Raw genomic sequence first — 57,671 nt, forward strand, 5'->3', positions numbered from 1 at the left:
GCACCGACACGCCGGATAGAGCTTTGGCGCTGAGGCCGTACCAGCCAAGCCCGACCGACGACTTCGCGTGACGCCGCGAGACGGTGGGTTGCGCAGGGTCTGCCTTGCCAATCGGGCAAAGCCGGGTATGTCTGCGCGCATCCAAGAAAGGACCAGACATGTCAGACGCGTCCAGTCGGAGCGCAACGCACGGACTTCCCTATTGGGAACTCGTCACCATGGTGGCATTTCTCATGGCGCTCAACGCCGCCGCCATCGACGTATTCATCCCGGCCCTGCAGGAAATCGGCGCGACCCTCGGGATCGCCGACGAGAACACCCGCCAGCTCGTCATCACGGCCTATGTCATCGGCTTCGGTGCCGCGCAGATCGTCTACGGCACTCTCTCGGACCGTTTTGGCCGCCGCCCGGTGCTGTTTGTCGGCCTCGCAATCTACGTCGTCGCCTCCTTCGCCGCGATCTTCTCGCCGACCTTTGGCGTCGTTCTCGCCTTCCGGGCGCTGCAGGGTGTCGGCGCGGCGGCGACGCGCGTCATCGCCGTGTCGATCGTGCGCGACTGCTTTGGCGGGGCGCGGATGGCGAGCGTCATGTCGCTGGTGATGATGGTTTTCATGACCGTTCCCGTCCTGGCGCCCAATCTCGGCCAGATCATCATGTCCTTCGGCAGCTGGCAGGAAATCTTCATCGTCACCGGCGTCTGCGGCGCGGCGGCCCTGACGTGGAGCGCCTTGCGCCTGCCCGAAACCCTGGATCCGAAAGACCGCCGCCCCCTCACCGTCAAGCGGACCGCGGAGGCTTTTGGCATCGTCCTCACCAATCGCCGCGCCTTCGGCTATACCCTGGCGACGGCGCTGATCTTCGGGGTCCTGTTTTCCTTCATCAACCAGGCCGAGCAGATCTACACCAAGATCTACGACATCGGTCCGGCCTTCACCCTGTATTTCTCGATGGTCGCGGTCTTCATGGCGGCGGCGTCCTTCACCAATTCGAGGTTGGTCGAGCGTCTCGGCATGCGGCGCCTGTCGCATGGGGCCCTCGTCGCCTTCACGGTCCTCAGCGTTCTGCAGCTCGTGATCTCGACGGCGCTCGGCGGGGTCATGCCGTTCTGGCTGTTCCTCGGGATGATGACGCTGACTTTCTGCATGTTCGGCTTCATCGGCACGAACTTCAACGCACTGGCGCTGGATCCGCTGGGACACGTCGCCGGCACGGCGTCGTCGGTCCTCGGCTTCATGCAGACGCTGGGCGGTGGCCTTCTCGGCGCGCTCGTCGGCGCGTTCTACGACGGCACGCTGCTGCCGCTCTACGCCGGCTTCACGGTCCTGTCGCTCGGCTCGCTCGCCTGCGTGTTCTATGCCGAAGGCGGCCGGCTCTTCGATCGCCCGCGCGAGAAGCACGAGCATACGGCCGAGGCCTGCGTGCAGACCCGCTGAGGGCCTGCAGCGCTCATACACGTCGGTAGGGGCGCAGGGGGCCGCGGGTCAGCCGAGCGCGGGATAGACCGCGCCATGCAAGGACCGCCAGCTCGCTTCGTCGCTGGCGCAGAGAAGTCCGCCATCGACATGTGACGGCAGGTAGGGTGAACCGTCGAGGCGGCGGACAAATCCGCCCGCCTCGGTCAGGATCAGCGCGCCGGCGAGATGATCCCAGGGCATCAGGTTCTGGTAGAGATTGAAGTGCAGGTTGCCGGTTGCCGCGAGGCGGTATTCCTGGCCGGCACAGCGGTAGTTGCCGAGCACCTTCACCGCCGACAGCCGCGCCATGAACTCCCGCTTCTGCGCTTCGGGGATCGACGAGTGCGAGCCGACGCCGACCATCTCGCCGAGTGGCACAGGCGGCGCGACATGCAGGTCAGTATTCGTGCCGTCCGCCTGCTTGAGCTGGGCGCCGCCGCCCTTCACCGCCTGGACGAAATCGTCGCCCATGGGGTCGTAGATCAGCCCGGCAATCGTCTCACCCCCTGCGACCACTGCCGCCATCACCGCGAAGACCGGTGCCCCCGCGGCAAAATTCGCCGTGCCGTCGATCGGATCGACGACGATGACGAGGTCGTCCGTTCCGACCTTGGCGATGAGGCGCGGATCGGCCGCGACCGATTCCTCGCCGACAAAGGTCGCCCCCGGAAATGCCGTGGCGCATTCGGCCATGATGAAGCGCTCGGCCGCTTCGTCGGCCTCCGTGACGAGATCAATGGCCGAGCTTTTCTGCCGGATGTCGCCGGCGCCGAGCCTCCGGAACCGCGGCATGATCTCGGCAAGAGCAGCGGCGCGCAAGATGGCGCCGAGGCGGTCGATGTCGAAGGTCTGGGTCATGGGGATTCCGAAGGAGTGACGAGGGACGCGAAGTCGAAGAGTTTCGGGTCGAGGAGATGGCTCGGGCTGACATGCGACAGCGCCCGCAGCATCGTCTCCTTGCGGCCGGGAAAGCGTTGTTCCATCTCGGCCAGCATCGCCTTGGTGGCATTGCGCTGCAGCCCGTCCTGGCTGCCGCAGAGGTCGCAGGGGATGATGGGAAAGCCGAGCGCCTCGGTGAATTTGCCGAGATCTTCCTCCGCCGAGGTAATCAACGGCCGGAGCACCATGACGTCGCCCTCGTCGTTGAGGAATTTCGCCGGCATCGCCGACAGGCGTCCGCCATGGAAGAGATTCATGAAGAAGGTTTCGAGGCAGTCCTCGCGATGGTGGCCAAGGACCAGCGCCGAACAGCCCTCCTCGCGCGCGATGCGGTAGAGGTGCCCGCGGCGCAGGCGCGAACAGAGCGAGCAGTAGGTGGCGCCCGCGGGCAGCTTTTCCGTCACCACCGAATAGGTGTCGCGGTATTCGATGCGGTGGGGGACGCCATGCCGGCTGAGAAAGTCCGGAAGGATGTGCTTGGGGAAGTTCGGCTGACCCTGATCGAGATTGCAGGCGAGGAGTTCGACCGGCAGCATGCCGCGCCATTTGAGGTCCGATAGAAGCGCCAGCAGGGCGTAGGAATCCTTGCCGCCGGACAGGCCGACGAGCCATCGCGCGCCCGGCTGCACCATCTGGTGCGCGGTGATCGTCTCGCGCACCTGCCGCAGCAGCCGCTTGCGCAGTTTCTTGAAGCCGACGCTGTCGGGCGCATTGGCGAGCAGCGGGTGCGCGCCGTCGGCGGCGTCGTCATCCGCCATGATCCCAAGCTTTTCCACGATGTCGTCGAGCATATCCGGCTTCCCCGTTTCGGCGAGGCTTACAGGAGGGGCGATGGAAAGACAAAGTGCGACCGCCAACGAAAAAGGCCGCCCCGAGGGACGGCCTTCCAATGATCACAGGTCGAAGCCCGATTAGCGCGAGTAGAACTCGACGACCAGGTTCGGCTCCATGACGACGGCGTACGGCACGTCGGACAGGGTCGGGACACGCTGGAAGGTCGCGACCATCTTGTTGTGATCGACCTGGATGTAGTCGGGAACGTCGCGCTCGGCGAGCTGCGTCGCTTCGATCAGGATCGTCAGCTGCTTGGACTTCTCGCGAACCTCGATCACGTCGCCAGCCTTGCAGCGGTACGAGCCGATGTTGGTACGCACGCCGTTCACGCTGACATGGCCGTGGTTGACGAACTGACGCGCCGCGAAAATGGTGGCGACGAACTTTGCACGATACACGACGGCGTCGAGGCGGCTCTCGAGGAGGCCGATGAGGTTCTCGGAAGTATCACCCTTGCGGCGGGCGGCTTCCTCGTAGATCTTGCGGAACTGCTTCTCGGCGACGTCGCCGTAGTAGCCCTTCAGCTTCTGCTTGGCCCGCAGCTGCGTGCCGAAATCGGAGACCTTGCCCTTGCGGCGCTGGCCATGCTGGCCCGGTCCGTACTGACGGCGGTTCACCGGGGACTTCGGACGTCCCCAGATGTTTTCGCCCATGCGGCGGTCAATCTTGTACTTGGATTCTGCGCGCTTGGTCATCGCATTTCCTTCAAACGAAAAACCCCGGTCGGACAATTCCGGCCGGGTGAGGAAACGCGCCCTCCTCTGCCCATCGCGGGGATGGACCGACAGAGCGGCCGGCGCGGAGCCGGCGCTCACGGGACACGTTAAAAACCGGTCGCGCCCTCAAAAGGCGCGACCGGTTGGCGTCTGGGTAGTGATATGAACCAATTATGTCAAGCCGATCAGGTCGATCAGTACTTCCCGATCACGTAGAAGGCGTGGATGACGCCCGGCAGCCAGCCGCAAAGCGTCAAGACGATGTTGATCCAGAAGTGCTTGCCGAGACCGACCTGGGTAAAGACCGCCAGCGGCGGAATGAAGATGGCGATGATGATGCGAATGATATCCACGGGGCGTGTGTCCTGCTCACGATTGCGTTGCACACCGAACGTTTCGACGGGGTCGACGTTCCGAACATCATGCAGGCAGCGCTGGTCTCCAGCCCTGTCGTCTTGTCGCCGGTTGCAGGCGACTCCTTGAAAACGGGAATGAACCATGGCTTTCAAGTTGACCTCGGGACTTCTAGGCGTCTCGCTTGCCCTCATCGCCAGCGCAGGTGCCGTTGCACCGGCAAAAGCGGATGCGCGTTTCCTCGATCGCTTCTCCGGCGGCTGGGGCGGCTCCGGGACCGTCCAGCGCGACGTCGATCCCAAGCCGCGCCAGGTCACCTGCTCGCTCGAAGGAGAGCGCGGCAACGCCAACAGCATCACCCTTTCCGGCACCTGCCGGGCCCTCGTCGTCTTCAGCCGCAGCATCGGTGCCGAACTCACCTACGATCCGTCGAGCCAGCGCTATCGCGGCGTCTACACCGGATCGTCGAAAGGCCCGGCGCAGCTCTCCGGCCGGCAGCGCGGCGACCGACTGGTGCTCGACATCACCTATCCCCAGGAGATCTTCGGGGACCGCAAGGCGGTGATGACCATCGCCAGCCGCGGCAAGGAGGGTTTCTCCATGATCGTCACCGACAAGGTGGACGGCAAGGACCAGCAGACGTCGAATTTTTCCTTCCAGAGCCGCTGACGCTTCCTGCCCCGCGACCGGTGCGACGGTGGCGGCAGGACAGGCGCGATCAGGGTCAGCCCGAAAGACCAAACCCATGAATCAACCGCGCCGTTGCGCGGTCGACCGGGCCCGCGGTGAAGATCGCGCGGTCAAAACCGTCCGGCAGCCGGGCTGCGGCCTGCGGCAGAAGCGTCAGCGCCTGGCGGGCGATCGCCTCGGCGGGATCGAGCCAGTCGACCGGCCAAGGCGCGAGCTTGCGGAAGACATTGGCGAGAAACGGATAGTGGGTGCAGGCCAGAACGACGATGTCGGTCTTTCGGCCCCCTTCCTCGACGAAACAGGCCTCGATCTCCGCCGTCACCGCGGCTGGATCGACCCTGCCGCCGCGCAGATGGGTCTCGGCCATCGCTGCCAGATGCCGTGAGCCAACGAGCGTGACCGTGCATTTCTGCGCGAAATCGGAAATCAGGCCGCGCGTGTAGTCGCGTTTTACCGTGCCCGGCGTCGCCAGCACGCTGACGAGGCCCGAGCGCGTCCGCTCGGCCGCTGGCTTGATCGCGGGGACCGTGCCGACGAACGGGATGGCGAAGCGCTGACGCAGTTCTCCCATGACGAGCGTCGAGGCGGTATTGCAGGCGATCACCGCCATCGACGGGTCGATATCCTCGATCAGCCGCGCAAAAAGGTCCGAGATGTGGCAGATCAGCGCCGCTTCCTCCCAGTCTCCATAGGGAAAGCCGGCGTCGTCCGCGACGTAGACGAAGGACCGGTCCGGCATGATCGTGCGAAGCTCGCGCAGCACGGTGAGGCCACCGATTCCGCTGTCGAAGACGAGGATCGGTCGCAGCGCCGAACCGGCCGTCTCCTGCCGGGCGGCTTCACCCGCCACCACCGCCGGGATCTCCCCAATCATCCGCGCGGGCCTCGACCCATCCGGCGTTCGATATGGCGCAGCATGCCGCGCAGGGTGCGCACCTCCTGCTCGCTGAAAGCCGCGCGGGTAAGGATGGTCCGCACCTTCTGCGACATCGCCCCCCGCTTTTCCGGCGGGTGAAAGTAGTCTGCCTTGTCGAGCGTCGCCTCGAGATGGCCGAGGAAGCGAAAAAGGTCCTCCTTCTCCGCCGGCGGAACCTCGGGAGCCACGAAACGCGGCCCTTCGGCCTCGGCCTGGCCCGAGCGCATCCATTCGTAGCTCATCAGGAGCACGGCCTGGGCGATGTTCAGCGAGGCGAAGGCCGGATCGACCGGGAAAGTGACGATCTCGTCCGCCATCCCGACCTCCTCGTTGTTCAGCCCGAAACGCTCTCGCCCGAAGAGAAGGCCTGCCCGCTGCCCCGCCGAGATCCGCGCGCGCAGCTCCGCGCCCGCTGTATCCGGACCGCGCACCGGCTTCAGGCTGTCGCGCGGCCGTGCCGTCGTGGCCAAGAGGAAGGTGAGGTCGGCGACCGCTTCCTCGACCGTGCCAAAGACACGCGCCGCCTCGACGACATGCACGGCGCCGGAGGCCGCCGCGCTCGCGCGCTCGTTCGGCCAGCCATCCCGCGGCGCGACGAGGCGGAGATCACCGAGGCCGAAATTCGCCATCGCCCTGGCGACCATGCCGATGTTCTCGCCGAGCTGCGGCTCGACAAGGACGATCGCCGGCGAGGCCGGCTTGGTCAGACCGTCGGCGATGAGCCGCTCCCTGCGATTTGTTCCTGCCACGCCGTTCTCCCTGTTCACCCGCCGCTGATACAGCGGCTGCGCCCTTCGGCCAAGAGCGGCATCGCGTGGGCGGATCAACGGCTTGCCAGCGCCGGCGGAATCGGGATCGCCGGGAGGTGAACCCTTTTCCGACGTCGGCAATCAAACCGGTCTGACCGGAAATCCCACGCAGACGGACTGGCCTTGGACTGTGAAAACAGTGTCTTGCTCGACATGTCGGAATCACTTTCCGAAGCTCCTGATTCATTATGCGAGCCTTGGGATGGCCATCGTCGTCGACACGCTCCGGATGTCTCTCCGAGGTCACGCGCTGTCGGGGGAACGAAGCCACCGACGGGCCCCGTGCTATCAGCCCGCTCCGCTCGCACAGGGCGCTCCCCTGCTCCTGCGGCCACGGCAAATCTTCGCGGCGCCTTGCTTTGCGTCTGCGGGCAGCGGTGATATAGCGCACCCAGAATGCCAGGGCTTGCCGCCCCGCTCACCCATGGCGTCCCATACGGACGCCACAGACAACCCCGAGGAAGATAATCGATGGCGAAGATCAAGGTCGCAAACCCGGTCGTGGAACTCGACGGCGACGAGATGACCCGGATCATCTGGCAGTTCATCAAGGACAAGCTGATCCACCCCTATCTCGACATCAACCTCGAATATTACGATCTCAGCGTCGAGCATCGCGACGAAACCGGCGATCAGGTCACGATCGACGCCGCCCACGCCATCCAGAAGCACGGCGTCGGCGTGAAATGCGCCACCATCACCCCCGACGAGGACCGGGTGAAGGAATTCTCGCTGAAGAAGATGTGGAAGTCGCCGAACGGCACGATCCGCAACATCCTCGGCGGCGTCATCTTCCGCGAGCCGATCATCGCCAAGAACGTGCCGCGCCTCGTCCCCGGCTGGACCAAGCCGATCATCGTCGGCCGCCATGCCTTCGGCGACCAGTACAAGGCGACCGACTTCCGTTTCCCCGGCAAGGGCAAGCTGTCGATCAAGTTCGTCGGCGAGGACGGCGAGACGATCGAGCACGAGGTCTACGACGCGCCCGCCGCGGGCGTTGCCATGGCGATGTACAACCAGGACGACTCGATTCGCGATTTCGCCCGGGCCTCGCTGAACTACGGTCTCCTGCGCGGCTATCCCGTCTACCTCTCGACCAAGAACACGATCCTCAAGGTCTATGACGGCCGCTTCAAGGACATCTTCGAGGAGGTCTACCAGGCCGAATTCGCGGCGAGGTTCAAGGAGGCCAAGATCACCTACGAGCATCGCCTGATCGACGACATGGTGGCGTCGGCGATGAAGTGGTCGGGCGGCTACGTCTGGGCCTGCAAGAACTACGATGGCGACGTCCAGTCCGATACCGTGGCGCAGGGTTTCGGCTCGCTCGGCCTGATGACCTCGGTGCTGATGACGCCCGACGGCAAGACGGTCGAGGCGGAGGCCGCGCACGGCACCGTCACCCGCCACTATCGCCAGCACCAGCGCGGCGAGGAAACCTCGACCAACTCGATCGCCTCGGTTTTCGCCTGGACGCGGGGCCTTGCCCACCGCGCCAAGCTCGACGACAACGCCGAACTCGCGCGCTTCGCCGACACGCTGGAGAAGGTCTGCATCGACACCGTCGAGGCCGGCCACATGACGAAGGATCTCGCCCTCCTCATCGGTCCCGACCAGCCCTGGCTCTCCACCACCGGCTTCCTCGACAAGATTGACGAGAATCTCAAAAAGGCGATGGCCGTCTGACCAAAGACGCCTCGGCGCCGCTGCGCCTGGCTCACCGCTTGCAGGGCGCCCGGTCTCAGGATCGGGCGCCCTTTTTCGTTGCGGAAACAGCGATCGCCGTCACGCCGATGTCAAAAACGGGTGCCCCTCGGATGAAACCTACCGGTCGCTGGGACATTGGTCAGTCATCTGACAACGGAGCAGTTTCCCACATGACCTTTGCCACACCAGCCGCCATCGTCCTCGCCGGGCTTCTGTCCACCACCGCCGCCTTCGCCCAGAACGCTCTGGTCGAGATCGACGACGCGGTCATGCTTCCATCGATGAACGTCAGCGTCGATGCGCTCGACGACATGGACGTCTACGACACCGCCGGCAAGAAGATCGGCGAGATCGAGGAGGTCGTCGGGACGAACGCTGAGACCCCGACGGCGGTCAGCGTCGAATTCGAGAACGATCTCGTAACGGGGGACGACGACCGGCTGGTCCCGCTGGAAAGCCTCAGCATGGACGGCAAACGCGTCGTTCTCGCGCTGGACACCGCCGCGATCAACCAGCTGCCGGCCTACGACGACTGACGGCGAACGTCCACGAAGCGGCAGCCCGCCGTCGCGCTCAGCGACAGGCACAAAAAAGCCCGGCAGCGATGTCGGGCTTTTCGTTGGATGGGGCCCTGAGGCGACGGGATGGACGATGGATGCCGGCCCTGCGGGGGCAGCAGCCATCTGTCAGGTCCGAAGCCTGGACCGCTGGAGAACGAGGACCGCCGCAGGCTGCATCGCGCTGCCGGCGCGCGGGCTCCGGCAGGTTCAGGGCACGGGGTCCGAGGAAGCTCGCCTCCTCCGGATCCGCCTCTCAGCCAGCCAGCGCCGCCTCGACCGCGGCGACTGCGGCATCGGCTTTATCGGCCTCGGGGCCACCGGCCTGCGCCATGTCGGGCCGCCCACCGCCGCCCTTGCCGCCGATCGCCTCGCTCGCTGCCCGCACCAGCGATACCGCGTCGTAGCGGCCGACCAGATCCGGCGTGACGCCGACGACGACGCTCGCCTTGCCCTCGTCCACCCCGACGAAGACGACGACACCTGACCCAAGGCCCGTCTTGGCCTCGTCGACGAGGCCCTTCAGATCCTTGGCGCCGACGCCCTGCAGCACACGGCCGAGGAAGCCGACACCCGCCACCGTCCTGGCCGCACTGCCGGTGGCAGAACCACCGTCGCCGGCAAGGGCCAGACGCTTGCGCATGTCCGCAACCTCGCGTTCCAGGCGCTTGCGCTCGTCGACCAGGGCCTCCAGCCGCTCCACCACTTCCGCAGGCGAAGCCTTCAGCGCCGCGGCAATGCGTCGGACGCGCTCGTCCTGTTCGATGAAATAGGCATGGGCGGCGTCCCCGGTCAGCGCCTCGATGCGGCGGACACCGGCGCCGACGGCGCTTTCCGAGATTACGTGGACAAGGCCGATATCGCCGGTCGCGCCGACATGCGTGCCGCCGCAAAGCTCGGCCGAATAGGTCCGTCCGGCCTTGTCGCCTTCCTCGGCGACACCCATCGAGACGACGCGAACCTCGTCGCCGTACTTTTCGCCGAACAGCGCCATGGCGCCTTCGGCGATGGCGTCGTCGACGGTCATCAGCCGCGTCGTCACCGGCGTGTTCTGCAGGATGATGCGGTTGGCGAGGCGCTCGACCTCGGCAAGCTCGGCGGCCTCGATGGGCTTTGGATGCGAGAAGTCGAAACGCAGCCGCTCCGGCGCGACGAGCGAACCCTTCTGCGCCACATGCGTGCCGAGGATCTCGCGCAGGCCCTCGTGCAGAAGATGGGTCGCCGAGTGGTTGGCCCGGATCTTCGTGCGCCGGCCGTGATCGACGACGAGTTCGAGCGCCGCGCCCTGCCTCAGTGTACCCTCCATCACCTTGCCGCGGTGGACGAACAGGCTGCCGCCGAGAAGCTTTTGCGTTGTCGCGATCTCGACCCGGACGCCCTCGCCGCGCATGACGCCGGCATCACCCTGCTGGCCACCGGATTCGCCATAGAACGGCGTCTGGTTGACGACGATGGAGACTTCGTCGCCGGCGGCGGCTGTCGCCACTTCCTTGCCGTCGACGACGAGCGCGGTGACGACGCCTTCGGCGGTCTCCGTGTCGTAGCCGAGGAACTCGGTCGCCCCGACGCGGTCGCGGATCGAAAACCAGACGGTTTCCGACGCCGTCTCGCCCGAACCGGTCCAGCTCTTGCGCGCCTCCGCCTTCTGGCGCTCCATCGCGACCTTGAAGGCGTCGACATCGACCTCGATGCCGCGCGGACGCAGCGCGTCCTGCGTCAGGTCGAGCGGGAAGCCATACGTGTCGTAGAGCTTGAAGGCCGTCTCGCCGGAGAGTTTTGCGCCGGTCACCATGCCGTCCGTCGCGTCGGTGAGAAGTGACAGGCCACGGTCGAGCGTGACGAGAAAGCGCTTCTCCTCGAGCTTGAAGGTCTCCGCGATCAGCGCCTCGGCGCGCATGAGTTCTGGATAGGCGCGGCCCATCTCGGCGACGAGCACCGGCAGCAGCCGGTAGAGGATCGGTTCGCGGGCCCCCAGCATCTTCGCATGCCGCATCGCGCGGCGCATGATCCGGCGCAGGACATAGCCGCGCCCCTCGTTCGAGGGCAGGACGCCATCGGCGATGAGGAAGGCCGAGGACCGCAGGTGATCCGCGATGACGCGGTGGCTGGCGCGATTGTCGCCTTCCGCCGGAACGCCAGTCAGTTCGACCGAGGCGCCGATCAGGGCCTTGAAAAGGTCGATGTCGTAGTTGTCGTGGACGCCCTGCAACACGGCGGCAAGACGTTCCAGCCCCATTCCGGTGTCGATCGAGGGCCGCGGCAGGCTCACCCGCTCCTCGGCCGAGATCTGCTCGAACTGCATGAAGACGAGGTTCCAGATCTCGATGAAGCGGTCGCCGTCCTCTTCGGCGCTGCCGGGCGGACCGCCCCAGATCTCCGGACCATGGTCATAGAAGATTTCCGAGCACGGCCCGCAGGGGCCGGTCTCGCCCATCGACCAGAAGTTGTCGGATGTTGCGATGCGGATGATGCGGTCGTCCGACAGGCCCGCGATGCGCTTCCACAGCGACGCCGCCTCCTCGTCGTCATGGTAGACGGTGACGAGCAGCTTGTCCTTGGCGAGCGCGAATTCCTTCGTCAGCAGCGTCCAGGCGAACTCGATGGCGTTCTCCTTGAAATAGTCGCCGAAGGAGAAATTGCCGAGCATCTCGAAGAAGGTGTGGTGGCGCGCGGTGTAGCCGACATTGTCGAGATCATTGTGCTTGCCGCCGGCGCGCACGCATTTCTGCGATGTCGCGGCACGGTTGTAGGGCCGGCTCTCGACGCCGGTGAAAACGTTCTTGAACTGCACCATGCCCGCATTGGTGAACATCAGCGTCGGATCGTTGCGCGGCACCAGCGGCGACGAGGCGACCTTGGCGTGGCCGTTGCTCTCAAAATAGTCGAGAAAGGTCGACCGGATCTCGTTCACGCCGCTCATGCTGGACCTTCAAATGCCTGGCGCACCGCCTCCTGTCGCGGGACGAGCCCGAAACTCTCGGCGATGCGATGAACAAAGTGGAGCAACCGGCCTTCGCGGCTGCGGGAGACCCGCGCCGCAAAGCGTCGCTCCGGGATAAGACGCCGACCGCAAGGCCGTGCCCGCGCTTTGTAGCGTCGGCTCCAATCGCTGTCCATCGGCGTCGCACCGCGGCCGGAAACGACAAAGGGCGGGACGCTTGCGCCCCACCCTTCCGGTTCCTCAGCCCGCTGGGCCGTCCTGAGTCAGCCTCGCCGGGGTCCCAGCTCCCCGGCCGAGGGCGCCAAACCTCCACACCCGGAAGGCGACGCACCTCCCCTCATGCGTCGGCGTCGTCGTCGCTCGCCTTGCCGTCGTCGAGCAGCTGCTCCGCAATCAGGCCGGCATTCTGGCGGATCGCCGTCTCGATGTCGGCCGCCATGTCCGGATTGTCCTTGAGGAACTGCTTGGCGTTCTCGCGACCCTGGCCGAGGCGCTGGCTGTTGCAGGAGAACCAGGCGCCGGACTTCTCGACGATGCCGGCCTTGACGCCGAGATCAATGAGTTCGCCGAGCTTCGAGACGCCCTCGCCGTACATAATGTCGAACTCGACCTGCTTGAAGGGCGGGGCCAGCTTGTTCTTGACGACCTTCACCCGCGTCTGGTTGCCGGTGATTTCCTCGCGGTCCTTGATGGCGCCGATGCGGCGGATGTCGAGACGGACCGAGGCGTAGAACTTCAGCGCGTTGCCGCCGGTCGTCGTTTCGGGCGATCCGTACATCACGCCGATCTTCATGCGGATCTGGTTGATGAAGATCACCATGCACTTCGACCGCGAGATCGAGCCGGTGAGCTTGCGCAGCGCCTGGCTCATCAGCCGCGCCTGCATGCCGGGCAGGGAATCGCCCATCTCGCCCTCGATTTCGGCCCGCGGCGTCAGCGCCGCGACCGAATCGACGACCAGCACGTCGATTGCGCCGGAGCGCACCAGCGTATCGACGATCTCCAATGCCTGCTCGCCCGTATCGGGCTGCGAGATCAGGAGATTTTCGAGATCGACGCCGAGCTTTCGGGCATAGACCGGATCGAGCGCATGCTCGGCATCGACGAAGGCGCAGATACCGCCCTTCTTCTGGGCTTCGGCAATGGTGTGCAGTGCCAGAGTCGTCTTGCCGGAGCTTTCCGGCCCATAGACCTCGACGATACGGCCCTTGGGCAGGCCGCCAATGCCGAGCGCCATGTCGAGGCCGAGCGAGCCCGTGGAGATCGTCTCGATCTCGACCAGCTTCTCATTGGCGCCGAGCCGCATGATCGAGCCCTTGCCGAAGGCACGTTCGATCTGCGAGAGCGCTGCGTCGAGTGCTTTATTCTTGTCCAACGATGGATCCTCGACAAGCCGTAGGTTTTTCTGTGCCATGGGAGAGCCACCTTATTTCACGCGGGAGACAGTGACGCAATCGCGCCTTAACTATCCCTCTCGTACATGTTTTGTTCTCGATTGGCAAGCGTGATCTCGCTTTGTTCTCGGTTTTCCCGGATGAGTCGCCTTCCCGGAATTCGTGCCGTTTCCTAAGATTTGATGAAAGTTTCGAGATGGACGTCGGCCGACACCACATCTTCCTCGCCGGAGCTGCCCATGTCGACCGGCGAGGACGGTCCAGCGCGCGCATCCGGCTCGGCGCGTCCAATCCGGGGACAGTCGTCGAATCGCTCGGCGGCGCAATCTTCAACGCCGGGCTCGCGCTTCGGATGTTCGGGGCCGACGTGACGATGATGTCGGCGCGCGGCGGCGATCTCGAAGCGGGTCTTGTCGAGGCGTCTGTCGCCAGCGCGGGCATCGTCGACCACAGCATGGTCTGGCTGGACCGCCGCACGGCGACCTATACGGCCATCCTCGACGAGCGCGGCGACCTCGTTGCCGGCATTGCCGACATGCAGCTTTACGATCTCCTGTCGGGCAGGGCCTATTCGCGCCGACACGTCCGCGCCGCCATGAGTGCCAGCGAAGGACTGATTCTCGACGCCAACCTGCCGGCGGGCGCGATCGATGCCCTCATCCAGTCCTTTGCCGGACGACCGGTCGCGGCCATCGGCGTCTCGCCCTCGAAGGCGGTCCGTCTCGGGGAACGCCTTGGGGCGCTGACGCTTCTCTTCCTGTCGCGGGCGGAGGCGGCAAGTCTCGTCGAAGCCTCGGCCGCGACCGGCGTCGCCCTGCTTGCCGAACTCCTTGCCGAAAGCGGCGCGAGCCGGGTCGTCATCACCGACGGCCCCTCCGACGTCGCCATCCTCGACCACGGGACGATCACCCTTCAGGCGCCGCCCGCGGTCGCGCGCCTCCGGGACGTCACGGGGGCCGGCGACACGCTCGCCGCCACCGCAACCCTCGCCTTCATCGACGGCTGGCCGCTCATCGAAGCCGTTCGGCTGGGAATGGCGGCGGCGAGCCGGCGCATCGCCGACGGGAGCGCCGATCCGCAGGATTGCCTATCCGCCATATACGCCATCGCCGCAGCCATGACGCCGCCGCGCACCGCCGACAACGCATGAAGGACGTCAACCGTGCAGAATCACGCCCTCTTTCACACTTCCCAGTCCGTCGGCGCGGCGCTTTCCGCCGGACGACCGGTCGTCGCGCTGGAATCCACGATCATCACCCACGGCATGCCCTTCCCCGAAAACCTCGAGACGGCGCGGGACGTCGAGGCGATCGTGCGGGCTGAAGGGGCGGAGCCCGCGACCATCGCGGTTCTGGACGGCCAGCTCCACATTGGTCTCGAGGCGGGCGAGCTCGATCAGCTGGCGCGCCGCGACGATGCCATGAAGCTGTCGCGCGCCGACCTCGCCTTTGCGCTGGCAACCGGCCGCACCGGGTCTACCACCGTCGCGGCGACCATGATCGCGGCAGCTCTGGCCGGCATCGGGGTCTTCGCCACCGGCGGGATCGGCGGTGTCCACCAGGGTGCGGCGGACAGTTTCGACATATCGGCCGATCTCGAAGAGCTGTCCCGCACTGCCGTGATCGTCGTTTCGGCCGGCGCCAAGGCGATTCTCGACCTGCCAAAAACCCTGGAAGTGCTGGAAACGAAGGGCGTACCGGTCGTCGGCTATGGCTGCGACGTCTTCCCCGCCTTCTGGTCGCGGTCATCCGGCCTGCGCGCGCCGCTCCGGCTCGACACGCCGGAGGCCATCGCCTCCTTCCAGACGATGCGTGCCCGACTCGGCATCGGGGGCGGAATACTGATCGGCAATCCTGTCCCCGAAGCCGACGAGATCCAGACCGAGGTGATCGAAGCCTATGTCGCGACCGCGCTCGGCGAAGCCCGGGCGACCGGAATATCGGGCAAGGCGGTAACGCCCTTTCTCCTCGGCCGAATGTTCGAGCTCAGCCAGGGTCAGTCGCTGAAGACGAACATCGCGCTGGTCCAGTCGAACGCCCGCCTTGCCGCCCGCATCGCCACGGCGATGGCAGCCGCCAGTTGAGGCGGTCGCCCTACTGGTCGAGCATCTCCTTCACGGCGATGGCGAGATCTCTGAGAGAGAAGGGCTTGGCGAGGAAGCCGAACTTCTCGCCCTCCGGCAGGTTCTTGGCGAAGGCATCCTCGGCATAGCCGGAAACGAAGATGAACTTGAGGTCCGGCCGCGCCTTCCGCATTTCTCGAAGGAGGGTCGGGCCGTCCATTTCCGGCATGACGACGTCGGAGACGACCAGGTCGATCCGGCCTTCCAGCTGTTCCATCACATCCAGCGCCTCGACCCCCGACGCCGCCTCGTGCACCTCGTAGCCGCGCATCTTCAGCGCCCGAACATTGCCGGCCCGCACATGATCCTCGTCCTCGACGAGGAGGATCGAGGCGGTGCCGGAGAGGTCGGCCTTGGCGGACACGATGACCGGTCCCGCCTCGACCTTCGCGAGCGCCGCTTCGGAGGGGAAATGCCGGGGAAGGAAGATGCGGAAGGTCGTCCCCTTGCCGACGACCGAGTCGACGAAGATGAAGCCGCCGGACTGCTTGACGATGCCGTAGACCATGGAGAGGCCGAGGCCCGTTCCCTTGCCGATCTCCTTGGTGGTGAAAAACGGCTCGAAGATCCGCTCGGCAACACTGTCCGGCATGCCGCCGCCGATATCGGTAACTTCGACGAGAGCGAAGTCACCTTCGGACATCTCGGCATAGCCGAACCGCTTGATCTCTTCCTCGGCGACATTGCGCGTCGAGATGGTGATGGTCCCCCCATCGACCATGGCATCGCGGGCGTTCTGGACGAGATTGGTGATCACCTGCTCGAATTGGCCGATGTCGGCCATGACGGGCCAGAGATCGCGGGCATGGTGACGTTCGAGCTTCACCAGATCACCGGATATCCGCTTCAGCAGCAGATGCATGTCGGCGATGACATCGGTGAGGTTCAGCATCTTCGGCCGCATGGTTTGCCGCCGCGAATAGGCCAGGAGCTGACGTACAAGCGAGGCCGCCCGGTTTGCGCTCTGCTTGATCAACAGGAGATCCTGGAAGGACGGATCGCCGGCCCGGTGATTGAGAAGAAGAAAATCCACCGAGGCCGTGATGATCGTCAGAACGTTGTTGAAATCGTGCGCGATGCCGCCGGCGAGATTGCCGATCGCCTGCATCTTCTGGCTCTTGGCGAACTGGTCCTCCAGCGCCCGCTGGTCGGTAATGTCGACGCCGTAGAGAATGACGGCCTCGCCCGAGCCATCGTGGACGTCAGACACGGCGCTGACATAGAGCCGGACGGACCGCGGGTTGTCGCCGGTAAGCTCGGCGTCCACCGACGGAATGCCTGCCTGATGGCGCGCGGCCAGCGTCAGCGCCTGACGCAGGGCTTCCCAGCTCTCCGAACGCAAGCCGTCGGCGATCCGTCCCGATCCACTCGACACGGTCTGGCCGAACATCTTGGCGAAGGCCGGATTGGCCCGCACGACCTCACCGGCCTCGCTGAGGGCCGCGATCGCCATCGGCGATGAATTGAAGAAGCGGGTGAAACGGACCTCGGCGGCTTCCAGCGCGCTCGCGCCGTCGCCCTCGAGGCTGCGGTTGAGGACGATGGTGCGCGTCAGCCCGAGCGCGCCGTCGGGACCGCGGCCGCCGCAACGCAGGAGACGGGCGGGCAGTCGCCTGCCGCTGGCCCCGAGAAGGTCGAGGTCGATGGCGCTGACGGCGTTGGGATCTTCCTCTTCGGCACCGACATCGAGCAGCGCCAGAGCCTCGGGCGCGACGAATTCCGCAATCGAGCGGGAATTGGGGCGGAAGGAGACGAGGTCGATGCCGAGCCAGTCGGCAAGCGTCGCATTGATATAGGCGATTCGGCCGGCGCGATCGGATGCGAAAAAGCCGGCCGGCGCATGGTCGAGATAGTCGATGGCATGCTGCAGGTCCTGGAAGAAGGTCTCCTGCTCGTCGCGCTCGGCGGTGATGTCGGCGATCTGCCAGGCCTGCGCCGCCCCTCCCGTCCCCTTCATCGGCCGAACCGAGGTGCGGTACCAGCGCGGCCCGGTTTCGTCGCCGGAGAGACTGCGCGCCAGCCTGAACTCCTCCTGGCCGCCGATATTTTCCCGGGCAAGATTGCCGAGCCGATAGATCGCCTCCGAGGCGTCACGCTCGCGCGACAGCAGTCGCTCCAGCGTCTTCACCTCCGGTGCGGCGGCAGCACCCGTGGTCTGGCCATAGGCGTGGTTGGCGTAGATGATCCGTCCCTTGCCGTCGACAACGAGGGTGCCGACGTCCAGCGTGTCGAGGAAATCCTTGGCGATGCTGCCATCCCCGCTCTTGCCGGCGAAAGCGACCAGTCCGAGGGCGACGGCGAAAATCGTCGCGATACCGATCATGGCCAGCACGGCGAAGATCGCCAGCAATGCGTACGCGCCGTAGCTGTGACCTACCAGCGTCAGGCCCGCTGCGAAGAACAGGAGTGCACCGCCAAGAAGAAGCAGCCGACGGACGACACCTGCACTGGTGCTGCGATCGACGAGCGGCTTTTCCCTCACACCTGCCAAGGCCCCATTCATCGCCCTATCCGCCTCGATGGCATGTCGACACCTTCCGTCAGTCTGGCGATTCGAGCGGAAAGCCCTGGCCGGATGCCGGTGCCATTCCTCCCCAACGCTCTCTCGGGTTACTCTCTCTATCCGAGCCGGAGGTCCGCCGGAAGATGCTGCTAACGCCCCGCTGGCGGATGATGGGCCGTCACAGCATGCGAAGCACGGATAGAGGGGATCCACGACGCGGCGTCAGCGGAAGACCTGCTTCGTTGGTGCAGTGCGGATGAACCGTGCTAAAGGCAAGTTTTCCAAGCCGTCGGACGGCAAAATACGCTTGTCGTGACGATTGAATTCCGGTCTACCATGACCGCGTCTACCTCGGGAGTTCAGTATGCGTGAGTGGCTTGTCGATCTTGTTGGCGAAGGCATGGCCCCGGCCGCCACCCTGGTCCTTTCGGCTGCGATCGTCCTGCTCCTCGTGTTCTCCGTCATCTGGGTCGCCAAGCGGGCCCTCGGGGGGCAGTTCGGTCAGCGGGCCAAGGGGCGCGGCCCCCGCCTTGCCGTGATGGACATTACCGCCATCGATCCAAAGCGCAAACTCGTCCTGGTTCGGCGAGATGAGGTCGAACATCTCATCCTGATCGGCGGACAGAACGACATCGTCATCGAGGCCAATATCCTGCGTGTCGCCAGTGGCGCGAGGCCGGCTCGGACCGAGCCCTCGTTCCGCCCGGACGACGCCGCGCCCGTCGATCGCCGGCCGGCGGTAGCGGCAGCCCCATCGCAGCAGCGACCCGCGCCGACCCCACCTGCAGCGCAGGGGCCGCGACCCGCGGCGAACGGCGCGCCACGGGCCAAGGATGTCGTCCAAACCAGCCCCCTCGCCCGGCCCCTTCCGCGCGCTCCCTCGACACCGGAAATCTCGGCCCCCGCCCCCGTCGTCGTCGATCCCGACTCGCGGGTCGAGCCCGTCGCCGCTACGTTGCCGCCCCAGCCTGCCCCAGAAGCGCCGACCGCTCCTCCGCAACGCCGGGAGCCGGCCTTCAGCGATTCGCCGTCCTCCCGTCAGAAGGCCGAGCCAGCGTCGCCTGTGAAAGACGAGGAGCCCCAGCAGGGCGCCGACAGAGCGACCGTCGCCGACCGTGCGCCGGATACCGCAGCGCCGTTTCCCGTCGTGACGGAGGCGCCGGCGGGCGGTCCGTCGTCGCCGGTCCCTGATCGCAAGCCGGCAGCAGAAGCGCCCCGCAGCCCCGCCGACATCGTGAAAAATACTGCCGAGGCGCCTGCGGTCGTCACGACGGGAAGAATCGTCACCGCCGAGACCCCGCGGCCGGCACCGCCGCGCTATGTCCCTGTGGATCGCACGGGTCCGCCGAGCCAGCAGATCGTGACCCGCACTCCCGTGACCACGGCTTCCGGGCTCGTCGGCAACGGCGAGCCGCCGGTGCAGCGCGTCTCCGTCACCGGCCGAGATCCTTCCGGCGGGGGCATGACGGGCGGCAGCGTAAACACCCCGGTGGCTGAACCTGTCGCACCAGCAGTGCAATCGATGGCGGCACCGGCCGATTCCGGCGCGTTCGCGGCCCCGCCGTCGCCGACCCGCCAGGACGTGCCGGCCTCCCGGCCAGTTACGGCGCCAAGGCCCGCGGCTTCGACTTCTGCCCCCGATCCTTCCGGCGAGCGCGATCGGCCGCAGCCTGCGGCAAGCGCAGAGACGCAACCGGAGAATCCCCGCAGCAATCCACCGAAGATGAGGGAGATGGCCCCGCGCACGGGCGAGCCGGCATCGGGCCTTATCGGCGCGGCAGAGCGCCAGCGGGAGTTGATCCGCGCCCGGCCGACGCCGACCATGAGGCCGCCGGCTGAAACCACGCCAGCCGGACCGGACCTGACCCGGACTGCGGGAGTCCAAGTTCCACTGCCGCCGGGCTCAGTGCCGGACACCGCTTCTGGCGCTCGCGCGGCGCCCGAAGTCGCGCCGCCCGAAAAGAAGCCGCTGGAAGTGCGTAGCTTTGCGGCGTCCATCCAGGCGGGCGGGCGGGTGACGCAGGGCGCCCCGACCCCGGTCGACAGGACCCCGTCCAGCGTGCAACCGCCGGACAGGTCGCCGGCTGACGAGCCGACCCCCGCCGCGGCGCCCCGGCGTCCGCTGGTTGAGCCGGCCGCGCCGGTCGCGTCCTCCCCGGTCGCCCCGGTCGCGTCCGCCCCGGCCGCACGCGTCGCAGCGGAACCGGCGAAGGGCAACGACGGCGCCGATGACGATTTTGCCGGCCTCGAAGATTTCCTGTCCGCCGAGCTCGATTTCGGACTGGACGACGTCCATTGGAACGACGAACCGGAGGGCGCTGCTCCCGAGGTGCGGGTGGACGAGCCGAAGTCGACCACCGACAGCAAGCCGGCCGACAGCAAGCCGGCGGACAGCAAGTCGGCGGACAGCGAGGCAGAAAGCGAGGCGAAAAAGCCGCGTGCCCTGACGCTGGAGGAAGAGATGGAACGGCTCCTCGGCGACTTCAACTTCGAGACGTCGGACCGCGGCAGACGCTGATCCCAAGGGCGACCACGGCGCGACGAAATCGTGGTCGCTTCCGTTCGTTTCGGTCTGGAGACGTCGCCGTCGAGCACGCCTGGGATGGACGCCTGGGCGCAAGGCATGGCAGGCCCGAGATCGCTGTCGATCCCGTCAGTGCACCGCGGAGCAGGGCGTGACGCCGCCGAGATCCGACCAGCGTGATGTGGCTTCCAGGGACATTGAGAGGTGAGTAGGGATTGATCAGCCGACGGTGGCGATCGACCTTGGCGCGGAACGTCATCGCTCGCAGAACCGCCTTTGGCGGCCGCTATCGCAGCGTGAGGAGCACCGGCAGTGACGCTCGTTGCGATCGCCTGCAGGCCGCATCGGCAGCCTGGCGGATGGACGTCGCCGATCCCGGATCGCCGAAAACTCTATTCGTCGCAGCAGACTATTCGTCGCGGTAGACTTTCTCGCGGCGCTCGTGACGTTCCTGGGCTTCCAGGGACATGGTGGCGATAGGGCGGGCATCAAGGCGCTTGAGGCTGATGGGCTCGCCGGTTTCCTCGCAGTAGCCGTAGGTGCCTTCGTCGAGACGCTCGAGCGCGGAATCGATCTTGGAGATCAGCTTGCGCTGCCGGTCGCGCGCGCGAAGCTCGATCGCGCGGTCGGTTTCGGACGAAGCGCGGTCGGCGACATCGGCCAGGTTGGCGTTTTCGTTGGCGAGCGTTTCCAGAGTTTCGCGCGACTCGCGAAGGATGTCCGCCTTCCAGGCGAGCAGCTTCTTGCGGAAATAGTCCCGCTGCCGCTCGTTCATGAACGGGCCCTCTTCGGAGAGACCTGCATCGAAAGATAGAGTTTCGCTCATACCGTCTCCTTCAAGGCCGCTACGGCGGTGCTTATACCGAGGCTTCCGCCAAGGGACAAGCGCTTTTGCCCCACCGTCCGCCCATGATATCGATGCTTTAAGACATGGGTTTCATTTGACTTTTCAAACGCGGATGCGGGTTGCCTCGGCGCGGTCGGGCCATCTTGATCGCCGCCCTTATGATTAGGCACTCCGACTGGTGCCGACCTTGCACTGGCCGGCCTGTTGCCATCCTATCGGTTACGATTGCCTGTTTCATCGATTTCGGAATAGCTGGACGAATGGTCACTGCACCGATCAGCACCCTCTACCTCCTGCGGCACGCTCACGCCGCCGTTCCCCTGCCGGGGCAAGGCGACCGTGACCGTCCGCTGGACGCGCGCGGCGCCCGCGACGCACCGCGAATTGGCGACATGGTCGCGGAGGAGATTTCCGGACTGTCGTCCATTCTCTGTTCCCCGGCGGTTCGTACGCGGCAGACGCTCGACGCCCTGCGTCCCCACCTGGCCGAGAATGTCTCGATCGCCTTCCGCGACTCTCTCTATGAACACGGGCTGGATGCCTACCTCGCCGAGGTCAGGAAGTGCGAAGCGGCCCGCGGGGTCCTCGTCATCGGACACAATCCGACGATCGAGGAGTTCGCGCTGCAGCTTGTGGGCGATGGAGACGCGAAAGCCATGGCGCTCCTGCGCGAAGGACTGCCGACGATGGCGCTGGCGATCATCTCGTTCGACACTGGGATTTCGCAGATCGCGCCCGGTTCGGGCTTCCTTCGTCGGCTCCTTCGCCCGCGCGATCTTGCTGCCTGAGTCCCTACCGGACTCCCCTCGCCCTGCCTATATCGCCGGGACCCGCCCCCCGAGCCCGAGTGCCCCGTCTCCATGACATCCCTCACCGACGAAGCCCGCATCGTTCTCGACAATCTGAGCGACCGCACCTCGTCCCTCTTCCACCCGACACTCCGCCTCGGGGTCGCGGGGCTGTCGCGCGCCGGCAAGACGGTGTTCATCACCTCTCTCGTGCACAACCTCCTGCACGGAGGACGCCTGCCCCTGTTCGAGGCGCAGTCCGGCGGCCGGATCGCGAAGAGTTTCCTCGAGGAGCAGCCGGACGCCGCGATCCCGCGTTTCCAGTACGAGGATCACATCCGCACCATTCTGGAGCAGCGACAGTGGCCGCAATCGACGCGGGCCATCTCCGAACTGCGGCTGACGATCGAGTACGAGTCGGCCTCCGGCTGGTCGCGCATGTTCTCTGCCGGCAGGCTGTCGCTCGACATCGTCGACTATCCCGGCGAATGGCTGCTCGACCTGCCCCTTCTGGACAAGGATTTCGCGACTTTCTCGGCCGAGGCGATCGAGCGGGCACGGTTGCCGGCGCGGGCGGCCATGGCGGGCGAATACCTGGCGCTCCTGGCGGACGCGGATCTTTCCGCGCCCGCGGACGAGATGACGGCATCGCGGCTCGCCGCCGCCTTCACCCGCTATCTCCGCGACTGCCGCGCCGACACCACCGCCCTGTCGACATTGCCGCCCGGCCGTTTCCTGATGCCCGGCGATCTCGAGGGCTCGCCCGCTCTCACCTTCGCGCCGCTGCCGGCGGAAAGGGGCAAGACCTACCCCAAGGGCTCGCTGGCCGCACTGTTCGCGCGGCGCTACGCCGCCTACAAGTCCGTCGTGGTCAAGCCCTTCTTCCGCGAGCATTTTGCCAGGCTCGACCGGCAGATCCTTCTCGTCGACGTGATGCAGGCGATCAATGCCGGCCCCGAGGCGATCCGGGACCTGGAGACGGCACTGACCGACGTTCTCGAGTGCTTCAGGCCGGGCAAGACGAGCTGGCTCGGCTCCTTCATGACGCGCCGGATCGATCGCATCCTGATCGCGGCGACCAAGGCCGACCATCTGCATCGCGAGAGCCACCCGAGGCTGGAGGCGATCGTCCGCCGCCTCGTCGACCAGGCCATCGCTCGGGCCAAGTTCTCCGGCGCCAAGACCGAGGTCCTGGCACTCGCCTCGATCCGCGCGACGCACGAGGCGAACGCGACCCAGAACGGCGACCGCCTTCCCTTGATCGTCGGCACGCCCATGGCCGGCGAGACGATCGACGGCCAGACTTTCGACGGTGCGAGCGAGACCGCCATCTTCCCCGGCGACCTTCCCGCCGATCCCGCCCGGCTCTTCGAGGCGGGCGGGCCGTGGAACAACAGTTCCCTCGACCCGCTGACCTTCGTGCGCTTCAAGCCGCCGCGGCTGGAGCGGACGGCCGAGGGCTTCACGCTGTCGCTGCCGCACATCCGGCTCGACCGTGCCGTCCAGTTTCTCATCGGGGATAAACTGGCATGAGCGACCGGAGCGACCCGCCCATCCGCCGCCCCGCCGCCTTTCGGCTGGATGCGAAAAGCCCGCCGTCGGAGCCGGCACCGACCGCCGAGGCGGAGGCCGTCAGGACGCCGCGCGCGGTCTCCGATCTCAGCCTTCTGACGATCGAGCCGGACGAGGCGATCGAGCGCGAGGCCGCCTTGGTCGAGATCGATCTGGGCGAGAGGCCGACGCGTCGCTTTTCCTTTTTCAAGCTCTTTCTCGCCGCATTGGGCGCCCTGGTGTCGCTCGCCATCGGTCTCGCCGTCGATGCGCTGATCCGCGATCTCTTTGCCCGCGGCGACTGGCTCGGCTGGGTCGGCCTCGCGCTCGCGGTCCTCCTGGTCATCGGCGCCCTTGGCATCACGGCACGCGAAACCATCGGCATGCTGCGCCTTGCCGCCGTCGACCGCGAGCGGAAGGCAGCGCTTGCAGCCTATGAGCGGGACTCGGCGTCGGAGGCGAAGATCGTCGTCGCCGGGCTCGTCTCGCTTTTGTCCGGCAAGGCGGAGACCGCCGAGGGACGCCGGCGGCTCGCCGCGCTCTCCGAGGATGTGATCGACGGGCGCGACATGATCGCCGTCGCCGAACGCGAACTGCTCGGGCCGCTCGACGTCAAGGCGCGCGCGCTGGTCCTCGCCGCGTCCAAGCGTGTCTCGGTGGTCACGGCCGTCAGCCCGAAGGCGATCGTCGACGTCGCCTTCGTCCTTTTCCAGACCGTCCGGCTGATCCGCCAGATGTCGGAACTCTACGGGGCCCGTCCCGGCACGCTCGGCCTGATCAAGCTGACGCGCAACGTCCTCGGCCATCTTGCCGTCACAGGGTCGATCTCGATCGGCGACAGCGTCGTCGGGCAGGTTGTCGGCCATGGCCTCGCGGCCCGGCTGTCGGCGCGCCTCGGCGAAGGCGTCGTCAACGGGCTGCTGACGGCGCGGATCGGGCTTGCCGCCATGGACCTCTGCCGCCCCCTGCCCTTCCTGAAGGCGCAAAGGCCGCGCATCGCCGATTTCGTCGGCGATCTGGCCTCTCTCGACGGCGTGGCCAAACGTGCCCGCCCGGTCCCTCCGGCGACCACGTAACCGTGAGCAGACCCTCGTGGAAACAAGTCGTTAACCGTTCCGAGCGATAACAGGAGGGTGCCAGCGACATCCTGTCCCGACCGGAAAGATCCAATATGTTCAACGCGTCCTTCGCCGGTGTCGCCCTTGCCGCCGCCACCACGCTGATGCTCGCGGCCTCTCCCGCCCGTGCCGGCAGCGACACCGCCTTTTTCGATCAGGTCGTCGGGCAGTGGTCTGGCCGCGGCGAGATCGTCGCCGGCAAGTACAAGGGCACCAAATTCAACTGCAGCTTCAGCGGCGAAACCCCTGGCGGCGCCGTCGGCATGTCGCTCGACGGCACATGCCGGGTCGGCCTCTTCTCGCAGAAGATGCGTGCCGAAGTGACGAAGCAGGGCGTGACCTACAAGGGCGCCTTCCTCGACGGCGCCAAGGGCAAGGGACTCGACATCATCTCCGGCAACGTCGCCGGCAACCAGATGGTCGTCGGCCTCGACCGCAAGCAATTGAAGGGGGCGATGATCGCCAAGCTCGACGGCCGCGACAAGCTGAGCATCTCGATCTCGGTCCGCGTCGCCGACGACCTCGTCCCCGTCCTCGGCATGAGCCTTGCCCGCGGCGAGGCGATGATCAAGCAGACGGCGCTGGAACAGTAGCGGTCACTTCCGCGGGCGCGCGCCACCAGGCACCGTCCTCGCTTGCCGGCTCGATACCGGCACGGTCGAGCCCGATCAGCCGAGCGGCGACGGTCTGGCCATCCACCATCGTGTCCGGTGCGATATCGGCGAGCGGCACCAGGACGAAGGCACGCGCTCCGATCCGGGGATGCGGCAGCGTCAGCGCCTCGTCCTCGAACGCCCTTCCGGCATAGTCGAGAACGTCGAGGTCGATCGTTCTCGGACCCCAGCGTTCGAGCCGCTCGCGCTTCAACGCGCGTTCGGTCGACAGGCAGAGCTCCAGGAGCTCGCGCGGCGACAGCGACGTGTCGACGGCCGCGCAGGCATTGAAGAACCAGGGCTGGTCGGTCACGCCCCAAGGCGGCGTGCGATAGAGCCGGGAGACGGCGGCGACCGTGGTGTCGTCGCGCCCGTCGATTGCCGCGAGAGCCGCGCGCATGTTGGCCTCGACGTCGCCGATATTGCCGCCGATCCCGAGAAGCGCCCGCGCCCTCACCACGTCGCTCCTTGCGCCGCGGCGCGCATGGCATCGGCAATGGCCAGCGCATCGCGGTTGACCGGCACGTTGTGCACCCGGAAAATGTCGGCGCCGCGCTCGCGCATCAGGACGCTCGTCGCAGCGGTCGCGACGTCCGGCTCCGGGTCGTTGCGGCCGATGATGCCGCGCACGAAGCGCTTGCGCGAGGTGCCGACGAGCAGCGGAAAACCGAGATCCATGATTTCGTGGAAGCGCGCGATGAGGATCATGTTCTCCGGCCCGTCCTTCTCGAAGCCGAAGCCCGGATCGAGAACGATGGCGCCGGGCGCGATCCCTGCCTCCGCCGCAATGCGCAGAGATTCCCTCAGAAACAGCCGTTGATCGTTGATGACGTCCGCCAGCTTGGCGCGTTCGCGGCCGGTGTGCATGAGGCAGATGCCGGCCCCCGTGGAAGCCGCGACGCGCGCGATGTCCGGCTCCTTCTGGGCGCCCCAGACGTCGTTGACGATATGCGCGCCGGCGGCGACGGCAAGACGCGCCGTCTCGGCGCGATAGGTGTCGATCGAGATCAGACAGTCGGATCGCGCCGCCAGCGCCTCGACGACAGGCAGGACACGCCGCTGCTCTTCGAGCGGATCGACGGGAGTGGCGCCCGGCCGGGTCGATTCGCCACCGATATCGATGATCTCGGCGCCCTCTGCCACCATGCCAAGGGCCGCGGAGACCGCCGCCTCGACGCCGGCATAGCGGCCGCCATCGGAAAAGCTGTCCGGCGTGACGTTCAGAACGCCCATGATCGCGGCGCGCGCCCCCATTTCCAGAACGCGGCCGTGGCCGACGTGCCAGGTGCCGCCACGCGGTGCTATCGGCTGCATTGTGACCTCTTTGCCATCTGCCGCGAAAACGTCGCGCTCTTTGATAGGTGATCGGGCGATGCGCTTGTATCAGAAGCGCTTTCGGTTAGCGTGAGCTTTCGCCCGATTTGCCTGCCCCGGAGGCTTCGATGCTGCGCCGTCTGCCGATCCTCGCGCTTGCCCTTGCCGCCGTGCTTCCGGCGGGCGCCGCCGATATCCGGCAAAAGACCACCTACTTTACCGTACGCGGCGAGACGCTCGAGGAACTCGACCGCGATCTCGGCCGCAAGGGCCCGCTGATGTCCGCAACCGGCTCCCGCCATCCTGGCGCGACCGAGGTCAAGTTCGGGGGCAAGGTGACCTACAAGCCGAAGGATGGGTCGTGCCGTGTCGCCTCGACGGCGCTGACGTTGAACCTCGTCGAAACCCTGCCGAAATGGAGCCGACCGAAGGCGGCCTCGACCCGCACCGCGATCATCTGGAAGACGCTGTCGGACGACATCGCGCGCCACGAAGCCCAGCATTCCAACATCGCGCGCACCTATGTGAAGAAGATGGAGTCGGCGCTGCGCAACCTTGCGCCCGAACGCGACTGCGACGCGATGGAAGCCCGTGTCAACGCCGTCAGCGCACGCTACCTCGCCTGGCATCAGGATGCGCAAACGCAGTTCGACGTCATCGAGGGACGCGAGATGAACATGCGGCTGCGCCGGCTTCTGAAGCTCAACGTCGCGGAAGCGACGCAGAATCCTTGAAGCGGCGCGGAATGTCATAGCCGGCTGGTGTCAGCCGCGTCAGGACTGACGCGCGGGCACAAACAGGATCAGACCGTCGAGTTCGTCGCGCACGCGGATCTGGCAGGACAGGCGGGAGTTCGGACGCATGTCGATCGCGAAATCGAGCATGTCCTCCTCCATCGCCTCGGGCTGGCCGACGACAGTCTGCCAGGCCTCGTCGACATAGACATGGCAGGTCGCGCAGGCGCAGGCGCCGCCACACTCCGCGTCGATCCCGGGTACCGAATTGCGGATCGCGTTCTCCATCGCCGAGGTCCCGTTCGCCGCTTCGACGACATGGCGGGCACCATCATGGGTGACGAAGGTGATCTGGGTCATCTGGCGCTCGGCTGTTGGTGTTGCGCAGGTCCCGCGCGAGGTGCCTTGGTTAGCGGGTCGCCTTCGGCGAAGTCAACCGCGGGTTAGGAGGTCGCCTTCGCATGTCCGACCCCGCAGCGGAGCGAAGCGCCGTCAGTTGCCGAGGGCCGCTATGAAAAGGGAGATCCGCTGCATTTCCGCTTCCATCGCGGCCTGCGCCGACGCGCTGCCGGGCTCTCTCTCGAGCGTTTCGGCGGCAGCCGCCAATGCAAAGGCGCCGATGTTGCGCGCCGCGCCTTTCAGCGCATGCGCGATCTGGCCCCGCTCCGCGTCGGTCGCGAGATGCAGCCGGTCGGCAAAGGCGATGATCTGCCGTTGCATCAGCCCGAGGATCTCGCGTTCGAGCGCCCGGTCACCGAGGGTCTGCCGCGTCAGGTGAACGAGGTCGATCGGACGGCTGCGCGAAGGGCAGTCGCCGGAGACGTCCCTTCCGACGGAAAGGGCCGCGGAAGCAAGCCGTGCGAATCCGGCCATGAGTGTTTTCCCTGGAAGACAACGATACGGGGATTTGTCGTTCGTGCCGTCCACGCTGCCCGCATTCGGTGTAGGATGGGTTAAGCTCGGCCAGTCCGGGGAACGGAGCGGACGAGGCCGGCGACGGCGGGGCAGCATCCAACCGATCGAGCAAGCGGGCGTCGAAAGCCAGTAAAGCGAACGGACCGTGTCTTTGGTGCCCGAAAATTTGCAAATCGCCTCCTATCGTTAACCCTATCTTTAAAGTTGTAGGGATCACCCGGATTTACGGTTTCTTTCGAAAAGCGCCATAACTACGATACAGCTAGAGAGACTGACGCCCGACGGCCGACCGGCCGAAGGGATCATCGTTCCCGAGGCGTCGTTCGGCCATGCTGGACGGCGGGGGAAGCGACCCGCACTGTTCACGGGTCCTGCGTAACGAGTAGTGAGGCGCGACGGCACATGGCAAACATCAAGACCTACGATTCGCTGCCCGACGAAGCCCTCGACGAATTGGAGGCTGCGCTCAACGCCGACATGCTCGAAGAATCGGACAAGGGGCCGACGGCCACGGTCCAGGGGCATATCGAACCGGAATCGATGACGCCCGATACCGTCGACATCGACTTCGCCTTCAGCGAGTTCGACCGCCAGATCCAGGAAGCGACCGGCGCCCTGGGCGACGAGACGCGCCCTGCCGCGGTTGCCGCCCTCCCTGCCGATGCCGCTTCCGTCACCGCCGCGGACCGTTCATCGGAAAGGCCGGCGGACCGGCTCGTCGCATCCGCCGCTGCCGCACCGGCTGGCCCCGTCTCGGGCTGGCCGCGCACGCTTTCGCCGTCGGCCGGCGTCTCGGGAAAGTCCGACCCGGCGTCGCCGTCTTCGCGCCCCGAGGTCCCGTCCTCGCCGCGCACCGTCGCCAATTCCGCGTCGCCGCTCGCTGCCGAGGCACCGCGGACCCAGCGCAAGGTGCCGGCCAATGACGAGGAACGTCGAACGTCCGTGATCGCCAAGGCGCTGCTCAGCCGCCGGGCCTCACCGGCGCCGCTCTGGATCGCTGCCATCGTGTCCGCCCTCTGGGTCGGCGCGACACTGTTCTTCGGCAACGGAGTCTACGGCGGCGAGCTTCTGGCGATGCCGTCGTCGGCGGCAGAATTTGCCCGCGCAACGGGTCTCCTGACCATCGCGGCCGTTGCGCTCGTGCCGGTCCTCCTCATCTTCGCCTTTGCCGTCATGGTCCGTCGCTCGCAGGAACTGCGTCTGATGAGCCGCTCCATGGCCGAAGTCGCCCTGCAACTGTCGGAGCCCGAAAGCGTCGCCACCGAGCGGGTGATGAGCGTCGGTCAGGCGATCCGGCGCGAGGTCACGGCCCTTGGCGAAGGCGTCGAACGGGCGCTGGCGCGCACCTCGGAACTCGAATCCCTCGTCCATTCGGAAGTCACGGCGCTCGAACGCTCCTATGCGGACAACGAGGTGCGAATCCGCTCGCTCGTCCAGGATCTGGCCGCCGAGCGCGAGGCCATGCTCTCGCATGCCGAGAAGCTGCGTTCTTCAGTCGTGGGTTCTCACCAGCGGCTGGTCGAGGACGTCGACACGGCGTCGCACGAAATCCTGCGCCGCATCGAGCAGGCCTCCACGCGCTTCGAAACCCTTCTCAGCGAGCGCGGCGATGAACTGTCGAAGAGCTACACCGATCGCAGCCAGGATCTCGTCGCTCTCTTCGACGAGAAGAGCCGCGTCGTCAGCGAGAGGCTGACCGCCAGCAGCGACGGATTCGTCGCCCGCATCAATGAGAGCGCGGAAGCCGCCACATCGCGGCTGCAGATCACCGGCGAGAACGTCACCCAGCTGATCGAGGCCCGCTCCACCGAGTTGCAGTCGCGTTCGGAGGACCTCGTCGGACGGATCAGCCAGATGGGCGAAGATCTCGGCCTGCGGCTGCAGACCTCCGGCGACGCCGTCGCCGGACTTCTGACGTCGCGCACCGAGCGTCTCGACAGCGACGGCCGTACCTTCATGGACGCGCTCAGCGAGACCCTCGACCGCCGCTCGCGCGGCCTCAACGACGACAGCGCCCGCTTCCTCGACCTTCTGACGCGCGGCCTGGAAGAGCGGGCCGAGCGCGCGGCTCAGCTGATCTCCGAGAAGAACGGCGAAACCATCGGCGGCATCGACGCGCGGCTCGACCGGCTGGAGACGGCCCTGTCCGAGCGCGGCGGCGCGCTGCTCGGCGCCATCGAGACCCGGACGACGACGATCCTCGACACCAGCAATCGGATCACCGAGGCGCTGCAGCTGCGCTCCACGGAGTTTGCACGGACCCTTGCCGACCGCAGCCGCGAGATCAGCGCCGCCTTCGCCGCCGGACAGAGCGAGCTGGCCTCGACGACCGGCGACGCGCTGGCGCGCGCCGGTTTGACCCTGGATGGCCGAACGGCTGAGATCCGGGCGCTTCTCGACGATCGGCTGCAGGCGCTGCACGCGGTGATGGCGACAGGCGCGCAGGGGCTCGACCAATCCATCGGCGCGAAGATCGCCGAGATCGAAACGGCGCTGCAGGGCCGTGCCGACGAGATCGAGACCGGCCTCGCCTTCGCGCACCAGAACCTCGTCGGCAATCTCGAAGAGCGGACCGGCGACATAACCGCGGCCTTGAGCGCCAATGTCGACCGCCTGCAGACCGTGCTGCGCGATGGCGAAGTCGCGCTGGCCGCCGGCGGCGAAGATCGCACCCGTTCGCTTCAGGAAGCTCTCGAGACGCGTCGTCAGGCGATCGAGACGCTGCTGCGCGAGAAGGGCGACATCCTCGTCGGTGCCATCGAAGAACGCTCGCAGCGCTTCATCGGCGACTTCGACGACCGCAGCCAGTCCCTTTCGGGACAGCTGGCCGAACGGCTGCAGTCGGCCGATACGGCCCTCCGCCGCCTGCAGGAAGAGCTTCTTTCGTCCCTCGACGAGCGTCATGGCAGCCTGCGCAGCGCCCTCGGCGAGCGCGGCGAAGTCCTGCGCAACATCGGCAACGAGATGCACGAGACCCTCGTCACCGCTCTCGAAGGGCGTATTCAGACGGTCCGCGACTCCTTCGAGGCTGTCGTCGGACAGGTCGGCGAAGACCTGGCGCAGCGCGTCGAAGCGCTCCGGTCGACGGTCGAGGGTTCGGGCAACGAGATCAACATCGGGCTCGACGACCGCTCGATGCGCCTGTCCAGCGATCTCGAGGAACGCACCCGCCTCCTGAACGAGGGCCTCGACGCCCGTGCCGCGGGCCTCCGCGACATCGTCGAGTCCGCACGCGGCGCCCTTCTGGAGGGCCTCGACGAACGTCTGCAGGTCATCCAGCAGATCGTCGACGGTTCCGAGGGAACCCTGCTGGCCGGTCTCGACCAGCGGGCCGAGCGCCTTTCGGACGAACTGGATCGCGGAAGCCTTGGGCTGACCACGAAGATCGACGACCACACGCGCGGGCTGACGAACGCTCTCGCCGAGGCGGGCGGGCGACTGACCGGGGCGCTCGAAGACAAGCGCGAGGGCTTGAAGACCATCATGGACGATGTCGTCCAGTCGGCGGCGATCACTCTCGGGGAACGTGCCGAAGACGTCCGTCGTGCCATCGAACTCAGCGTCGGCGATATCGCCCGCTCGCTCGATCTGCGCCGCGACGACCTGATCGCTGCGCTCGACACCGGTACCGCGACGATGACAGGCGCCCTCGATCAGCGCACCGACGCCATTTCCACGGCTCTCGATCGCGGCCTCGGCAATGTCGAACGGACGCTGAACAACCGCACGACGCTGATCGCCGAATCCCTGCGTAGCGCCATCGCCGGCGCGACCGCCGCGATGACCGAGGAAGCCGAGCGTGCCCGTGCAGGGCTGGAGGACGGCACCAAGGCACTGGCCGCCAGCATCAGCGGCGCCGGGACGCTCTTCCAGACGTCCGGCGAGGAAGCGCGCCGCGATATGGCCCTCGAAGCCGACCGCATGGCCGAACGGCTGGTGGCGATTGCCGAGGACCTGCGCCTCAAGGCGGAGACGGCGCGCAACGAGATCGCGACGGAAGGCGGGCGGATCGCCGAGACCGTCGGCGGTGCCGCGGCGATCATTCGCGAATTGTCCGACCAGGCACGCGATCGTTTCGCCGGCGAAGCCGAGTTGCTCGCCAACGCCGTCGCCTCGACCTCGCAGCGCATGCGCACCGATGCCATGGAAGCGCGCGCGACGCTCTCCGATCAGGGGGCGATCTTCGCTTCGCAGATCGGCGGCGCCTCGCTCGCCATGCGGGCCGAAGCACAGGCAGCGCGCGAGCGTCTGACCGCAGTGTCAGAAGAGTTCGTCGGCGGGTTGTCGGAGATGGCGGAACGGCTGCATGCCGATGCGGATGCGGCGCGTCGCGACGTGGCGCGCCAGTCGGAACTCCTCGCCGGAGAATTCGTCGGAGCCTCGCACCGCCTCCGCAATGCCGGCGACCAGTCGCGAATCCTGTTCAAGGAAGAAGCCGCCCAGATCGCCGGCGAGATCGCCACGGCTGCCGCGATCATTCGCGAACACAGCGAGTCCGCCAAGCGCGAGATCGGCGAACACGCAGCCAGCATTGCCGGTCAGTTCGACGGCGTCACCGACCAGCTTCGTATGGTCGGCGCGGAGACGCGTGACCTCGTGCGCACCGATGCTGCTTCGATCGCAGCCGAGGTGGCGGCCGCGGCCGTCGTCATTCGCGAACACAGCGAGTCCGCCAGGCGCGAGATCGGCGAACACGCAGCCAGCATTGCCGGTCAGTTCGACGGCGTCACCGACCAGCTTCGTATGGTCGGCGCGGAAACGCGTGACCTCGTGCGCACCGATGCAGCTTCGATCGCAGCCGAGGTGGCGGCCGCGGCCGTCGTCATTCGCGACCAGAGCGAGACCGCCAAGCGCGAGATCGGTGAACAGGCCGCGACTTTTGCGGAGCAGTTCGACGGCATCGCCGAGAAGTTGCGCGCCGTTGGCGCGGAAACCCGGAACCTGGTGCGCACCGATGCGGCCGCCATCGCCGCGGAAGTGTCGGCTGCCGCCGACACCATCCGCGAACGCAGCGAGCAGGCGCGCTGGGCCATCGGCGAACAGGCCGGCGCCCTTGCCGCCGACATTGCCGATGCCTCGGGCAATCTTCGCGCCGCCGGCACGGAAACCCGCGAACTCTTCACGCGGGACGCTGCGGCCATTGCCGACGCTGTTCAGAGCGCTGCCGCAATGATCGACGACCGGGCCGAGCAGGCGCGACGTGACATCGCCGCCCACTCCGGCGCCCTCTCCGGCGATCTGGTCGAGGCCTCCGAGCGTCTGCGCCAGGTCGGCACCCAGTCCCGCGATCTGCTGCGCCAGGATGCGGCGGGTGTCGCCGACAACATCGCGGTCGTTGCCGCGGCGATTTCCGAAAGCGCCGCAACGGCGCGGCGCGACCTGGCCGAGCAGGCCGGGAAACTGGCCGAAGAAATCGCCGTCGCCGCACGGCAGCTCAGCAGCGTCGGCGACGAAAGCCGCGGTCTTTTCAACCAGGATGCCGCTGTCATCGCGGATGCGGTCAAGGCCGCGAGCGACCTCATCTACCGCCAGGCCGAGCAGGCCCGTCAGGAGATCGGCAATCAGGCCGATGCTCTCGCCGGCGATCTCGCAGGCTCGTCCGAACGGCTGCGCGAGATCGGCAGCGAGTCGCGTGCCCTTCTTCGTCAGGAGGCCTCGATCGTCGCCCGCGACGTCGTTGCCGTCGCCGATGCGATCCGCAGCGGAAGTGATGTGGCACGCCGTGAGATCGGCGAGCAGGTGCAGTCCCTCGCCGGCGAAATGCACACGGCGTCGGAACGGCTGCGCGAGGCGGGAGAGACGACCCGCGACCGCCTCAATGACGATGCAAGAGGCATCGCCGAACAGATCACCGCTTCGGCGGAAGCCATCCGCCAGCGCAGCGACGAGGCCCGCCTCGTCCTGTCCGACAATGCCGACCTCTTCGCCAGCCGGATCGGCGGCATTTCGCGGAGCATCCGGTCGGAAGCCGATCAGATGGCAGGGCAGCTCGACGAGCGCCGCCAGGCCTTCGTCAGCGATCTCGAGAACTTCTCGCGCCAGCTGGCCGAAAGCCTTGGCGGCTCGTCCGCATCGATGCGCGGGGATCTCGACACCGCGACCGACATGATCCGCAGCGAGATCGAGGGCGCCTCGGGCACCCTCGTCTCCGAGATGCGGACCATCGCCAACCGACTGCGCGAGAACGTCTCCGGCGTCTCGACCGTGCTCCTGCGCGATGCCGACGCGGCGCGCGAGACGATGATCACGCAGAGCGCCGAGATCGCCTCGCAGCTGGCCGGCGCGTCCATCGTCATCCGGACCGAGGCGGACGAGGCCCGCCAGCAGTTGATCGACAGCGCCGGTGCGTTCAGCGAAGAGCTGAGCAACCGCCTGGCGGCCTCCGAGCGCTCGCTGAGCACGCGGGCCCGCATGATCACCGGCGATCTCGAGGAAAAGACGCGGATGCTCAGCGACATGCTCGCCGGCCGCGGCAGCGAGATCGCGCGACTGATCGACGAGGAGGCTCGACCGATGATCGAGCGTTTCGCCGAGAGTGGTGCGCAGACGGTGCAGCTGATCGAAGAATCGTCGCAGCAGGCGTCGACCCGCCTTCAGCAGGAGAATTCCGCGCTGATCGGCGCCCTGAGCCGTCGTGCCCAGGAAACCGTCGAGTCGCTCAGCCAGTCTTCGGCGGACATTCTGTCCAGTTTCGATACCCGGACCGGACAGGCTGTGGCCGCCGTCGCCGACATGCGCGACAAGCTGTCCAACGATATCGGCGCCCTGATCGGACGCCTGTCGAAGACCAACGGCTCCCTGCGCACCCTTGTCGACGACGCCGCGAACAATCTCGGGGCGATCGATGCGACCCTCCAGGAGGCCGGAAGCCGGTTCAGTGAAGGTGCCGACAAGGCAGCGGACCAGATCGCGTCCTCCTCGCAGCGTCTCGACGGCAATATCGCGCGGCTCGACCAGCTGTCCTCGACGACCTATTCCCAGGTCACGTCGATGGCTGGCCGGTTCGAGGATCACGGCCGGATCCTGCAGGAAGCGGCGAGCCTCCTCGATACGGCGCAGGGCAATCTGCGCACGACCCTCGAGGATCGCCGCGACGGGCTGGAAGAGCTTTCCAACGGCCTTGTCGCGCGCTCCGAGGAGATCGGGCAGCTGATGCGCTCGTTCGAGGAGGTCGTCGACGGCCTGTTCGAACGGACGGAGCAGCGCTCGCGGCTCCTGTCGACACGCCTGACCAGCGAGGTCGGCGCTTCGCTCGATCAGGCCGGCAAGCAGATCGACGCCACCGAGAGCCGCTCGCGGGCGGCAGCGGCAGAGATCCGCACCGCGGTGCAGACCGTCGTCGAGGACGCCACCACGCGCTTCGCCGGCGCGACCGAGGAAATGCGGCGTACCGCCTCGCAGATCCGGGACGATCTCGCCGCGGCCCGCGAGGAGATCAAGCGCGGCGTGTTCGATCTTCCCGAGGAGACGCGCGAGAGCACGGAGGCCATGCGCCGCGCCGTCGGCGACCAGATCCGTGCTTTGCGCGATCTCGGCGAGATCGTCTCGCAATCGGGCCGCGCCTTCGATGTCGGGGCGCGCCGCCAGCCGGCTGCAGCGGCGACCCGCACGGAACTGAGGCAGTCCTCTCAGATCGCCGAACCGGCGCCCGAGGAGGAACGCCGCGTGGCACGCACCGCGCCCGTGGAGCGGATCGCTGAGGAGCGCCGGGCCCCGGAGCGCGCGTCCGAGACGCGGCAGAATGTCCCTGCCCCGTCCGAGGGCAATGTCGCGCGCTCGCTGCGTGGCTCGCTCGACGTGGAGCGTTCGGCCCCTGCCGCATCGGTCCCGCCGATGCTCACGCCGAGCGCATCCCCGGCGCGGACCGAACCGGTCAAGGCGGGCGGCTGGGTCTCCGACCTCCTGCGCCGCGCCTCTCGCGAGGAGGACGACGAGGCGGCCGAGGCCGGGCCGGCGGAGCCGGCGGCGGCACGCTCGGCGGAGCACGTCGTCGAATCGCTCAACTCGCTCTCGGTCGACATCGCGCGGGCCATCGACCACAATGCCTCGGTCGATCTCTGGGAGCGGTATCGCAAGGGCGAGCGCAACGTGTTCACGCGGCGTCTCTATACGATGAAGGGACAGCAGACCTTCGACGAGATCCGGCGCAAGTATCAGCGCGACGCCGAATTCCGTTCCGCCGTCGACCGCTACATCGCCGACTTCGAGACGCTGCTCGGCGACGTCACCCAGCCGGACACCGACAACGCCCTCACGCGGACCTATCTGATGTCCGACACCGGAAAGGTCTACACCATGCTGGCTCACGCCTCCGGCCGCTTCGACAGCTGACGGGTCAGACAAAATAAGGAAAAGGGCGGCCGCTGGTCGCCCCTTTTTTTGTCTCGGCGGTGCGCCCCGTTGCCTGCCGGGGCGGCGCCTGCCAATCTTGGTCGCCCGATGGCGAACGGTGCTGGCCGGCGGGTCTGGTCAACGGCGGACGCGAGGGCGATCCAATCGGCGGCGCCCGTTTGCAGGGCGTAGAACTATGGAGCCCGGGACGCATGAACCGACTGTGGACGATACTGCCGATTGTGACGGTCCTCGGCTTTCCAGCTGTGGCCGCGGACACGACCGCCGCGGACGTTGCGACCATCAGGGCGTGCCTTGCCGACGCCGGCTCGGAACCGCACGGCTGCATCGGAAAGATCTCGGACGCCTGCCAGGAGCTGCCGGCAGGATCGACCACCATGGGCGTGGACGAATGCCTCGGTCAGGAGCAGGCGGCGTGGGATGTTCTGCTGAATGAAAACTATCTCAGCGCCACGGCTGCCGCGAAAGAACAGGACGCGTCCCTCGTCGAGCAATCGATCGAGCCCGGCGCTGCAAAAAGCCTCGTCAAGGCGCAGCGCGCCTGGATCACCTTTCGCGATGCCGAATGCGATCGGCGCTTCGAGCTCTACAAGGACGGCACGATCCGCACGAACATCGCGTCCAGTTGCCTGCTGATGCTGACGGCGACCCGCGCGCTGGACCTGCAGTAGACGGAATTATGCGACCTTCGCAGGGCCTCAAGTCGGGCTCTGGACGGCTTCGCACGCGGCTCCGTGACGCCGTGGCGCCGCGGGACGCAGGCTCCTCGCAGATCGGCTGTGGTCCTGCCTGCGTGCGGACGCTCCGCTGTCACTGCCCGTGGCCGCAATTGTTCAACCGACGGCCGCGACGGTTCACAGTCAGGCAAGAAGAAGGGCGCCGCCGGCAGGGACAATTCCGGTTCCAGGCAGTCGGCCCCGGACTTCCCGGGGTCTCCCGCTCAGACCAGGCCGAGCGTCCACTTGACGATGTCGGACGTCACGCGATCGAAGGCGACGTTCAACGCGGCGATATAGCCGGGATTGCCGGCAACCGTCACCGGCGCGGACGCCGAGAACACGCGGGTGGCGCGCACCGTGCCGTTGCGGTCGTTCAGCGCCTTCACGGCGATCTCGACCACCGCGGAATTTCCGTCTCCCGCATCGATCTCGAACTTCCGGATCTCCATCACGACCTGATAGTCGATCGCGAGGCCCTGCCCCGGCACGCCCACGGCGCCGACGCGGCCGGTATTCTCGAAGGCCTGGACAAACCGCAGCTGGACCATGCGCGGCAGGCGGTCGCTCCACTGGCTGTTGCCGAGGTATTCCACCGTATAGCTCGTCGGCTTCACGACGATCTGGTTGCTGTCGAGGGTCTTGATCGCGGTCGGCTCGGGGATGAGCAGTTGCGCCCGCGTCGAGCCCGGCATCTTCACGACTTTCGGGGGCGCAATCTCGTAGGTGTCGGGCGGCGTCGCGCCGCCGAGCGATGCGCAAGCACCGAGTCCGAGCGCCAGGAGCGCAATCAGGGCCGTGCGGGAAAGGGCGTGCATGGTCAGAAATCCTCTACGCATTACGATGTCTCGCCGCACGCGGCCCGATACTGTCGCGCATCATCGACGCTGACGGCCGTTGAACTGCTTGACCTCGTCGCCGCCATAAATGATCCGGCTCGGATTGGCCTGGAAGTCGGTGACGGCGCCCTCGATCCGGTTGACGGATCGGGTGACATCGCGCACCAGCGTGCGGATTTCCGACAGGCCGTTGCCGGAGAAGGCCTGGATGTTGTCGGCGATCGGCCCGATCCGGGCGTTGATGCTGGCCGCGGTCTGGCGGATGGCGCCCAGCGTCGCACTCGCCTCCGCCGCCAGCCCTTCGGTCGAGTCCGCGTTCAGCAGCCGGTCGAGGGAGGCCAGCACCGTGTCGAGACGGGTCGAGGCGGTATTGACCTTGGCGCTGGTCTGCTGCGCGTTGGTGATGATCTCGTTGATGTCGGCGCTGCGGCCGCCGATGTCGTTGGCGATCTTGGCGATCGAGTCGGCGGCAGCAGCCACGTTGTCGGTCGCCGAGGAGACGTTCGTCATCGCCCGGTTGACGGTGGCCGGGTCAACGCCTTCGAGGATCGCGTCGACGCGCTGGCGGGTGCCGTCGAAGCCGGTCAGCGTCGTGTCGGCGGTGCGGATGGTCCTGTCGACCCCGTCGATCACCGACTGGATCACCGTGGTCTTGGCCCTGATGCCGGCGACGATGTCGGCGACATTGTCGACCGTCTCGGTGATGCGACGCTGGTCGATGCCGGTAATCAGCTGGCTCGCTCTGTCAACTGTCTCGCTCAGCTTCGTGCTGGCGGCGGCGGCATTGTCGCCGATCGGGCCGAGATTGGCGATGAACCGGTCGATCGCCTCCCTGTTGGTGCCGAGGCTGTCGGTCACGCCCTTGATGTTGCGGCTGATGCCGGTGACGTTGGCGACCGTCTCACGGATCGCCTCTCCCTGCTCGCCGACGAGGCTCGCCACGTCAGAGATGTTCTTGGCGGCACCCGAAATGTCGGTGAGCGTTCCCGATACCTGTGCCGGGTCGACCGCCGCGAGGATCTTGTCGGCCGAGCCGAGCGTCGAATCGAGCTTGGTCGCGACGCTCTGAGCAGTGTCGGAGATTGGCCCGAGACTGGTCAGAAGCTTGTCGATGCTCGGCGTATTGCGCTGCAGGGTCTCGCCGAAGGCGCCGACGCTGGCGGTCGCCGACTTCACGGACTCGACGATTCCCCCGATGTTCTCGGACTGCGTCCGCAGCGTCTGCGACATGGCGGCGACATTGTCGACAGTGGTGCGCACCGACTGCGGGTCCACGGCCTCGATCACATTCTGGGCCGATTTGATCGCCGCCGGCAGCGCCTCGGCCACGGTGTTGGCGGTCCCGGCGAGGCGGCTGACGCTCTTCAGGAAATTATCGATCTGGCCGGAATTGGCGGCGAGGCTGTCGGTGAAGACCTTGACGTTCTCCGAGGTGGCCGAGATGTTGGCGGCAGTGGTCTCGACGGCCGGCCCGACATCGGCGACCATGCCTTCGAACTGCGAGAGGATGTTGTCGGCACGCTCGGCGATGTCCTTGGCCGTCGCGAGAATGTCGGTCACATCGGAGGGATCGGCCTTGATCACCGGCACGGCGCCCTGCTCCTGGGCGTAGCTGATGATGTTGCGCTCCTTGACGTCGCCGCCCTTCAGCTCGATGAAGGCCTGGCCCGTGAGGCCCGCAAAGCCGATCGTGGCGCGCGTCGAGGTCGTGATCGGTGTCGTTGAGTCAACCTTCGTGGTGGCGATGACGACGCGCGGATTGTTCGGATCGATCCTCAGACTGCGCACGTCGCCGACCTTCAGGCCGTTGAAGAGCACCTGGCTGCCGACGCTGAGACCGGTGACGGAGCCCTCGATCCGCACCAGAAGCGGGACCTGGCTGTCCTGGCTGGAGACATTGGCCGACCACCACACGAAGCCGAAGCAGAGCACGAGGACGACGACGCTGAATATGCCGACGAGGACATAGTTCGCTCTGGTTTCCATCACTTCGCCTCTTTGGTGCTGGCTGCGGCGGGTGCTGCCCGCGGTGTAATCGTGCGGGCGCGCTTACCGTGGAAATAGGACTTTACCCAGGGGTCGTCGGAGGCGAGCATCGTCTCGATCGTGCCTTCGACGAGCACCTTCTTGTTGCCGAGGACGGCGATCCGGTCGCAGGCCTGGTACAGACTGTCGAGATCGTGGGTCACCATGTAGACGGTAAGCCCGAGCGTATCGCGAAGGGTCATGATCAGTTCGTCGAAATCGGCAGCGCCGATCGGATCGAGACCGGACGTCGGCTCGTCCAGGAAGACGATGTCCGGGTCGAGGGCCAGCGCCCTTGCCAGCGCCGCGCGCTTGATCATGCCGCCGGAGAGCTCGGAAGGGAACTTGTCGGCGGCGTCGGGCGCAAGGCCGACGAGATCGATCTTCAGCCGCGCGAGCTCGTTCATCAATCCCGGCGACAGGTCGAGATACTCGCGCATCGGAACCTGGATGTTCTCCAGCACCGACAGCGAGGAAAACAGCGCGCCATGCTGGAAGAGGACGCCCCAGCGCTGCTCGACCGCGAGCCGCTCGTCGTCGTTCGCCGTTTCGTAGTCGGTGCCGAAAATCTCGATGCTGCCGGCCTGCTTTTGATTGAGCCCCAGGACGGTGCGCAGCAGCACCGACTTGCCCTGCCCCGATCCGCCGACGAAGCCGAGGATCTCGCCGCGGCGCACGTCGAGGTCGAGCTTGTCGAGAACGGTCTTCTCGCCGAAGGACACCGTGACGTCGCGCACCTTGATGATCACATCGTGCTTGTCGGCATCCGCGGCAGCGACGAGCGCCGGCGCGCCCGCTGGCGCGGTGGCGTCGGCCTCACCCGGGGCGATGGCGTCAGAAGCTGATGGATGCATAGAAAATCGCAAAGAAACCGTCGACGAGAATGACGAGGAAGATGGATTTGACGACCGAGGCCGTGACGTGCAGGCCGAGGCTCTCGGCGCTGCCGCCGACTTTCATGCCTTCCGCCGAGGCGACGACGCCGATGATGATCGCCATGAACGGCGCCTTGATCAGGCCGGCTGCGATCGTGCCGAGATCGACGGCTTCGCGCAGGCGCTGGAGGAACGCGGCCGGCGGAATGCCGGAATAGAGCCAGGTGACGGTGATCGCGCCGGCAAGGCCCATGATGTCGGCGATGAAGGCGAGAAGCGGCAGCACCAGCGTCAGCGCGACCAGCCGGGGAAAGACGAGGACGCCGATCGGATTGAGGCCGATGACCTGCAGCGCATCGACTTCCTCGCGCATCTTCATGGAGCCGATCTCGGCCGTGATGGCGCTGCCCGAGCGGCCGGCGATCATGATGGCGGTGAGAAGGACGCCGATCTCGCGCAATTGCAGGATGCCGACGAGATCGACGACGAAGATCTCCGCGCCGAAGTTGCGCAGCTGGAAGGCGCCCTGCTGGGCGATGATGGCGCCGATCAGGAAACTCATCAGCGCGATGATCGGCACGGCGCGCACGCCCATCCGGTCCATCTGCGTGATGATCGCGGGCAAGCGCACCTGCGTCTTGCCCGTCGCGCGCCGTCCGGCGCCAATGATCGATGCGCCGATGATGTTGAGGCCGATGACGATTTCGTCGCGAATGGCGAAGACGCCGGAACCCACGGCGGCGAAGGCTGCCGTCACAATCGAGCCCTGGCGCCGTGCCGGCTCCGGCCGTTCGCGGTCCATCGACGAGCGGACCGCGTCGAACAGAGCATTGTCCTTCGCGCTCACGCCGGACACCTCGACCGCGGCGCCCCGGTCGCCGAGATTGCGCGTCAGCTGCTCGACGAGATAGGCACCGGCAGTATCGATCTTGCCGATCCCGCCGCAATCGAGCGTCACGGCGCGCCCAAGGTCCGCCGCGCCTGTCTCGGCAACGGTCTTTTCGATCGAGCCGATGGTGCGGGCGAGCCAGTCGCCGCTGAGGGCAAGCACGAGCCCGCCCTCTTCCTTGTCGGCGACGAGGACCGGAGCGACCGTCTTTCGCCCGTCTGCCTCGACGCGAAGGGCCGCGTCCGAACTCTCCACCATATCCGCCGTCATGACCTTCCCGCGCTGACTTGCAGCGTCGGCGCTCGCACGCCAAAATTCCATCTCCGATTTGCCGCGCGCCCGATCGGCAACGGGAGGGCGGCATTTGCAGAGTTAACGGTCCTTACACGCTTTGTAACCGCAATCCGCGACGCTTGCCGCGAACGAAAGGGTTTTTTGATGGCGCGTCGTCTTTCTGTAACAGTCGAGAGCTTCGAACTGGCTGCGGCCTTCACCATCGCCCGAGGTTCCAAGCGCGAAGCCGTCGTCGTCATCGCCACCATCGAGGATGGGGCGACCACCGGTCGGGGCGAATGCGTGCCCTATGCGCGCTATGGGGAAAGTATCGACAGCGTTCGCCAGACGATCGAAACCGCCCGCGCCGCGATCGAGAACGGCATCTCGCGCCAGGAGCTGCAGCGCCTGATGCCGGCGGGCGCCGCCCGCAATGCCGTGGATTGCGCCCTTTGGGACCTCGAGGCCAGGCTTTCCGGCCGCAGCGTCGCGTCGCTGATCTGCCCGGCACCCCTTCGCGCGCTGGAAACGGCCTACACCATCTCGCTCGGTTCGCCCGAGGAAATGGCTGCAGCCACGAGAGCCGCCGCCGGACGCAAGCTCCTCAAGATCAAGGTCGGCGCGGCCAGTGGCGATATCGATCGCATCCGCGCCGTGCATGCCGCCGCCGGTGGTGCACGGCTCATTCTCGACGCGAACGAGGGCTGGACCGAGGCAAACCTTGCCGAGAACATGCAGGCCGCCGCTGCCGCCGGCGCCGTCCTCGTCGAGCAGCCCTTGCCGGCGGGGAGCGACGCGATCCTGGCGGATCTCCCGCATGCCGTCCCCGTCTGCGCCGACGAGTCGCTGCACAAGACGACAGACCTCGCCGCCCTGCGCAGCCGCTACGACTTCGTCAACGTCAAGCTCGACAAGACCGGCGGGCTGACCGAGGCCATCGCGCTCGTGACGGAAGCACGCAACCTCGGCTTCGGCGTCATGGTCGGCTGCATGGTCGCGTCGTCGCTGTCGATGGCGCCCGCAGTGCTGCTCGGACAGGGCGCCGACATCATCGATCTCGACGGCCCCCTGCTGATGAAGGTCGACCGGCCCGCGGGCCTCGTCTACGCCGGATCCACCGTCCAGCCGCCGACGGCGGCGCTCTGGGGTGGCTGATCGACGGATCAGACCGCCAGGGCGAGTGCGGGCTCCGTGGCCCGGGACCGGATCGTGCCGAGAAAGATGTCGGCACAGGCCGCCCAGGTGAAGGCCCGGGAGCGCTCGAGGGCGACGGCGCGATCAAGCTTGAGCGCGGCGAGGCAGGCGCTCTGCAGATCATCCGACATGGACCCGGCGGCCGTTCCCGCAATCACGTCGAGGGGGCCCGGCTCGCGATAGGAAGCGACTGGCGCGCCGCAGGCCAGCGCCTCGATCAGGACGATGCCGAACGTGTCGGTCTTGGAGGGAAAGACGAAGACGTCGGCGCTGGAATAGTGCCGTGCCAGCGCCTCACCGGTCTGCGATCCCGTGAAATGCACCGCGGGATAGCGCCGCATCATGTCGGCCAGTCCCGGCCCGCCGCCGACGACCACTTTCGAGCCGGGCAGGTCGAGGTCGAGAAACGCCTCGATGTTCTTCTCCGGCGCGATCCGCGAGACGGTCAGGAAGATCGGCCCGGGCAGGCCGAAATCGATCGGCGCCCTGGGCCTGAAGACGCTCCGGTCGACGCCGCGCGTCCAGGTCACGAGTTTGCCGAAGCCGCGCGCGCCAAGATCGCGGCGCACCGCCTCCGTCGGCACCAGGCAGGCGCTGGCCGGCGCATGGAACCAACGCAGGAAGGCGTAACTCAGGTTTTCGGGAACCGGCAGGCGACGGCTGAGATATTCGGGAAAGCGGGTGTGGAAGCTCGTGGTGAAACTCCGGCCGCCGCGCAGCGCCGCGCGCCGTGCCGCAAGGCCGACGGGGCCTTCGGTCGCGACATGGATAGCCTGCGGATCGAAATCGGCGATGATCCTTGCCAGCCGTCCGGCGCCGGCGAGCGCCAGCCGAATTTCCGGATAGGTCGGCATGGGAAAGGTCCGGAAATCCTCCGGCGAGACGATCAGCACCTCGTGGCCGCGCTGGCGCAGTTCGCCCGCAAGGCTCGACAAGGTCCTCACCACCCCGTTGACTTGCGGCTTCCAGGCGTCCGTCGCGATCAGGATGCGCATCAGGCCGCCTCGACCGCCGCCGTGCCCACGGCGTCCTCGGCGATGCCGGCTTCGGGCGCCCGCGCCTCTTGCGGCAGGGTGGTCCAGTGGATGAGTTCCAGCGAGCCGTCGTGACGCTCGGCAATCGCCGTGCAGCTTTCCACCCAGTCGCCGGTGTTCACGTATTCGATGCCGGCGCGACGGGCGATCTGCGCATGGTGGATGTGGCCGCAGATCACGCCGTCGCAGCCGTGGCGTGCCGCCTCCTCGGCCAGTGCGGTCTCGAAGGTGCCGATGAAGTTGACGGCGTTCTTGACCTTCAGCTTGGCCCAGGACGAGAGCGACCAGTAGGGAAAGCCGAGGACGCGGCGGATCTTGTTGAAGACGACATTGACGGCGATCGCCGTGTCATAGGCCCAGTCGCCGAGATAGGCGATCAGCCGCGCATTGCGGACGACGACGTCGAACTCGTCGCCGTGCATCACGAGAAACCGGCGCCCGTCGGCGGTGACGTGGACGTCGTTCTGCTTGACCTCGATGCCACCGAAATGCTGCCCGGGAAAGCCGCGCAGGAATTCGTCGTGATTGCCGGGGATGTAGACGATCTCGGTGCCCTTGCGCGCCTTGCGCAGCAGCTTCTGCACCACGTCGTTATGGCTTTGCGGCCAGTGCCAGCTGCGCTTCAGGCGCCAGCCGTCGACGATGTCGCCGACGAGGTAGATCTTCTCGGCATCGTGCAGGCGCAGGAATTCGATCAGCAACTCGGCCTGTGCGGCCTTGGAGCCGAGGTGCACATCGGAAATAAAGAGGGTCCGCAAATGCCGAGTCGTCTTCAGCTGCTGCATCGATTTCGTCCCGTTCGCCCCTTGATACCTGCATTGGCTGATTCTCATTGCATGCGTGTGACGTGCCGAAAGTCCCGGCATTTCTTCTGACGCCTTCGGCCCCGCTATCGGGCAGGTCCTGTCAGCAAAATGTCGCCGGCAATTTCCAGTTCGCGGCCTAATCGTTTAAGGACCGATCGCGACGTATGAGCATGAAAGGGGATGTGGGATGTCCGAAGATCATAAGGGGCCGGAACGCCCGTCGACGGGCGACCTCGACGAACAGGCGCTGTTCTACCACCGCTATCCCCGGCCGGGTAAGGTCGCGATCCAGCCGACCAAGCCTCTCGGCAACCAGCGCGACCTCGCGCTGGCCTATTCCCCCGGCGTCGCCGCGCCCTGCCTCGCCATCGCCGCCGATCCCTCGCTCGCCGCCGTCTACACCAGCCGCGCCAACCTCGTCGCCGTCCTGTCCAACGGCACCGCGGTGCTCGGCCTCGGCAATATCGGGCCGCTGGCATCCAAGCCGGTGATGGAGGGCAAGGGCGTCCTGTTCAAGAAGTTCGCCGACATCGACGTCTTCGACATCGAGATCGACGCCACCGACATCGACCATATCGTCGAGGTCGTCGCGGCGCTGGAGCCCACCTTCGGCGGCATCAATCTCGAGGACATCAAGTCGCCCGAGTGCTTCGAGGTCGAGGAACGGCTGCGCAAGCGGATGAAGATCCCGGTCTTCCACGACGACCAGCACGGCACCGCGATCATCGTTGCTGCCGCGGTGCGCAACGCGCTGGAGCTGACCGGCAAGAAGATCGAGACGGTGAAGATCGTCTCCTCGGGCGCCGGCGCGGCGGCGATCGCCTGCCTCAACCTGCTTGTCGCGCTCGGCGCCAAGCTCGAGAACATCACGGCGACCGACATCGACGGCGTCGTCCATGTCGGCCGCGGCAAGCGCACGGACCGCTGGATGGAGGTCTATGCGCGGGAGACGGAGATGCGCACGCTCTCCGAAGCCATCGAGGGCGCCGACATCTTCCTCGGCCTCTCCGCCGGCGGCGTCCTGAAGCCCGAACTCCTGGAAAAGATGGCCGAACGCCCGCTGATCATGGCGCTCGCCAATCCGACGCCAGAGATCATGCCCGATCTCGCCCGCGCCGTGCGCCCGGACGCGATGATCTGCACCGGCCGGTCCGATTTCCCGAACCAGGTCAACAACGTCCTCTGCTTCCCCTACATCTTCCGCGGTGCGCTCGACTGCGGTGCGACCTCGATCAACGAGGAGATGAAGATCGCCGCGGTCGACGCCATCGCGGCGCTGGCGCGCGAGGAAGTCTCGGACGTCGCCGCCAAGGCCTACGGCGCGGACACGCCGGTCTTCGGTCCCGAATACATCATCCCCTCGCCCTTCGACCCCCGGCTGATCCTGAAGATCGCCCCGGCCGTCGCCAAGGCGGCGGAAGCCACGGGCGTCGCCGCGCGCCCGATCGAGGATTTCGGCGCCTATCTCGATCTCCTCAACCGCTTTGTCTTCCGCACCGGGCTGATCATGAAGCCGATCTTCCAGATCGCCAAGAATTCCGGCAAGCGCGTCATTTTCGCCGACGGCGAGGACGAGCGGGTGCTGCGCGCCGCGCAAGTGATGCTGGAAGACAAGGTCGGCGTGCCGATCCTCGTCGGCCGCCCCGCCGTCATCGTCTCGCGGCTCGAGCGCTATGGCCTGAGGGTCCGGCCGGGCAAGGATTTCGAGGTCGTCAATCCCGAGGACGATCCGCGCTACCGCGACTATGTCGACCACTATTTCGGCAAGGTCGGCCGCAAGGGCGTCAATCCGGAGACGGCCCGCACCATCGTGCGCACCAACACCACCGTCATCGCCGGCGTTGCGGTATCGCGCGGCGACGCGGACATCCTGATCTGCGGTCTCGAAGGCAATTTCGTCCGGCACCTCCGCGACATCCGGCAGATCATCGGCGTCGCCCAGGGCACGACGAAAATGGCCGCGATGAGCCTCCTCATCGGCCAGCAGGGCACGAAGTTCTTCCTCGACACCTATGTCCAGCGCGATCCGAGCGCGGAGGACCTCGCCGAGATGGTGCTGCTCGCCGCGACCGAGATCCGCCGTTTCGGCATCGAGCCGAAGGCCGCCTTCGTCTCGCATTCCAATTTCGGGACCGACGAGACACCGCAGACAAAGAAGCTGCGCCAGGCGCTCGAACTCGTCCGCGCACAGGCGCCCGACTTCGAAATCGACGGCGAGATGCACGGCGACAGCGCGCTGAACGAGGCGATCCGCCGCCGCGTCATGCCGACGTCGACGCTGTCGGGCGAGGCGAACCTTCTCGTCTTCCCCAATCTCGACGCGGCCAACATCACGATGAACGTCGTCAAGGCGATGACGGAATCGCTGCATGTCGGCCCGATCCTCCTGGGCGCCGCCTGCCCCGCGCACGTGCTGACGCCGTCGGTCACCTCGCGCGGCGTCGTCAACATCGCCGCCATCGCCGTCGCCGAGGCCGTCCAGCGGAGCTGAGCGGCAATCACGGTCACCAGGCGCCTCGACCTGCGCGTCGGGAGCCCTGGGGGCAGGCCCACGGCCCCGCTGAGCAGCCCCGTCGGCCGGCTCACCATCTGCGACCGGCTGGCAATTTTCGGTGCCCGGCACTCGCCATCCCCTCGGCCGCATGGCGGCGGTCGCGGTCGCTTCGGCTATGCCGTCGGCTGCATCTGTCGCGGGCAGGCTGAAACGGGTCTTCAAATCCTTTGCCGTCGGCGGGAACGGGCCTGCCCGTGCCGTCTGGCGACGCGCGACCCGGCGGAACGTTGTCTCCCGGCCTCACGTCCATCGCGTACGCATCGCAAGGCAAGCCGATGCGGGCCGATTCCTGTCACCACGTGCCTGCGGCATCGAGGTCGATGACGTCCGATCACCGGATTTTCCATGACATTCCGCCTCCAGCACTTTGGAATAATTCCAAACTAAAGTCGGAGGACGGGCACGTATGGTGTGTAGTTTGCGAACGGCCGCAAGCGTTTCTCCGAGTTGACGGAGCAGCAGGTCCTGTCGCTCGCCATCTCCTCCGAGGAGGACGATGCTCGCATCTATGCCGGCTATGCCGAGCGGCTGGCCGACTATCCGGCGTCGGCGGCGGTGTTCGGGCCATGGAGGTGGAGGAAGGCGAGCACCGGCGGGCGCTGATCGCCGAGCACGAGCGGCGCTTCAGCGGCTCGATCCCGCTGATCCGGCGCGAGCACGTGGCGGAGTATTTCTCCCGCAAACCGGTCTGGCTCGTCGCCAATCTCGGGCTCGACCGGATGCGGGAGGAAGCCGAGCGCATGGAGGAGGCCGCCTGCCGTTTCTACGACGCGGCGGCTCTTCGGTGATCTCGCCGAGGCTGAACGCCGGCACAAGGACAAGGCCCACGACCTGACCGAGACGCTGCTCGATCCGGGTTCGCGCGCCGACGAAGACAAGACCGCGCGCCGACAGATGATCCTGACACTCGTCCAGCCCGGCCTTGCCGGCCTGATGGACGGGTCGGTGTCCACCCTTGCCCCGATCTTTGCCACCGCCTTTGCCACGCACGATCCCTGGACGACGTTTCTCGTCGCCATCGCCGCTTCCGTCGGCGCCGGGATCTCCATGGGCTTCACGGAAGCCGCGCATGACGACGGCGTCCTGTCGGGGCGCGGCTCGCCGGTGAAGCGGGGCCTCGCCTCGGGGATCATGACCACGGCAGGCGGCCTCGGCCATGCCCTGCCCTATCTGATCTCCGACTTCTGGACGGCGACGTCGATCGCCTTCGCGGTCGTCTTCGTCGAGCTCTGGGCGATCGTCTGGATCCAGCACCGATTCATGGAGGCGCCCATCGCCCGCGCCACGATCCAGGTCGTGGTCGGCGGCGCTCTCGTGCTCGCCGCCGGCATCCTCATCGGCGGCGGCTGACGCCATTCGCCGGATCGACGCAGTTTGCTACCGGCCGCCCTCCTGCAGGACCGGTCCGAGGCCCGTCAGGCCGCCTGAAGACGAGACTGCACCCGCTCGCGACCGATCAGCGGCAGGAGTTCGGCGAGTTCGGGACCGTGCTCGCGTCCGGTCAGGGCAAGGCGCAGCGGCATGAACAGCTCCTTGCCCTTGCGCCCGGTCACCGCCTTCGCCGCACCCGTCCACTCCTTCCAGGTCTCGCGCGACCAGGGTTCAAGCGGCAGCAGATCCACGGCCACGGCCAGGAAGTCCCGGTCTTCGCCAGTAAATTCCAAAGGCTTCGGCAGCGTTCCGAAAACGATGTCGCGCCAAGCCGCGGCATCGCCGACACGGGCGCAGTTGGCCCGCACCGCCAGCCAGAAGGCCTCCGCGCGATCGTCAGGCACGTCCATTGCGGCAAGGCGATCGGCCACGGCGGCAAAGCCCAGCCCATGCACCAGTTCGGCGTTCAGCCGCTCCACTTCCGCCGGATCGAACTTCGAGGCCGACGCCGAAATATCCGAGAGATCGACCCGTGCGGACAGCGCCTCGAGACTTTCCACCGCCTCGATCGAGCCGGAGAGACCGACGAGAGTGGCAAGCGAGGCGACCGACATCGGCTCGATGCCGTCCGCGCGCAACGATCGCAGAGACAGCGCGCCGGAGCGTTTCGACAGCCCCTCGCCGTCGAGCGTCGTCAGGAGGTTGTGGTGCCCGAAGGCCGGCGCGGCATGCCCCAGCGCCTCGAACAGCGCGACCTGGACGCCCGTATTGGTGACGTGGTCGTCACCGCGGATGATGTGCGTGACGCCCATCTCGGCGTCGTCCACGACCGAGCACGGCGTGTAGAGGTAGCTGCCATCCTCGCGCACGAGGACGGGATCGGAGAGCGAGGCGAGATCGACGGTCTGGGGTCCGCGCACGAGGTCGTCCCAATGCACCTCGGTGCGCTCCGGCGCCTGCGGGTCGCTGGCAAAATTCGGCAGGAGAAAGCGCCAGTGCGGCGTCACTCCGCTTGCCTCCAGCGCCGCGCGATCGGCATCGCCGAGTTTCAGCGCGGCACGACCGTAGACCGGCGGCAGGCCCCGCGCCATCAGCCGCTTGCGCTGGCGGTCGAGTTCCTCGGCCGTCTCGTAGCAGGGATAGAGCAGCCCCTTCGCCTTCAACGACTCCATCGCCGCATCGTAGGAGGCGAGACGCTGCGACTGGCGATGGACGGCATCCGGTAGCGTGCCGATCCAGGCGAGATCTTCCAGGATCGCGTCGGCATATTCGGCGCGCGAGCGCACCGTATCGGTGTCGTCGAAGCGCAGGATGAAGGTGCCGCCCCTGGCCTTCGCGAACAGCCAGTTGAGAAGCGCCGTGCGCAGATTGCCGATGTGGATGTAGCCTGTCGGCGACGGGGCAAAGCGAACAATCGGGCTCATCGGGAGACTTTCATCGGTGCGGGCGAAGCAGGCGAGCGCGGCGGACGGCGCCCACGGGCAGGACGATCACGGTCAAGCGCCCATCCCGACAGACGCGCCCGTCGCCAGCAGCCACACCAGCAAGATCGCGCCCGTGCCGAGAAAGATCGCGGCCTGATAATATTGCCGCGCCGCATAGCGCCGGCTCGGCTCCATCTCGCTGCCATAGGCTTCCGCCGCCGGCGCTTTCAGATAGTCGGCGGCGCCAAAACCCGCCGGCTTGCCGGCCTCCTGGAAGATCCGGCGCATGGCGAGGAGGTACCGGACGGCAAACAGCACGCCGAAGACGACGAGGATGTAGGCGACCGATCCGGCCGTGATCTCCTCCACCTAGCGGCCCTCGCGGAAGCGGTTGGTGATGGGATAGCGGCGGTCGCGGCCGAAATTCTTGCGCGTCACCTTCACCCCCGGTGCCGACTGCCGGCGCTTGTATTCGGCGATGTAGAGCAGCCGCTCGATGTGGAGAACCGTGTCGCGGTCGAACCCTCTGGCGACGAGTTCCTCGACGCCGCCATCCTGTTCGACGAGATGTTCGAGGATGGCGTCGAGCACCGCGTAGGGCGGCAGCGAATCCTCGTCCTTCTGGTCCGGGCGAAGCTCCGCCGAGGGCGGCTTGGTGATAATCCGCTCCGGGATGACCATGCCGCCGGTGCCGCGCGACCCCTCGGGCACGTTGGCGTTGCGCCAGTGCGCGAGGCGGAACACCTCGGTCTTGTAGAGGTCCTTGATCGGGTTGAAGCCGCCGTTCATGTCGCCGTAGAGCGTGGCGTAGCCGACCGACATCTCGCTCTTGTTGCCGGTGGTCGCGACCATCGCGCCGGTCTTGTTGGAGATCGCCATCAGGATGACGCCGCGCGTTCGGCTCTGGATGTTCTCCTCGGTGACGTCGGGCTTCAACCCTGCGAACACGCCGGCGAGCGCTGCCGTAAAGCCCTCGACCGGCTTCTCGATCTCGATCACATCGTAGCGCACGCCGAGCGCTGTGGCGCAGGCCTCAGCGTCTTCGAGGCTGGTCGCCGCGGTATAGCGGTAGGGCATCATCACGCAATGCACGCGGTCGCGCCCGAGCGCGTCCACCGCCATCGCCGCGACGACGGCCGAATCGATGCCGCCGGAGAGGCCGAGGACGACGCCCTTGAAGCCGTTCTTCTCGACATAGTCCTTGAAGCCGAGGACGCAGGCCCGCCAGACCGCCTCCTCCGTCTCCGGGATCCGCGCTTCCGGGCCGCCCTCGCAGACCCAGCCGTCCGCGCCGCGCTGCCAGTTCGTGACGGCGACCACCGCGTCGAATTCCGGCAGCTGGAAGGCCAGCGAACGGTCGGCATGGAAGGCGAAGGAAGCGCCGTCGAACAGAAGCTCGTCCTGGCCGCCGATCATGTTGGCATAGACCACCGGCAGGTCGGTCTCGATCACCTGGCGCAGGGCCACCTGATGCCGGACGTCGAGCTTCTCCTTGTAGAAGGGCGAGCCGTTCGGCACGAGCAGGATCTCCGCGCCCGATTCGGCCAGCGTCTCGCAGACGCCGAGATCGCCCCAGATGTCCTCGCAGACCGGGATGCCGAGGCGCAGGCCGCGAAAGTTCACCGGCCCCGGCATCTCGCCGGCCTGGAAAACGCGCTTCTCGTCGAACTCGCCGTAGTTCGGCAGGTCGACCTTGGAGCGCCAAGCGATGATCCGGCCGCCGTCGGCAATGGCCACGGCATTGAACAGGCCGGCCTCGCTGCGCAGCGGACAGCCGATGATCACGCCCGGTCCGCCGTCCGCCGTGTCGGCGGCAAGTTCGTCGACGGCCTCCATGCAGGCGGCGACGAAGGCCGGCTTCAGCACCAGATCCTCCGGCGGGTAGCCCGAGATGAAGAGCTCGGTGAACAGCACCAATTCCGCGCCCTTGCGCGCCGCTTCCTCCCGGCCCTTGCGTGCCAGCGCCAGATTGCCGGCGATGTCGCCGAGCACAGGATTGAGCTGCGCGATTGCCAGTTTCAGTGAATCCACGCCTGCAGCTCCTCGCCAGATGGCCTGTTTCTCGAGCCGGAACGCGCGTCGCACGATCCCGTCACCGCCTCATAGCAACCCCGTCCCCTCGGCGCGAGGCCATGCTATCGATCGGAGCCCCAGAAGTGCCCCGCACCGCCAGACCGGAGACCGGCCCGTGACCCACCGCCCTGCTGCCGAGACCATCCTGCACTGGCTCGGCCGGTCGCACGACACATTGAAGCCGAGCGAGCGCCGCGTCCTGAACAGCGCCCTGTCCGGCGAAATTCTCGCCCGCGACGTGAACGCGGCCATCTCGGCCGAAACTTCCCTGGGCGACAGGCTGGCCGATGCCATCGCGCGGGTCGGCGGGTCCTGGGGCTTCATCATCGCGTTCTTCGCCTTCCTCTTCCTCTGGGTGACGGCGAACACCATCATTCTCGTCGGCGGGGCTTTCGACCCCTACCCCTTCATCTTCCTGAACCTCGTCCTGTCGATGATCGCTGCCGTGCAGGCGCCGATCATCATGATGTCGCAGAACCGCGCCGCGGCGCGCGACCGTCTCGACGCAAGCCACGACTATGAGATCAACCTGAAGGCCGAGATCGAGATCCTCGCTCTTCATGAGAAGCTCGACGCGATGCGGCATGAGGACACGCGGCGGCTCGAGGACCTCTTGCTGCGGATGGGCGAGCGGCTGGAAGTGGTCGAATCCCGTCTGCCTGACCGGCGGCAAGCGTCGACGCTCGGCGGCGCCTGACGCCGCCGCCGCCACGGGCAAGGTCTCACCCGGCGGACCGGCGAGACCGGCGATCCTGTCCGGCCTGCCCGAATAAGACCGCATGACTGCGCAAGACAGCGCAGGAAGCCTTGCGGTTCGCGGCGGCGTCGGCCAATTAGCGGCGACCGGTGGACGAGTTTTTCCCGTGCCGCCTCGTGCGGCAGGACGGCATCGCCCCGGGCGATGCGAGTGGAGTGGACGTGTACGAAATTCTCAGTCTCATCGGCCATTACGGGCTCGTGATCGTTCTCGTCGGCACATTCTTCGAGGGGGAGGTCTTCGCGATCATCGGCGGCTTTCTCGCCTATCGCGGCTCCTATCCGCTGGAGCAGATTGCCGCCCTCGCCTTCATCGGCTCCTTCACGGGCGACCTCTCGGTCTTCCTGTTCTCGCGCTTCTGGTCAGGCCACCGCTGGGTCGCGCGCTGGAAGGAGCGCCCGAAATTCGCCAGAGCGCTGCGCCTGGTCGACCGCTACCAGGCCTTCTTCGTCATCGTGAACCGCTACATCTATGGCCTGCGCATGCCCGGCCTGATCGCGCTCGGCCTCTCCTCGATCAGCATCCCGCGCTTTCTCGCCCTCAACTTCATCGGTGCGGCGCTCTGGGCCGGGCTGTTCACGACGATCGGCTTTGCTTTCGGCTACTCCATCCAAACGGTCTTCGCACGGCTGGAGATGATGGAGCGCGGCGTCGGCATCACGCTGATCGTCGTCGGGGTCGCTCTCGCCGCCTGGTTCGCCTGGCGCCAATGGGGCCCGGTGTTTACCCGCCGCCGGCGCGAGGGCCGCCCCGCTGCGGGCGATCCGACGAACGGCGGCCTCGCCCCGCTCAAATCCCGATCGCCGCTTCTCCCCGATCGAGGATCAGAGGAATGATGAGGTCCTCCTCGTCCGCCAGATGCCGGATCAGCCGTCGGAGCAGCCTTTCGCTCGTATCCGCATAGGCGTCTGCCGCCCAGCGCACGCCATCGTCCGGCCTGCCGCCCGACTGTCCTTCCACTGACAGAAACCGATTGGCCGTCTCGGCCGTTGCGACAAGATCGTCGTGGATGACGCCGTGATCGTTCTCCAGAAGATCGAAGCCGTAGGCCAGCGAGCGCTCGGCCGCCTGGAAAACCGGAAAGTAGTGCTGGTCCTCGATCTGGTGGTGACCTTCGAGGTTCTGCAGGAAAAAGCCGAGGCGCGGGGCAAACCAGCGGCGGAAGGTGGGAATATCGACCCTGCCCTCGCGGTGATCCGAAAGGCCCTGGGACAACGCCCCGCCCAACTCGCGGAACATGTCGTGGCGTCCCAGCCAGAAGCGCGCGGTGGCCCCGAGATTGGCATGGTCCATCCAGACATCCCGCGGATAGCGCAGCAGAAGCGCCTGCAGGTCCGGCGGCAGTCGGTAGTGTCCGCGCTCGTGGTGGAAATTCCGACATTGAAAGGTGTGGCTGAGGCGGTCACCGGATAGGGCGGCTAAGGTGGAGTTGCGAGACTTCAACCTGACCGGAGAACCCGATGACCGAGGACAGACTACCGCTTGCCGAGCTTTTTGCGAAAGCCGGGGACGGCGATTTCCTGAGAACGATAGCCGAGAGCGTGATGCAGCTCCTTATGGAGGTCGACGTTGAAGGCATGATCGGCGCCGGGCGCCACGAACGGACGCAGGAACGGGCGACTTATCGCAATGGCTACCGCGACCGCTCGCTCGACACGCGGCTCGGCTCGTTGCAGCTTCGGATACCCAAGCTTCGGCAGGGCAGCTACTTCCCGCCGTTCCTGGAGCCGAGAAAGCTCTCGGAGAAGGCCTTGGTTGCCGTCATTCAGGAAGCTTGGATCAGCGGCGTTTCCACCCGGCGGGTCGACGATCTGGTACAGGCCATGGGGCTGTCGGGGATCGGCAAGAGCACCGTATCGAAGCTGTGCAAAGACATCGACGAACGCGTCGGCGGCTTCCTCGACCGTCCTCTCACTGGCGACTGGCCCTACCTCTGGCTGGATGCGACCTACCTGAAGCAGCGCGAGGGTGGACGCATCGTTTCGGTCGCCGCCATAATCGCCGTGGCCGTGAACACGGACGGCAAGCGCGAGATCGTCGGCCTTCACATCGGCCCCTCGGAAGCGGAGACGTTTTGGTCGAGCTTCCTCAAGAGCCTCGTGCGCCGCGGCCTGTCCGGCGTGAAGCTCGTGATCTCGGATGCTCACGAAGGGCTGAAAGCCGCCATTCGCCGGGTGTTCAGCGCCTCCTGGCAGCGCTGCCGGGTGCATTGGATGCGCAACGCCCTGTCGTATGTCCCGAAGGCGCAGCAGAGCATGGCGGCGGCCGCGCTGCGCCAAGCCTTCGCCCAGCCCGATCGTGCTAGCGCCAGCCAGGCGCTGCGCCACGTCGCCGACCAGCTTCGGGGAAAGTGTCCAAAGCTCGGGGCCTTCATCGACAACAGCGAGACCGACGTGCTGGCGCACATGGATTTTCCCAGTCAGCACCGGACCCGGATCCATTCGACGAATTCCCTGGAGCGCCTGAACAAGGAGGTGAAGCGGCGTGCCGACGTCGTCGGAATCTTCCCGAACGAGGGATCCATCATCCGGCTCATCGGCGCCGTCCTTCTCGAGGCCAACGACGAATGGCAGATCCAGAACCGCTACATGCAGACCGAACCCATGGCCGACCTCATGGCCATGGGCAACACTGCAAAACCCGAACAGATTTCCACCGAAGTCGCCTGAAACGGAGCCGCTTCAGCTACACTCAATTTCCACCACGTTGACGGACACGACCCGGCAGTCCGGGGCGGGTATCGAGGTCGAAGCTTGGCATCCGAATGCGGGTTTCCCTGAGGAGGCCGGATCAGGCGAAGGCGAAGGCGTCCATCGCGAGGACGCCGAAATCCCGGCTCGAATGAAGCCGGCGGCCGGTCCATTCCGGTCCGGCGGCGCCGAGCGCGACATAGAGCGGCATCAGGTGTTCGTCCGTCGGATGGTTTTCCGCCGCAAAGGGCGCCTGCCGCCGATAGTCGGCAAGCGCGGCGCTATCGCCAGCAAGGATCCGGCTGCCCATCCAGGCCGCAAAGTCGGACACCCAGCTCGGTGTCTCCGCCGTCCGGTCACCGACCCGCAACCGCGCGAAGGCCTCGCGGAGATTGTGGGTGAAGGAGCCGGAGCCGACGACGAGGATGTCCTGTGCCCGCAAACCTGACAGCGCCTTGCCGAGCGCCAGATGGTGTTCCGTGCCCTTGCCGGGATCGACCGAGACCTGCACGACCGGAATATCCGCGGCGGGATAGATCAGCGACAGCGGCACCCAGGTGCCATGGTCATAGCCTCGCCCCGTCACCACCTCGGCATCGAACCCGGAGGTTCTGAGGTCGGCGCAGATCGCGGCGGCAAGCGGCGGGTTGCCCGGCGCGGGGTAGCGCATCGCGTAGAGACTTTTGTCGAAGCCGCCGAAATCATGGATCGTCTCCGGCGAGGCGTCGCCGCTGACAAGCACCCTGTCGCTCTCGAAATGCGCTGACGCGACCACGATGGCCTTCGGCCGCGGCATGCCGGCCGCCAGATCGCGCAGGAAGGCGGTCGCCTCGGTATCGGCGATCGCGATGTCGGGAGAGCCGTGGGAGAGAAACAGCGTCGGCAGCATCGGGAAGAATCCTTTTCCCCGACATAGCCGATCTCGCTCCAAGCGATTAGCCGCGGGCGCCAAGACGCAGCGTTCATCGAACCGCCGCGCCCGGCCCCGCCCGCCCCTGGAGCCAAGCAGACCGGCGGGAATATCCCGCCGGTCCGCTCAAAGGCTCAGAGACTGGCGGCCCGTCTCGGTGCCGTTGCCTCGTTGTCCTTCTTCAGGAGCTCGGCGACGAGGAAGGCGAGTTCCAGAGCCTGCGTCGCGTTGAGGCGTGGATCGCAATGCGTGTGGTAGCGATCAGACAGGTCCTCGGCGAGCACCGGACGCGAGCCTCCGGTGCATTCAGTCACGTCCTTTCCGGTCATCTCGATGTGGATGCCGCCGGCATGCGTGCCTTCGGCGCGGTGCACGTCGAAAAAGCCCTGGACTTCGGACAGGATGCGATCGAATGGCCGCGTCTTGTAGTGGTTCAGCGTGATCGTGTTGCCGTGCATCGGATCGCAGGACCAGACCACTTTCCGGCCTTCCTTCTCGACGGCGCGAAT

Annotated in this window: 45 protein-coding genes and 1 pseudogene (1 of these 46 cut by a window edge); 20 read left to right on the plus strand and 26 right to left on the minus strand. The window is 66.6% G+C overall.

Annotated features, from left to right (window positions below; genetic code table 11):
* Window positions 1-158: 158 nt before the first annotated feature.
* Window positions 159-1,433, plus strand: coding sequence for a multidrug effflux MFS transporter (locus tag Sa4125_RS13070; protein WP_223998493.1), 1,275 nt, complete (start codon window positions 159-161; stop codon window positions 1,431-1,433).
* 48 nt (window positions 1,434-1,481) lie between these two features.
* On the opposite strand, the gene Sa4125_RS13075 is transcribed toward Sa4125_RS13070, so the two are convergent.
* From Sa4125_RS13075 to Sa4125_RS13090, 4 genes are all read right to left on the minus strand, one after another.
* Entirely contained in the window at window positions 1,482-2,312 is an 831-nt protein-coding gene (locus Sa4125_RS13075; RefSeq protein ID WP_223998494.1) for an inositol monophosphatase family protein, read from the minus strand.
* Window positions 2,309-3,184, minus strand: coding sequence for a tRNA 2-thiocytidine(32) synthetase TtcA (gene ttcA, locus Sa4125_RS13080; RefSeq protein WP_223998495.1), 876 nt, complete (start codon window positions 3,182-3,184; stop codon window positions 2,309-2,311). Before ttcA ends, Sa4125_RS13075 begins: the two co-directional genes overlap by 4 nt.
* 120 nt (window positions 3,185-3,304) lie before the next feature.
* Entirely contained in the window at window positions 3,305-3,922 is a 618-nt protein-coding gene (rpsD, locus tag Sa4125_RS13085) for a 30S ribosomal protein S4 (protein WP_223998496.1), read from the minus strand.
* Window positions 3,923-4,137: 215 nt separating this feature from the next.
* On the minus strand, window positions 4,138-4,296 hold the full coding sequence (locus tag Sa4125_RS13090) for a YqaE/Pmp3 family membrane protein (RefSeq protein WP_223998497.1): 159 nt from the start codon (window positions 4,294-4,296) through the stop codon (window positions 4,138-4,140).
* A 145-nt stretch (window positions 4,297-4,441) separates the two neighbouring features.
* Between Sa4125_RS13090 and Sa4125_RS13095 the strand changes: the two genes are divergently transcribed.
* Window positions 4,442-4,966 carry a hypothetical protein gene (locus tag Sa4125_RS13095; RefSeq protein WP_223998498.1) on the plus strand — a complete coding sequence of 175 codons (525 nt, stop codon included), beginning with the start codon at window positions 4,442-4,444 and terminating at the stop codon, window positions 4,964-4,966.
* Between the two features lie 55 nt (window positions 4,967-5,021).
* On the opposite strand, the gene murI is transcribed toward Sa4125_RS13095, so the two are convergent.
* Together murI and Sa4125_RS13105 are read right to left on the minus strand one after the other, a co-directional pair.
* Complete coding sequence (gene murI, locus Sa4125_RS13100) at window positions 5,022-5,861, minus strand: glutamate racemase (RefSeq protein WP_223998499.1); 840 nt, start codon at window positions 5,859-5,861, stop codon at window positions 5,022-5,024.
* Window positions 5,858-6,652 (minus strand): RNA methyltransferase, encoded by a 795-nt coding sequence (locus Sa4125_RS13105; RefSeq protein ID WP_223998500.1) that lies wholly within the window; start codon window positions 6,650-6,652, stop codon window positions 5,858-5,860. Before Sa4125_RS13105 ends, murI begins: the two co-directional genes overlap by 4 nt.
* Before the next feature lie 531 nt (window positions 6,653-7,183).
* On the opposite strand from Sa4125_RS13105, the gene Sa4125_RS13110 reads away from it, so the two are divergent.
* Window positions 7,184-8,398, plus strand: coding sequence for an NADP-dependent isocitrate dehydrogenase (locus Sa4125_RS13110; protein ID WP_223998501.1), 1,215 nt, complete (start codon window positions 7,184-7,186; stop codon window positions 8,396-8,398).
* 191 nt (window positions 8,399-8,589) lie between these two features.
* Window positions 8,590-8,955: a PRC-barrel domain-containing protein gene (locus Sa4125_RS13115; RefSeq protein WP_223998502.1), complete on the plus strand. Its 366-nt coding sequence runs from the start codon at window positions 8,590-8,592 to the stop codon at window positions 8,953-8,955.
* 277 nt (window positions 8,956-9,232) lie between these two features.
* On the opposite strand, the gene alaS is transcribed toward Sa4125_RS13115, so the two are convergent.
* Both alaS and recA read right to left on the minus strand, forming a co-directional pair.
* Window positions 9,233-11,896 (minus strand): alanine--tRNA ligase, encoded by a 2,664-nt coding sequence (gene alaS / locus Sa4125_RS13120; RefSeq protein WP_223998503.1) that lies wholly within the window; start codon window positions 11,894-11,896, stop codon window positions 9,233-9,235.
* Window positions 11,897-12,254: 358 nt separating this feature from the next.
* Window positions 12,255-13,331, minus strand: a complete 1,077-nt coding sequence (gene recA, locus Sa4125_RS13125) for a recombinase RecA (RefSeq protein WP_223998504.1) — start codon at window positions 13,329-13,331, stop codon at window positions 12,255-12,257.
* Between the two features lie 176 nt (window positions 13,332-13,507).
* Here recA and Sa4125_RS13130 point away from each other — a divergent pair, with 176 nt between their 5' ends.
* Together Sa4125_RS13130 and Sa4125_RS13135 are read left to right on the plus strand one after the other, a co-directional pair.
* Window positions 13,508-14,461, plus strand: a complete 954-nt coding sequence (locus Sa4125_RS13130) for a carbohydrate kinase family protein (RefSeq protein WP_223998505.1) — start codon at window positions 13,508-13,510, stop codon at window positions 14,459-14,461.
* Between the two features lie 12 nt (window positions 14,462-14,473).
* Window positions 14,474-15,394 (plus strand): pseudouridine-5'-phosphate glycosidase, encoded by a 921-nt coding sequence (locus Sa4125_RS13135; protein ID WP_223998506.1) that lies wholly within the window; start codon window positions 14,474-14,476, stop codon window positions 15,392-15,394.
* A 10-nt stretch (window positions 15,395-15,404) separates the two neighbouring features.
* Here Sa4125_RS13135 and Sa4125_RS13140 read toward each other — a convergent pair whose 3' ends face one another.
* Complete coding sequence (locus tag Sa4125_RS13140; RefSeq protein ID WP_224007788.1) at window positions 15,405-17,936, minus strand: response regulator; 2,532 nt, start codon at window positions 17,934-17,936, stop codon at window positions 15,405-15,407.
* A 364-nt stretch (window positions 17,937-18,300) separates the two neighbouring features.
* On the opposite strand from Sa4125_RS13140, the gene Sa4125_RS13145 reads away from it, so the two are divergent.
* Window positions 18,301-20,454 (plus strand): flagellar biosynthetic protein FliO, encoded by a 2,154-nt coding sequence (locus Sa4125_RS13145; RefSeq protein WP_223998507.1) that lies wholly within the window; start codon window positions 18,301-18,303, stop codon window positions 20,452-20,454.
* A gap of 415 nt (window positions 20,455-20,869) precedes the next feature.
* Here the strand turns inward: Sa4125_RS13145 and dksA are convergent, their stop codons facing one another.
* On the minus strand, window positions 20,870-21,286 hold the full coding sequence (gene dksA, locus Sa4125_RS13150; RefSeq protein WP_188850575.1) for an RNA polymerase-binding protein DksA: 417 nt from the start codon (window positions 21,284-21,286) through the stop codon (window positions 20,870-20,872).
* 281 nt (window positions 21,287-21,567) lie between these two features.
* Between dksA and Sa4125_RS13155 the strand changes: the two genes are divergently transcribed.
* The 4 genes from Sa4125_RS13155 (at window position 21,568) to Sa4125_RS13170 (ending at window position 25,357) form a co-directional block, all read left to right on the plus strand.
* A complete protein-coding gene (locus tag Sa4125_RS13155; protein ID WP_223998508.1) occupies window positions 21,568-22,095 on the plus strand; it encodes a histidine phosphatase family protein in 528 nt (175 codons plus the stop codon).
* Between the two features lie 72 nt (window positions 22,096-22,167).
* The gene (locus Sa4125_RS13160; RefSeq protein ID WP_223998509.1) at window positions 22,168-23,628 is read left to right on the plus strand and encodes a YcjX family protein; all 1,461 of its coding nucleotides are present in this window, start codon (window positions 22,168-22,170) and stop codon (window positions 23,626-23,628) included.
* Window positions 23,625-24,722, plus strand: coding sequence for a TIGR01620 family protein (locus tag Sa4125_RS13165; protein WP_223998510.1), 1,098 nt, complete (start codon window positions 23,625-23,627; stop codon window positions 24,720-24,722). The genes Sa4125_RS13160 and Sa4125_RS13165 overlap by 4 nt, the downstream gene beginning before the upstream one ends.
* A gap of 95 nt (window positions 24,723-24,817) precedes the next feature.
* Window positions 24,818-25,357, plus strand: a complete 540-nt coding sequence (locus tag Sa4125_RS13170; protein ID WP_223998511.1) for a hypothetical protein — start codon at window positions 24,818-24,820, stop codon at window positions 25,355-25,357.
* Here Sa4125_RS13170 and folK read toward each other — a convergent pair.
* On the minus strand, window positions 25,332-25,874 hold the full coding sequence (gene folK, locus Sa4125_RS13175; RefSeq protein ID WP_223998512.1) for a 2-amino-4-hydroxy-6-hydroxymethyldihydropteridine diphosphokinase: 543 nt from the start codon (window positions 25,872-25,874) through the stop codon (window positions 25,332-25,334). The two genes, Sa4125_RS13170 and folK, sit on opposite strands and share 26 nt — an antisense overlap.
* The gene (gene folP / locus Sa4125_RS13180; protein WP_223998513.1) at window positions 25,871-26,731 is read right to left on the minus strand and encodes a dihydropteroate synthase; all 861 of its coding nucleotides are present in this window, start codon (window positions 26,729-26,731) and stop codon (window positions 25,871-25,873) included. The genes folK and folP overlap by 4 nt, the downstream gene beginning before the upstream one ends.
* A 128-nt stretch (window positions 26,732-26,859) precedes the next feature.
* Between folP and Sa4125_RS13185 the strand changes: the two genes are divergently transcribed.
* Complete coding sequence (locus Sa4125_RS13185) at window positions 26,860-27,465, plus strand: DUF922 domain-containing protein (protein ID WP_223998514.1); 606 nt, start codon at window positions 26,860-26,862, stop codon at window positions 27,463-27,465.
* 39 nt (window positions 27,466-27,504) lie between these two features.
* Here the strand turns inward: Sa4125_RS13185 and Sa4125_RS13190 are convergent, their stop codons facing one another.
* Window positions 27,505-27,825 carry a 2Fe-2S iron-sulfur cluster-binding protein gene (locus Sa4125_RS13190; protein WP_223998515.1) on the minus strand — a complete coding sequence of 107 codons (321 nt, stop codon included), beginning with the start codon at window positions 27,823-27,825 and terminating at the stop codon, window positions 27,505-27,507.
* Window positions 27,826-27,957: 132 nt separating this feature from the next.
* Window positions 27,958-28,338, minus strand: coding sequence for an Hpt domain-containing protein (locus Sa4125_RS13195; RefSeq protein WP_223998516.1), 381 nt, complete (start codon window positions 28,336-28,338; stop codon window positions 27,958-27,960).
* A gap of 444 nt (window positions 28,339-28,782) precedes the next feature.
* Here Sa4125_RS13195 and Sa4125_RS13200 point away from each other — a divergent pair, with 444 nt between their 5' ends.
* Together Sa4125_RS13200 and Sa4125_RS24315 are read left to right on the plus strand one after the other, a co-directional pair.
* Complete coding sequence (locus Sa4125_RS13200; RefSeq protein ID WP_223998517.1) at window positions 28,783-36,711, plus strand: hypothetical protein; 7,929 nt, start codon at window positions 28,783-28,785, stop codon at window positions 36,709-36,711.
* Window positions 36,712-36,923: 212 nt separating this feature from the next.
* Window positions 36,924-37,403 carry a lysozyme inhibitor LprI family protein gene (locus tag Sa4125_RS24315; protein ID WP_345944340.1) on the plus strand — a complete coding sequence of 160 codons (480 nt, stop codon included), beginning with the start codon at window positions 36,924-36,926 and terminating at the stop codon, window positions 37,401-37,403.
* Window positions 37,404-37,672: 269 nt separating this feature from the next.
* Here the strand turns inward: Sa4125_RS24315 and Sa4125_RS13210 are convergent, their stop codons facing one another.
* From Sa4125_RS13210 to Sa4125_RS13225, 4 genes are read right to left on the minus strand one after another with little or no spacing between them, the layout of a single operon-like run.
* Entirely contained in the window at window positions 37,673-38,266 is a 594-nt protein-coding gene (locus Sa4125_RS13210; protein WP_223998519.1) for an ABC-type transport auxiliary lipoprotein family protein, read from the minus strand.
* Window positions 38,267-38,326: 60 nt separating this feature from the next.
* Window positions 38,327-40,273: an MCE family protein gene (locus tag Sa4125_RS13215; protein ID WP_223998520.1), complete on the minus strand. Its 1,947-nt coding sequence runs from the start codon at window positions 40,271-40,273 to the stop codon at window positions 38,327-38,329.
* Window positions 40,273-41,166, minus strand: a complete 894-nt coding sequence (locus tag Sa4125_RS13220) for an ABC transporter ATP-binding protein (RefSeq protein WP_223998521.1) — start codon at window positions 41,164-41,166, stop codon at window positions 40,273-40,275. Before Sa4125_RS13220 ends, Sa4125_RS13215 begins: the two co-directional genes overlap by 1 nt.
* A complete protein-coding gene (locus tag Sa4125_RS13225) occupies window positions 41,147-42,346 on the minus strand; it encodes an ABC transporter permease (protein WP_223998522.1) in 1,200 nt (399 codons plus the stop codon). Before Sa4125_RS13225 ends, Sa4125_RS13220 begins: the two co-directional genes overlap by 20 nt.
* 168 nt (window positions 42,347-42,514) lie before the next feature.
* Here Sa4125_RS13225 and dgcA point away from each other — a divergent pair, with 168 nt between their 5' ends.
* Complete coding sequence (dgcA, locus tag Sa4125_RS13230) at window positions 42,515-43,504, plus strand: N-acetyl-D-Glu racemase DgcA (RefSeq protein WP_223998523.1); 990 nt, start codon at window positions 42,515-42,517, stop codon at window positions 43,502-43,504.
* An 8-nt stretch (window positions 43,505-43,512) separates the two neighbouring features.
* Here the strand turns inward: dgcA and Sa4125_RS13235 are convergent, their stop codons facing one another.
* Window positions 43,513-44,538: a glycosyltransferase family 1 protein gene (locus tag Sa4125_RS13235; protein ID WP_223998524.1), complete on the minus strand. Its 1,026-nt coding sequence runs from the start codon at window positions 44,536-44,538 to the stop codon at window positions 43,513-43,515.
* Window positions 44,538-45,362, minus strand: coding sequence for a UDP-2,3-diacylglucosamine diphosphatase (locus Sa4125_RS13240; protein WP_223998525.1), 825 nt, complete (start codon window positions 45,360-45,362; stop codon window positions 44,538-44,540). Before Sa4125_RS13240 ends, Sa4125_RS13235 begins: the two co-directional genes overlap by 1 nt.
* A 208-nt stretch (window positions 45,363-45,570) precedes the next feature.
* Between Sa4125_RS13240 and Sa4125_RS13245 the strand changes: the two genes are divergently transcribed.
* Window positions 45,571-47,874 (plus strand): NADP-dependent malic enzyme, encoded by a 2,304-nt coding sequence (locus tag Sa4125_RS13245; protein WP_223998526.1) that lies wholly within the window; start codon window positions 45,571-45,573, stop codon window positions 47,872-47,874.
* A 510-nt stretch (window positions 47,875-48,384) separates the two neighbouring features.
* Window positions 48,385-49,287, plus strand: a pseudogene (gene mbfA / locus Sa4125_RS13250) (iron exporter MbfA).
* A 65-nt stretch (window positions 49,288-49,352) separates the two neighbouring features.
* Here mbfA and gltX read toward each other — a convergent pair.
* The 3 genes from gltX to Sa4125_RS13265 all read right to left on the minus strand — a co-directional run bounded on the left by gltX (window position 49,353) and on the right by Sa4125_RS13265 (window position 52,763).
* Complete coding sequence (gene gltX / locus Sa4125_RS13255; RefSeq protein ID WP_223998527.1) at window positions 49,353-50,732, minus strand: glutamate--tRNA ligase; 1,380 nt, start codon at window positions 50,730-50,732, stop codon at window positions 49,353-49,355.
* Between the two features lie 72 nt (window positions 50,733-50,804).
* Window positions 50,805-51,101: a hypothetical protein gene (locus tag Sa4125_RS13260; RefSeq protein ID WP_223998528.1), complete on the minus strand. Its 297-nt coding sequence runs from the start codon at window positions 51,099-51,101 to the stop codon at window positions 50,805-50,807.
* Window positions 51,102-52,763 carry an NAD+ synthase gene (locus Sa4125_RS13265; RefSeq protein ID WP_223998529.1) on the minus strand — a complete coding sequence of 554 codons (1,662 nt, stop codon included), beginning with the start codon at window positions 52,761-52,763 and terminating at the stop codon, window positions 51,102-51,104. It lies immediately after the preceding gene.
* A gap of 184 nt (window positions 52,764-52,947) precedes the next feature.
* Here Sa4125_RS13265 and Sa4125_RS13270 point away from each other — a divergent pair, with 184 nt between their 5' ends.
* Both Sa4125_RS13270 and Sa4125_RS13275 read left to right on the plus strand, forming a co-directional pair.
* Window positions 52,948-53,502: a DUF1003 domain-containing protein gene (locus Sa4125_RS13270; RefSeq protein WP_224007790.1), complete on the plus strand. Its 555-nt coding sequence runs from the start codon at window positions 52,948-52,950 to the stop codon at window positions 53,500-53,502.
* Between the two features lie 221 nt (window positions 53,503-53,723).
* Window positions 53,724-54,398 (plus strand): DedA family protein, encoded by a 675-nt coding sequence (locus Sa4125_RS13275; protein WP_223998530.1) that lies wholly within the window; start codon window positions 53,724-53,726, stop codon window positions 54,396-54,398.
* Here the strand turns inward: Sa4125_RS13275 and Sa4125_RS13280 are convergent.
* Window positions 54,352-54,855, minus strand: coding sequence for a hemerythrin domain-containing protein (locus Sa4125_RS13280; protein WP_223998531.1), 504 nt, complete (start codon window positions 54,853-54,855; stop codon window positions 54,352-54,354). The two genes, Sa4125_RS13275 and Sa4125_RS13280, sit on opposite strands and share 47 nt — an antisense overlap.
* Before the next feature lie 167 nt (window positions 54,856-55,022).
* Here Sa4125_RS13280 and Sa4125_RS13285 point away from each other — a divergent pair, with 167 nt between their 5' ends.
* Window positions 55,023-56,231: an IS256 family transposase gene (locus Sa4125_RS13285; RefSeq protein WP_223998301.1), complete on the plus strand. Its 1,209-nt coding sequence runs from the start codon at window positions 55,023-55,025 to the stop codon at window positions 56,229-56,231.
* Between the two features lie 121 nt (window positions 56,232-56,352).
* Here Sa4125_RS13285 and Sa4125_RS13290 read toward each other — a convergent pair whose 3' ends face one another.
* Window positions 56,353-57,141: a class III extradiol ring-cleavage dioxygenase gene (locus tag Sa4125_RS13290; RefSeq protein WP_223998532.1), complete on the minus strand. Its 789-nt coding sequence runs from the start codon at window positions 57,139-57,141 to the stop codon at window positions 56,353-56,355.
* 155 nt (window positions 57,142-57,296) lie between these two features.
* Window positions 57,297-57,671, minus strand: the final stretch of a protein-coding gene (locus Sa4125_RS13295; protein ID WP_223998533.1) for a 3-deoxy-7-phosphoheptulonate synthase class II. Its footprint extends 1,005 nt past the window's final position; 375 of the gene's 1,380 nt are visible here — the last part of the coding sequence; its start codon lies off the right edge, out of view; it ends in the stop codon at window positions 57,297-57,299.

The sequence above is a fragment of the Aureimonas sp. SA4125 genome, assembly GCF_019973775.1.
GTDB lineage: Bacteria > Pseudomonadota > Alphaproteobacteria > Rhizobiales > Rhizobiaceae > Plantimonas.

Coding starts and splice junctions, on each gene's coding strand:
- gltX (WP_223998527.1), bottom strand. CDS start 50,732: ATGAGCCCGATTGTTCGCTTTGCCCCGTCGCCGACAGGCTACATCCAC.
- Sa4125_RS13290 (WP_223998532.1), bottom strand. CDS start 57,141: ATGCTGCCGACGCTGTTTCTCTCCCACGGCTCTCCCGACATCGCGATC.
- Sa4125_RS13210 (WP_223998519.1), bottom strand. CDS start 38,266: ATGCACGCCCTTTCCCGCACGGCCCTGATTGCGCTCCTGGCGCTCGGA.
- Sa4125_RS13190 (WP_223998515.1), bottom strand. CDS start 27,825: ATGACCCAGATCACCTTCGTCACCCATGATGGTGCCCGCCATGTCGTC.
- Sa4125_RS13095 (WP_223998498.1), top strand. CDS start 4,442: ATGGCTTTCAAGTTGACCTCGGGACTTCTAGGCGTCTCGCTTGCCCTC.
- Sa4125_RS13225 (WP_223998522.1), bottom strand. CDS start 42,346: ATGACGGCGGATATGGTGGAGAGTTCGGACGCGGCCCTTCGCGTCGAG.
- Sa4125_RS13215 (WP_223998520.1), bottom strand. CDS start 40,273: ATGGAAACCAGAGCGAACTATGTCCTCGTCGGCATATTCAGCGTCGTC.
- Sa4125_RS13110 (WP_223998501.1), top strand. CDS start 7,184: ATGGCGAAGATCAAGGTCGCAAACCCGGTCGTGGAACTCGACGGCGAC.
- Sa4125_RS13200 (WP_223998517.1), top strand. CDS start 28,783: ATGGCAAACATCAAGACCTACGATTCGCTGCCCGACGAAGCCCTCGAC.
- dgcA (WP_223998523.1), top strand. CDS start 42,515: ATGGCGCGTCGTCTTTCTGTAACAGTCGAGAGCTTCGAACTGGCTGCG.
- ttcA (WP_223998495.1), bottom strand. CDS start 3,184: ATGCTCGACGACATCGTGGAAAAGCTTGGGATCATGGCGGATGACGAC.
- Sa4125_RS13070 (WP_223998493.1), top strand. CDS start 159: ATGTCAGACGCGTCCAGTCGGAGCGCAACGCACGGACTTCCCTATTGG.
- Sa4125_RS13130 (WP_223998505.1), top strand. CDS start 13,508: ATGGACGTCGGCCGACACCACATCTTCCTCGCCGGAGCTGCCCATGTC.
- Sa4125_RS13220 (WP_223998521.1), bottom strand. CDS start 41,166: ATGCATCCATCAGCTTCTGACGCCATCGCCCCGGGTGAGGCCGACGCC.
- Sa4125_RS13140 (WP_224007788.1), bottom strand. CDS start 17,936: ATGAATGGGGCCTTGGCAGGTGTGAGGGAAAAGCCGCTCGTCGATCGC.
- dksA (WP_188850575.1), bottom strand. CDS start 21,286: ATGAGCGAAACTCTATCTTTCGATGCAGGTCTCTCCGAAGAGGGCCCG.
- Sa4125_RS13170 (WP_223998511.1), top strand. CDS start 24,818: ATGTTCAACGCGTCCTTCGCCGGTGTCGCCCTTGCCGCCGCCACCACG.
- Sa4125_RS13165 (WP_223998510.1), top strand. CDS start 23,625: ATGAGCGACCGGAGCGACCCGCCCATCCGCCGCCCCGCCGCCTTTCGG.
- rpsD (WP_223998496.1), bottom strand. CDS start 3,922: ATGACCAAGCGCGCAGAATCCAAGTACAAGATTGACCGCCGCATGGGC.
- Sa4125_RS13075 (WP_223998494.1), bottom strand. CDS start 2,312: ATGACCCAGACCTTCGACATCGACCGCCTCGGCGCCATCTTGCGCGCC.
- Sa4125_RS24315 (WP_345944340.1), top strand. CDS start 36,924: ATGAACCGACTGTGGACGATACTGCCGATTGTGACGGTCCTCGGCTTT.
- Sa4125_RS13235 (WP_223998524.1), bottom strand. CDS start 44,538: ATGCGCATCCTGATCGCGACGGACGCCTGGAAGCCGCAAGTCAACGGG.
- Sa4125_RS13115 (WP_223998502.1), top strand. CDS start 8,590: ATGACCTTTGCCACACCAGCCGCCATCGTCCTCGCCGGGCTTCTGTCC.
- Sa4125_RS13145 (WP_223998507.1), top strand. CDS start 18,301: ATGCGTGAGTGGCTTGTCGATCTTGTTGGCGAAGGCATGGCCCCGGCC.
- alaS (WP_223998503.1), bottom strand. CDS start 11,896: ATGAGCGGCGTGAACGAGATCCGGTCGACCTTTCTCGACTATTTTGAG.
- Sa4125_RS13160 (WP_223998509.1), top strand. CDS start 22,168: ATGACATCCCTCACCGACGAAGCCCGCATCGTTCTCGACAATCTGAGC.
- Sa4125_RS13245 (WP_223998526.1), top strand. CDS start 45,571: ATGTCCGAAGATCATAAGGGGCCGGAACGCCCGTCGACGGGCGACCTC.
- Sa4125_RS13240 (WP_223998525.1), bottom strand. CDS start 45,362: ATGCAGCAGCTGAAGACGACTCGGCATTTGCGGACCCTCTTTATTTCC.
- Sa4125_RS13155 (WP_223998508.1), top strand. CDS start 21,568: ATGGTCACTGCACCGATCAGCACCCTCTACCTCCTGCGGCACGCTCAC.
- Sa4125_RS13185 (WP_223998514.1), top strand. CDS start 26,860: ATGCTGCGCCGTCTGCCGATCCTCGCGCTTGCCCTTGCCGCCGTGCTT.
- murI (WP_223998499.1), bottom strand. CDS start 5,861: ATGATTGGGGAGATCCCGGCGGTGGTGGCGGGTGAAGCCGCCCGGCAG.
- Sa4125_RS13285 (WP_223998301.1), top strand. CDS start 55,023: ATGACCGAGGACAGACTACCGCTTGCCGAGCTTTTTGCGAAAGCCGGG.
- folP (WP_223998513.1), bottom strand. CDS start 26,731: ATGCAGCCGATAGCACCGCGTGGCGGCACCTGGCACGTCGGCCACGGC.
- recA (WP_223998504.1), bottom strand. CDS start 13,331: ATGGCACAGAAAAACCTACGGCTTGTCGAGGATCCATCGTTGGACAAG.
- Sa4125_RS13280 (WP_223998531.1), bottom strand. CDS start 54,855: ATGGACCATGCCAATCTCGGGGCCACCGCGCGCTTCTGGCTGGGACGC.
- Sa4125_RS13195 (WP_223998516.1), bottom strand. CDS start 28,338: ATGGCCGGATTCGCACGGCTTGCTTCCGCGGCCCTTTCCGTCGGAAGG.